The organism is Tenacibaculum soleae (assembly GCF_001693415.1).
Taxonomy (GTDB): Bacteria; Bacteroidota; Bacteroidia; order Flavobacteriales; family Flavobacteriaceae; genus Polaribacter; species Polaribacter soleae.
Genome location: NZ_MAKX01000002.1, coordinates 403701 through 461371, shown reverse-complemented (window position 1 = coordinate 461371; position 57671 = coordinate 403701). Strand labels below are relative to the sequence as shown.

Annotated in this window: 54 protein-coding genes and 1 tRNA gene (2 of these 55 cut by a window edge); 25 read left to right on the top strand and 30 right to left on the bottom strand. The window is 29.9% G+C overall.

What is annotated here, in order from left to right; all coding sequences use genetic code 11:
- From BA195_RS09380 to rfbB, 18 genes are all read left to right on the top strand, one after another.
- On the top strand, positions 1 to 595 hold the 3' portion of the coding sequence (locus tag BA195_RS09380; protein WP_068704757.1) for a Gfo/Idh/MocA family protein. Its footprint begins 344 nt before the window's first position; the window shows 595 of its 939 coding nt (coding positions 345–939); its start codon lies beyond the left edge, outside the window; its stop codon occupies positions 593 to 595.
- A gap of 26 nt (positions 596 to 621) precedes the next feature.
- On the top strand, positions 622 to 1047 hold the full coding sequence (locus tag BA195_RS09375; RefSeq protein ID WP_068704755.1) for an adenylyltransferase/cytidyltransferase family protein: 426 nt from the start codon (positions 622 to 624) through the stop codon (positions 1045 to 1047).
- A gap of 8 nt (positions 1048 to 1055) precedes the next feature.
- Positions 1056 to 2384 (top strand): UDP-glucose dehydrogenase family protein, encoded by a 1329-nt coding sequence (locus BA195_RS09370; protein ID WP_068704753.1) that lies wholly within the window; start codon positions 1056 to 1058, stop codon positions 2382 to 2384.
- Positions 2385 to 2389: 5 nt separating this feature from the next.
- The gene (locus tag BA195_RS09365; protein ID WP_068704751.1) at positions 2390 to 3406 is read left to right on the top strand and encodes an NAD-dependent epimerase; all 1017 of its coding nucleotides are present in this window, start codon (positions 2390 to 2392) and stop codon (positions 3404 to 3406) included.
- A complete protein-coding gene (locus BA195_RS09360) occupies positions 3396 to 5846 on the top strand; it encodes an SLBB domain-containing protein (protein WP_176714979.1) in 2451 nt (816 codons plus the stop codon). Before BA195_RS09365 ends, BA195_RS09360 begins: the two co-directional genes overlap by 11 nt.
- Positions 5847 to 5853: 7 nt before the next feature.
- A complete protein-coding gene (locus BA195_RS09355; RefSeq protein WP_068704747.1) occupies positions 5854 to 6963 on the top strand; it encodes a Wzz/FepE/Etk N-terminal domain-containing protein in 1110 nt (369 codons plus the stop codon).
- A gap of 63 nt (positions 6964 to 7026) precedes the next feature.
- Entirely contained in the window at positions 7027 to 8355 is a 1329-nt protein-coding gene (locus tag BA195_RS09350) for a flippase (protein ID WP_176714978.1), read from the top strand.
- The gene (locus BA195_RS09345) at positions 8345 to 9835 is read left to right on the top strand and encodes a hypothetical protein (RefSeq protein ID WP_068704743.1); all 1491 of its coding nucleotides are present in this window, start codon (positions 8345 to 8347) and stop codon (positions 9833 to 9835) included. The genes BA195_RS09350 and BA195_RS09345 overlap by 11 nt, the downstream gene beginning before the upstream one ends.
- Entirely contained in the window at positions 9835 to 10632 is a 798-nt protein-coding gene (locus BA195_RS09340) for a glycosyltransferase family 25 protein (protein ID WP_068704741.1), read from the top strand. Before BA195_RS09345 ends, BA195_RS09340 begins: the two co-directional genes overlap by 1 nt.
- Positions 10629 to 11927, top strand: coding sequence for a hypothetical protein (locus BA195_RS09335; RefSeq protein WP_141677680.1), 1299 nt, complete (start codon positions 10629 to 10631; stop codon positions 11925 to 11927). The genes BA195_RS09340 and BA195_RS09335 overlap by 4 nt, the downstream gene beginning before the upstream one ends.
- A gap of 49 nt (positions 11928 to 11976) precedes the next feature.
- Positions 11977 to 12945 carry a glycosyltransferase family 2 protein gene (locus BA195_RS09330; RefSeq protein ID WP_068704736.1) on the top strand — a complete coding sequence of 323 codons (969 nt, stop codon included), beginning with the start codon at positions 11977 to 11979 and terminating at the stop codon, positions 12943 to 12945.
- 1 nt (position 12946) lies between these two features.
- A complete protein-coding gene (locus tag BA195_RS09325) occupies positions 12947 to 14197 on the top strand; it encodes a TolB family protein (RefSeq protein WP_068704733.1) in 1251 nt (416 codons plus the stop codon).
- Positions 14198 to 14200: 3 nt separating this feature from the next.
- On the top strand, positions 14201 to 15007 hold the full coding sequence (locus tag BA195_RS09320) for a glycosyltransferase (RefSeq protein WP_068704731.1): 807 nt from the start codon (positions 14201 to 14203) through the stop codon (positions 15005 to 15007).
- Between the two features lie 191 nt (positions 15008 to 15198).
- On the top strand, positions 15199 to 16173 hold the full coding sequence (locus tag BA195_RS09315) for a sugar transferase (RefSeq protein WP_245662339.1): 975 nt from the start codon (positions 15199 to 15201) through the stop codon (positions 16171 to 16173).
- A gap of 36 nt (positions 16174 to 16209) precedes the next feature.
- The gene (galE, locus tag BA195_RS09310; protein WP_068704729.1) at positions 16210 to 17217 is read left to right on the top strand and encodes a UDP-glucose 4-epimerase GalE; all 1008 of its coding nucleotides are present in this window, start codon (positions 16210 to 16212) and stop codon (positions 17215 to 17217) included.
- A 23-nt stretch (positions 17218 to 17240) separates the two neighbouring features.
- Positions 17241 to 18116: a glucose-1-phosphate thymidylyltransferase RfbA gene (gene rfbA / locus BA195_RS09305; protein ID WP_068704843.1), complete on the top strand. Its 876-nt coding sequence runs from the start codon at positions 17241 to 17243 to the stop codon at positions 18114 to 18116.
- Between the two features lie 262 nt (positions 18117 to 18378).
- Positions 18379 to 18933 (top strand): dTDP-4-dehydrorhamnose 3,5-epimerase, encoded by a 555-nt coding sequence (gene rfbC, locus BA195_RS09300; RefSeq protein ID WP_068704727.1) that lies wholly within the window; start codon positions 18379 to 18381, stop codon positions 18931 to 18933.
- Between the two features lie 201 nt (positions 18934 to 19134).
- Entirely contained in the window at positions 19135 to 20151 is a 1017-nt protein-coding gene (gene rfbB / locus BA195_RS09295) for a dTDP-glucose 4,6-dehydratase (protein WP_068704725.1), read from the top strand.
- A gap of 37 nt (positions 20152 to 20188) precedes the next feature.
- On the opposite strand, the gene BA195_RS09290 is transcribed toward rfbB, so the two are convergent.
- The 5 genes from BA195_RS09290 to porV form a co-directional block, all read right to left on the bottom strand.
- Positions 20189 to 22033, bottom strand: a complete 1845-nt coding sequence (locus tag BA195_RS09290; RefSeq protein ID WP_068704724.1) for a LysM peptidoglycan-binding domain-containing protein — start codon at positions 22031 to 22033, stop codon at positions 20189 to 20191.
- An 18-nt stretch (positions 22034 to 22051) separates the two neighbouring features.
- A complete protein-coding gene (gene guaA / locus BA195_RS09285; protein ID WP_068704723.1) occupies positions 22052 to 23587 on the bottom strand; it encodes a glutamine-hydrolyzing GMP synthase in 1536 nt (511 codons plus the stop codon).
- 63 nt (positions 23588 to 23650) lie between these two features.
- A complete protein-coding gene (locus BA195_RS09280; RefSeq protein WP_068704721.1) occupies positions 23651 to 24715 on the bottom strand; it encodes a 3-oxoacyl-ACP synthase III family protein in 1065 nt (354 codons plus the stop codon).
- Positions 24716 to 24873: 158 nt separating this feature from the next.
- Entirely contained in the window at positions 24874 to 25356 is a 483-nt protein-coding gene (locus BA195_RS09275) for a cytidine deaminase (protein WP_068704719.1), read from the bottom strand.
- A gap of 86 nt (positions 25357 to 25442) precedes the next feature.
- Positions 25443 to 26519, bottom strand: coding sequence for a type IX secretion system outer membrane channel protein PorV (gene porV / locus BA195_RS09270; RefSeq protein ID WP_068704718.1), 1077 nt, complete (start codon positions 26517 to 26519; stop codon positions 25443 to 25445).
- Between the two features lie 345 nt (positions 26520 to 26864).
- Here porV and gldJ point away from each other — a divergent pair, with 345 nt between their 5' ends.
- Complete coding sequence (gene gldJ / locus BA195_RS09265; protein WP_068704716.1) at positions 26865 to 28574, top strand: gliding motility lipoprotein GldJ; 1710 nt, start codon at positions 26865 to 26867, stop codon at positions 28572 to 28574.
- 64 nt (positions 28575 to 28638) lie between these two features.
- Complete coding sequence (locus tag BA195_RS09260) at positions 28639 to 29892, top strand: UDP-N-acetylmuramoyl-tripeptide--D-alanyl-D-alanine ligase (RefSeq protein ID WP_068704714.1); 1254 nt, start codon at positions 28639 to 28641, stop codon at positions 29890 to 29892.
- Here the strand turns inward: BA195_RS09260 and BA195_RS09255 are convergent.
- The 10 genes from BA195_RS09255 to BA195_RS09210 form a co-directional block, all read right to left on the bottom strand.
- On the bottom strand, positions 29889 to 30743 hold the full coding sequence (locus BA195_RS09255) for an N-acetylglucosamine kinase (protein ID WP_068704712.1): 855 nt from the start codon (positions 30741 to 30743) through the stop codon (positions 29889 to 29891). The genes BA195_RS09260 and BA195_RS09255 overlap by 4 nt on opposite strands.
- Positions 30743 to 31258: a hypothetical protein gene (locus BA195_RS09250; protein WP_068704710.1), complete on the bottom strand. Its 516-nt coding sequence runs from the start codon at positions 31256 to 31258 to the stop codon at positions 30743 to 30745. Before BA195_RS09250 ends, BA195_RS09255 begins: the two co-directional genes overlap by 1 nt.
- Positions 31259 to 31317: 59 nt before the next feature.
- Positions 31318 to 34464: a cytochrome c biogenesis protein CcsA gene (locus BA195_RS09245; protein ID WP_068704708.1), complete on the bottom strand. Its 3147-nt coding sequence runs from the start codon at positions 34462 to 34464 to the stop codon at positions 31318 to 31320.
- A gap of 105 nt (positions 34465 to 34569) precedes the next feature.
- A complete protein-coding gene (locus BA195_RS09240) occupies positions 34570 to 35448 on the bottom strand; it encodes a phosphatidylserine decarboxylase (RefSeq protein ID WP_068704706.1) in 879 nt (292 codons plus the stop codon).
- Between the two features lie 5 nt (positions 35449 to 35453).
- Complete coding sequence (gene scpA / locus BA195_RS09235; RefSeq protein WP_068704705.1) at positions 35454 to 37517, bottom strand: methylmalonyl-CoA mutase; 2064 nt, start codon at positions 37515 to 37517, stop codon at positions 35454 to 35456.
- Positions 37510 to 38859, bottom strand: coding sequence for a methylmalonyl-CoA mutase subunit beta (locus tag BA195_RS09230; RefSeq protein WP_068704704.1), 1350 nt, complete (start codon positions 38857 to 38859; stop codon positions 37510 to 37512). Before BA195_RS09230 ends, scpA begins: the two co-directional genes overlap by 8 nt.
- Complete coding sequence (locus BA195_RS09225; RefSeq protein WP_068704702.1) at positions 38859 to 39176, bottom strand: FtsB family cell division protein; 318 nt, start codon at positions 39174 to 39176, stop codon at positions 38859 to 38861. Before BA195_RS09225 ends, BA195_RS09230 begins: the two co-directional genes overlap by 1 nt.
- A gap of 2 nt (positions 39177 to 39178) precedes the next feature.
- A complete protein-coding gene (udk, locus tag BA195_RS09220) occupies positions 39179 to 39784 on the bottom strand; it encodes a uridine kinase (protein ID WP_068704841.1) in 606 nt (201 codons plus the stop codon).
- A 99-nt stretch (positions 39785 to 39883) separates the two neighbouring features.
- Positions 39884 to 39957: transfer RNA gene (locus tag BA195_RS09215), tRNA-Thr, on the bottom strand.
- A gap of 390 nt (positions 39958 to 40347) precedes the next feature.
- Entirely contained in the window at positions 40348 to 40578 is a 231-nt protein-coding gene (locus BA195_RS09210; protein WP_068704700.1) for a hypothetical protein, read from the bottom strand.
- 414 nt (positions 40579 to 40992) lie between these two features.
- Between BA195_RS09210 and BA195_RS09205 the strand changes: the two genes are divergently transcribed.
- A complete protein-coding gene (locus tag BA195_RS09205) occupies positions 40993 to 41598 on the top strand; it encodes a DUF1684 domain-containing protein (protein WP_068704698.1) in 606 nt (201 codons plus the stop codon).
- Between the two features lie 30 nt (positions 41599 to 41628).
- Here the strand turns inward: BA195_RS09205 and BA195_RS09200 are convergent, their stop codons facing one another.
- The 4 genes from BA195_RS09200 to BA195_RS09185 form a co-directional block, all read right to left on the bottom strand.
- On the bottom strand, positions 41629 to 42333 hold the full coding sequence (locus BA195_RS09200; protein WP_068704696.1) for a crotonase/enoyl-CoA hydratase family protein: 705 nt from the start codon (positions 42331 to 42333) through the stop codon (positions 41629 to 41631).
- Positions 42334 to 42336: 3 nt separating this feature from the next.
- A complete protein-coding gene (crcB, locus tag BA195_RS09195; protein ID WP_068704694.1) occupies positions 42337 to 42708 on the bottom strand; it encodes a fluoride efflux transporter CrcB in 372 nt (123 codons plus the stop codon).
- A gap of 68 nt (positions 42709 to 42776) precedes the next feature.
- Positions 42777 to 43754, bottom strand: a complete 978-nt coding sequence (locus BA195_RS09190) for a DoxX family protein (RefSeq protein ID WP_068704692.1) — start codon at positions 43752 to 43754, stop codon at positions 42777 to 42779.
- A 16-nt stretch (positions 43755 to 43770) separates the two neighbouring features.
- On the bottom strand, positions 43771 to 44316 hold the full coding sequence (locus BA195_RS09185) for a DUF1599 domain-containing protein (RefSeq protein WP_068704690.1): 546 nt from the start codon (positions 44314 to 44316) through the stop codon (positions 43771 to 43773).
- An 80-nt stretch (positions 44317 to 44396) separates the two neighbouring features.
- On the opposite strand from BA195_RS09185, the gene folP reads away from it, so the two are divergent.
- Complete coding sequence (gene folP / locus BA195_RS09180; RefSeq protein WP_068704688.1) at positions 44397 to 45218, top strand: dihydropteroate synthase; 822 nt, start codon at positions 44397 to 44399, stop codon at positions 45216 to 45218.
- 35 nt (positions 45219 to 45253) lie between these two features.
- The gene (gene cdaA / locus BA195_RS09175) at positions 45254 to 46036 is read left to right on the top strand and encodes a diadenylate cyclase CdaA (protein WP_068704686.1); all 783 of its coding nucleotides are present in this window, start codon (positions 45254 to 45256) and stop codon (positions 46034 to 46036) included.
- 44 nt (positions 46037 to 46080) lie between these two features.
- On the opposite strand, the gene BA195_RS09170 is transcribed toward cdaA, so the two are convergent.
- The 3 genes from BA195_RS09170 to truA form a co-directional block, all read right to left on the bottom strand.
- Positions 46081 to 46527 (bottom strand): hypothetical protein, encoded by a 447-nt coding sequence (locus BA195_RS09170; RefSeq protein ID WP_068704684.1) that lies wholly within the window; start codon positions 46525 to 46527, stop codon positions 46081 to 46083.
- Positions 46528 to 46596: 69 nt separating this feature from the next.
- The gene (locus BA195_RS09165) at positions 46597 to 48312 is read right to left on the bottom strand and encodes an ABC transporter ATP-binding protein (protein ID WP_245662338.1); all 1716 of its coding nucleotides are present in this window, start codon (positions 48310 to 48312) and stop codon (positions 46597 to 46599) included.
- 50 nt (positions 48313 to 48362) lie between these two features.
- Complete coding sequence (gene truA, locus BA195_RS09160; RefSeq protein WP_068704680.1) at positions 48363 to 49097, bottom strand: tRNA pseudouridine(38-40) synthase TruA; 735 nt, start codon at positions 49095 to 49097, stop codon at positions 48363 to 48365.
- Positions 49098 to 49362: 265 nt separating this feature from the next.
- Between truA and BA195_RS09155 the strand changes: the two genes are divergently transcribed.
- Entirely contained in the window at positions 49363 to 49857 is a 495-nt protein-coding gene (locus BA195_RS09155) for a metallophosphoesterase family protein (RefSeq protein WP_068704678.1), read from the top strand.
- Here BA195_RS09155 and BA195_RS09150 read toward each other — a convergent pair.
- The 4 genes from BA195_RS09150 to BA195_RS09135 all read right to left on the bottom strand — a co-directional run bounded on the left by BA195_RS09150 (position 49843) and on the right by BA195_RS09135 (position 53933).
- Positions 49843 to 51699 (bottom strand): tetratricopeptide repeat-containing sensor histidine kinase, encoded by a 1857-nt coding sequence (locus BA195_RS09150; RefSeq protein ID WP_084443147.1) that lies wholly within the window; start codon positions 51697 to 51699, stop codon positions 49843 to 49845. The genes BA195_RS09155 and BA195_RS09150 overlap by 15 nt on opposite strands.
- 20 nt (positions 51700 to 51719) lie before the next feature.
- On the bottom strand, positions 51720 to 52397 hold the full coding sequence (locus BA195_RS09145; RefSeq protein ID WP_068704676.1) for a hypothetical protein: 678 nt from the start codon (positions 52395 to 52397) through the stop codon (positions 51720 to 51722).
- Positions 52398 to 52617: 220 nt separating this feature from the next.
- Positions 52618 to 53268: a response regulator transcription factor gene (locus tag BA195_RS09140; RefSeq protein ID WP_068704674.1), complete on the bottom strand. Its 651-nt coding sequence runs from the start codon at positions 53266 to 53268 to the stop codon at positions 52618 to 52620.
- Positions 53269 to 53495: 227 nt separating this feature from the next.
- On the bottom strand, positions 53496 to 53933 hold the full coding sequence (locus tag BA195_RS09135) for a DUF4293 domain-containing protein (protein WP_068704672.1): 438 nt from the start codon (positions 53931 to 53933) through the stop codon (positions 53496 to 53498).
- Positions 53934 to 54132: 199 nt separating this feature from the next.
- Here BA195_RS09135 and rho point away from each other — a divergent pair, with 199 nt between their 5' ends.
- Positions 54133 to 55818: a transcription termination factor Rho gene (gene rho / locus BA195_RS09130; protein WP_068704670.1), complete on the top strand. Its 1686-nt coding sequence runs from the start codon at positions 54133 to 54135 to the stop codon at positions 55816 to 55818.
- A 54-nt stretch (positions 55819 to 55872) separates the two neighbouring features.
- Here rho and BA195_RS09125 read toward each other — a convergent pair whose 3' ends face one another.
- The 4 genes from BA195_RS09125 to BA195_RS09110 form a co-directional block, all read right to left on the bottom strand.
- Positions 55873 to 56421 (bottom strand): 5-formyltetrahydrofolate cyclo-ligase, encoded by a 549-nt coding sequence (locus tag BA195_RS09125; RefSeq protein WP_068704668.1) that lies wholly within the window; start codon positions 56419 to 56421, stop codon positions 55873 to 55875.
- Between the two features lies 1 nt (position 56422).
- Positions 56423 to 56788 (bottom strand): MmcQ/YjbR family DNA-binding protein, encoded by a 366-nt coding sequence (locus BA195_RS09120; RefSeq protein ID WP_068704666.1) that lies wholly within the window; start codon positions 56786 to 56788, stop codon positions 56423 to 56425.
- The gene (locus BA195_RS09115; protein ID WP_068704664.1) at positions 56788 to 57399 is read right to left on the bottom strand and encodes a DUF4230 domain-containing protein; all 612 of its coding nucleotides are present in this window, start codon (positions 57397 to 57399) and stop codon (positions 56788 to 56790) included. Before BA195_RS09115 ends, BA195_RS09120 begins: the two co-directional genes overlap by 1 nt.
- Before the next feature lie 112 nt (positions 57400 to 57511).
- A protein-coding gene (locus BA195_RS09110) for a hypothetical protein (protein ID WP_068704662.1) crosses the window boundary here: on the bottom strand, positions 57512 to 57671 show its 3' end. The gene runs 1112 nt beyond the window's last position; 160 of the gene's 1272 nt are visible here — the last part of the coding sequence; its start codon lies beyond the right edge, outside the window; its stop codon occupies positions 57512 to 57514.

The following is a 57671-nucleotide window of genomic DNA, read 5'->3' as shown; positions in this document are numbered from 1 at the left end:
AGCAATCGAAAAAGAGTCAGGAAATAAGATTAATACAATACTTCAATTAAGGTTACATCCAAGTATTATTGCTTTAAAAAATAAAGTCGCATCTGAAAATAAAAAAGAGAAATATGATATAGATTTAACCTATATTACTTCTCGTGGTAATTGGTACGATGTCTCGTGGAAAGGAGACGAAAGTAAATCAGGAGGAATAGCCACAAACATTGGGGTGCATTTTTATGATATGTTATCTTGGATTTTTGGCGATGTACAAGAAAACTTGGTGCATTTAAGAGAAAAAGACAAGTCGGCAGGTTATTTAGAGTTTGAAAATGCAAGAGTACGTTGGTTTTTGTCGATTGATGAAAATTCATTGCCAAAGCAAATTCAAGAAGTCGGACAAAGAACTTACCGTTCTATAACCGTTGATGGAGAAGAAATAGAGTTTAGCGGCGGATTTACAGAATTACATACCGAAAGTTATAAAGGTATTTTAAAAGGAAATGGTTTTGGGTTGATGGATGCAAAGGCTTCTATAGAAATTGTACATGATATTAGAAATACAGAATTGGTTAATTTAGGGGAGAAACATTTGTTTTTAAATAGATAAAACTATATTTGCTGAAAAGAAAAAATATGAAAATAGGAATTACTTTTAGTGCTTTCGATTTACTACATGCAGGTCATGTAAAAATGCTTGAAGACGCAAAAGAACAGTGCGATTATCTTATTTGTGGTCTACAAACAGATCCTACGGTTGATAGACCCGAAAAAAACAAACCCATACAATCTGTTGTAGAGAGATACATTCAGCTAAAAGGATGTAAATATGTTGATGAGATAGTGCCGTATACTACAGAGCAAGACTTAGAGGATGTATTGCAATCTTTTAAAATAGACATACGCATTTTAGGAGATGAATATGCTGATAAAAATTTTACAGGGCGTACCTACTGTGAAGAAAAAGGCATCACCTTATTTTATAACAAACGAGAACATCGTTTTTCTAGCAGCGAATTGCGTAAGGAGGTAGCTGAAAAAGAAAATAATAAGCTTAAATAATAAGAAGAATGAATATAGCAGTTGTCGGATCAGGATATGTAGGTTTGGTTTCAGGGGCTTGTTTTTCTGAGATGGGAAACAGGGTTACTTGTGTAGATATTGATTCACATAAAATAGATAAGCTACATGAAGGGATTATTCCTATTTATGAGCCAGGTTTAGAAAATATGGTGTTGAAAAATATCGCAAATAAAAACCTGTTTTTCACCACCAAGTTAGAAGAAGCGATAAGAGATGCTGAGGTTGTTTTTATAGCTGTAGGAACTCCTATGGGCGATGATGGCTCTGCAGATTTACAATATGTATTGTCTGTAGCCAAAGAAATAGGCCGTAAAATGACTAAAAGACTTGTGGTGGTTGATAAATCTACCGTGCCAGTTGGTACAGCAGATAAAGTAAAAGTTGCCATTCAACAAGAATTAGCTAGCAGAGGAGAAGAGATAGCTTTTGATATAGTTTCAAATCCTGAATTTTTAAAGGAAGGAGCCGCCATCGATGATTTTATGAAGCCCGATAGAGTTGTTATTGGCGCAGCATCGGAATATGCTTTTGATACCATGAAAGAACTGTATAGCCCATTTTTAAGGTCACACGACCGTCTTATTAGCATGGATATTCGCTCAGCAGAAATGACAAAGTACGCAGCCAATGCCATGTTAGCGACTAAAATTTCTTTTATGAACGAGATTGCTAATATCTGTGAAAAAGTAGGCGCAGATGCGAACCAAGTCCGTATTGGTATCGGTTCAGATAGTAGAATAGGATACAGTTTTATTTATCCAGGAGCAGGGTACGGAGGTTCTTGTTTTCCTAAAGATGTAAAGGCCTTAAATAAAATTGCCCAAGAACACGGGTACAATGCTGAGTTAATAAAGTCTGTTGAAGAGGTTAATAATCGACAGAAGTTTGTGATTGCAGAGAAAATCGTAAAAAGATTTGGTGAAGATTTATCAGGAAAGGTTTTTGCTCTTTGGGGACTGGCTTTTAAACCAGGTACCGATGATATGCGAGAAGCACCCGCTATTTATGTAGTAAAAGAATTGGTAAAACGTGGAGCAACAATAAAAGCGTACGACCCAAAAGCGATGGAGGAAGCACAACACTTTTATTTAAAAGGGGTTGATGGTATTTCATACTTCGAATCAAAATATGAGGTTTTAAAAGAAGCAGATGCTTTAATTATGTTAACAGAATGGAAAGAGTTCCGCTCTCCTGATTTTTCAGAAATAAAACAACAACTTAATACTCCTATTATTTTTGATGGTAGAAATCAGTATAATGTTTTCAATTTACAAGATAAAGGTTTTGAATATTATCAAATAGGAAAACAAAACTAGCATACATGAAAATACTTGTTACAGGAGCTGCGGGTTTTATTGGTTTTCATTTGTCAAAAAAACTATTAGATAAAGGTTATACTGTTATAGGAATCGATAATATTAATGACTATTATAATGTTGATTTAAAGTACGATCGTTTAAAAGAATTGGGCGTACAAAAAGAAACAGCTGCTGCTTTTCATAAAGAAAATATAAGTAGCACGTATAGTGACTTTAAATTTAGGAGAATAAATTTAGAGGACAAAGAAGCTTTAGTTGCATTATTTGAACAAGAAAAGTTCGACGTAGTCTGTAATTTAGCAGCACAAGCAGGGGTTCGTTATAGTATTGAAAATCCGGATGCCTATATACAAAGTAACATCGTAGGTTTTTTAAATATTTTAGAATGCGCTCGCTATAACAACATAAAACACCTAGTATATGCGAGTAGTTCTAGTGTATATGGGGCAAATGCAAAAATACCTTTTTCAGAAGAAGATAAGGTAGATACACCTGTGAGTTTATATGCAGCGACCAAAAAAAGCAACGAATTAATGGCATATACCTATAGCCATTTATATAAAATACCTACAACAGGATTGCGTTTTTTTACGGTGTATGGACCTTGGGGAAGACCCGATATGGCTCCTATGTTATTTGCTGATGCCATATCAAACGATCGCCCTATAAAAGTTTTTAATTATGGTAAAATGCAGCGTGATTTTACCTATATAGATGATATTGTAGCAGGAATAGAACGCGTTTTAGTATCTGATATAAAGGACAGGACGCTATATAAAGTATACAATATAGGAAATAATAATTCGGTGAAATTATTAGATTTTATATCAGAAATAGAAAAAAATATAGGTAAAGAAGCTCAGAAAGAGCTGCTACCAATTCAGCCAGGAGACGTTGAAAAAACATGGGCAAACGTTAATGATCTAATGAAAGATTATAACTATAAACCCAATACCTTACTAAGTAAGGGAATTAAAGAATTCATTAATTGGTTTAAAAATTATGCAGTTGACAAATAAAATAGGAAGAAAAGAAGTCTTAAAAAGTGTTTTTATAGTTCTTTTCGTATTCGCTAGTTTTACAAATTATGCTCAGAGTATTCAGCAACAAATGAATACTATTGAGGTAGATAACTTGTCAGATGAACAAGTAGCGAATTATCGTGATAAAATTAAAAAAGAAGGGTATACTTTAGAACAGGCATTGTCAATAGCCAAAACAAGAGGGATGTCTGAGCTACAAGCCCAGAAATTACAAGCTAGAATTCGAAATTTAGGTACTTCAACCAATAATCAAAATACGAATATAGATGAATCGCAAGGAAATAACAGTACTTCGAGTAATCAATTGCTTTTTGGATTGACAGGCAAAGAAGAGGTGGAACCTAAAGAATCTTTACTTTTCGGGTATGACTTTTTTAACAATCCAAATATTACATTCACACCAAACTTAAATATAGCAACGCCTGAAAATTATGTAATCGGTAGCGGAGATATACTCTCAATTGATTTATGGGGTGCTGCTGAAGCTAATTACGAGAAGAAAGTAAATAGGCAAGGTGCAATTAATATTCAAGGTGTTGGTTATATTCAATTAGTAGGTTTACCTATAAAAGCAGCAAAATCTAAAATAAAGAATTATTTAAAAAGAATTTATGCTGGTATTGGCGCTTCGTCTAATAGTTATAACAAAGTACACATGGCTGTTTCTATTAAAGAAGTTCGCAATGTGCAAGTAAGTATTGTAGGCGAAGTTAAAGTACCAGGGTCTTACTCGTTAAGTGGTTTTTCTACCGTATTAAATGCTTTATACGCAGCAGGTGGACCCACTGAAAACGGAACGTTTAGAAATATTCGATTGTTCAGAGGGGGAGAAAAAGTAGCCGACTTTGATTTTTATGATTTTTTAATCAATGGTTCTGAGACAGGTAATATCACAGTGCAAGATCAAGATGTTATCATTGTTAAACCTTATGATAAAATAGTAACTATTGAAGGAGCCGTAAAAAGACCTGGTTTATATGAAATGAAAGCAACTGAAACAGTAGTTGATTTAATAAAATATTGTAGTGGTTTTGTTTTTGATGCATACAAACAAAATATCATTATTGAAAGAGTTAATGGAAAGCAAAAAGAATTAGTGGAGATTCCGTTAGCAGCTTTCACTAAAGAAAAATTGAAAGATGGAGACTTTATAAAAATAAATAAAGTGTCTAATCAATTTTTAAATAAAGTTAGTGTTGCGGGAGCAGTTTTTCAGCCCGGTAAATATGAGTATAAAGAAAATTTGTCATTAGCATCTTTATTAACAAAAGCTGAAGGTGTAACCAAAGAAGCCTTTTTAGATAGAGGTATTATTGTAAGAACTTACGATAAGGTAAATAAAGAGACCATTTCATTTTCGTTAAGAAGTAAAAATGAAAGCTTATTATTGAAAGAAAATGACAGCGTATATGTTTTTTATAAAGAAGAGTTAAAAGAAAAAGAATTTATTACTATTAACGGAGCTGTTAATAAGGCAGATGAATTCGATTTTATGCAAGGCATGCAAGTAGAAGATTTAATTGCGCTTGCAGGAGGGTTAAAAGATGGGGCAGACGCTACAATGATAGATGTTTCTAGGAGATTAAAAGATGGTAGTTTCGAAACAATAAGTGAAAACTTTGATTTAAAAGCCAGTGGTAGTTTAGGAGGTACTGTTAGTAATAATTTTACATTACAACCTTTTGATATTGTTTCAGTACGTTATTTAAAAGGGTATACAAAACAAAAAACGGTATTTATAAAAGGAGAAGCTAATTTTGAAGGCGAATATTCTTTAGGCGGTAAAAATGAAAGAATTTCAGATTTAATAGTACAAGCAGGTGGGTTAACAAAATACGCATATATAGAAGGCGCTTTTTTAACAAGAAAAAACAATAAGGTAGAAGATGTTAAACAATTAGAAATGATAGCAGACTTTGCTAAAAAAGACAGTTTAACAGCCGACACATCAAATGAAATAAAACAAAAAAATACTTTTAAGATTGGTATTAAATTAAATGAAATTTTAGCCCAAGATGGTAAAGATTCAAAGTTCGATTTGATTTTAGAAGAAGGAGATGAGTTGTTTATTCCTTCAGAAAGACAAACCGTAAAAGTAGAAGGAGAGGTACTATCACCATCGTTAGTTCGCTACGAAAAAGGGAAGAGTTTTAAACATTATATAGAAAATTCTGGAGGATTTTCAGCTAATGCAAAAAAGAGCAGGGCCTATGTTATTCATGCAAATGGAGATATAAAAACAACCAAACGCTTTTTGTTTTTTAAATCGTACCCTACTGTAAAACCAGGTTCAGTAATTTTAATACCTAATAAACCTGAAAATACTAGAAAGATTTCTACTCAAGAAGTTATTGCAATTACTACAGGTTTGGCAACGTTGGGTGTTTTGGTAAAAAGTTTAACAGATAATAAGTAATTTTAAAATGGAAAATAAAAATACTTATAAAGCTGAAGACGAAATAGATTTATTAGCATTGTTTAAAACTATTTTACAAGGCAAGAAGACTATCATTCGTTTTGTTATGGTATTCGGATGTATCGGTTTATTTATCGCTATTTTTTCAGCTAAAGAATATACAGCGTCAGTTACCTTAGTACCCCAAACAGGTGGTAGCAAAGTGTCGGGTAATTTAGGAGGCTTAGCAGCCATGGCAGGGATCAATTTAGGAGGAGGAAATGAAGAAGGGATTCCACCGGCCTTATATCCTAAAATCGTACAAAGCATTCCGTTTCAAAAAGAGTTACTACAAACACCCTTAAGTTTTTCTCATATAAGTAATACTGTAAGTTACGAAGAGTACTATACTAAACATGAGCAATTTAATTTATTACGTTTTCTTAAAGAGTATACTATAGGCTTACCAGGTAAAATTATTGCTAAATTAAGAACTGGTGGTATTGAAGAGTTAAATGTAGATTCTCTTAATGGCATCCATAAAATTACAAAAGAAGAGAATATACTTTTTAAAATGCAACAAGAGCAATTAAGTGTTAATGTTAATGAAAAAGAAGGCTATATAGAGTTGTTTTTTTCCATGCCAGAAGCATTGCCTGCAGCACAAATGACAAAAAAGGTACAAGAACTATTACAAAAAGCAATCACTAATTTTAAAATACAAAAAACTAAAGATGAGTTTGAATTTATAGAAGAACGCTATGCCGAGTTAAAAAAAGATTTCGAAAAGAAACAGGCTGCTTTGGCATCTTATAGAGATCGCAATCAAGGTTTAATTACCTCTCGCTCACAGTCGCGGTTAGAAAGTTTACAAGCTGAATATAATTTAGCATTCAGTATTTATTCTGAGTTGGCGAAGCAGCTAGAAACTCAGAAAATAAAGCTAAAAGAAGATACGCCTATTTTCACGGTAATAGATCCGGTAAGTGTCCCAGTTGATAAATCAAAGCCAAAGCGTATTTTAATTATAGTTGTATGGGGTATGTTAGGTGTTTTTATTGGTGTTGGAAATGTTGTAGGGAAGAATTTGATTTATGAATTTAAAGAGAAAATCAGTAAAAGGAAGCTAGATATATAGATGTTTTTATTATGGTTGTTAAAAAAAGTAAATTAATTTCATTTTTTTATGCTTAAAAAGCGGTTGTTTTCTTTATTAAAGCTTAATTCAGGGGCAAAAAAAATTATATTTAATATATCCTGGCTTTTTTTTGATAAAATACTAAAGATGCTATTTGGTGTTTTCGTAATTTCAATGATTTCAAGGTATTTAGGACCTACTCAATATGGTTTGTTAAATTACATTACAGCTCTTATTTCTCTTTTTATCGCTTTTTCTGCATTAGGTTTAAATGGAATAGTTGTAAGGGATTTATTAATTAAAGAAAAAGAGGCGCCAATAATTTTGGGTACAGCTTTTGGTTTGAAATTAATAGGAGGAATAATATCTTTCTTTTTCTTTTTATTATTGGTTTATACTCTACGACCAGATGATAACGTTACCATTTCACTAAGTTTAGTGCTTGGTTTTATGTTGATTTTTAAATCAGCTGATGTAATAAAATTTTGGTATGAATCTCAAACAGCGTCAAAATATACTGTTATTGTAGAAAACAGTGCTTTTTTGATAGTAGGGACTGTTAAGTTAGCTTTAATTTACTTTGAGGCATCTTTAAAGATGTTTGTGTTAGCAATATTGTTGGAAAGTATACTTGTGTTTATTTTTTTCTTTTTAATTTATAAAAAAAATAAGAGTAGTTTTTTTAATTGGAAATTTAAAAGAGACAAAGCGAAAAATTTATTAAGAGATAGTTGGCCTTTAATAATTTCATCATCAGCATGGATTATTTATTCAAAAATAGACCAAGTAATGATAGGACAAATGATGGATGACACAGCTGTTGGTTATTATTCTGCGGCTACTAGAATAAGTGATATGGTGAGTTTTATACCTGCAATGGTAGCTTTTTCTATTATTCCTTCTATATTAAAGTATAGAAAAAAGAATAATAAACTTTACATGTATAAATTTCAAAATATCTATAATATCGTCACATCAATATTGTTTTTGCTAGCAATATTTATTACATTTTTTTCAGAACATATAATTAATTTTGTTTTTGGGGCTCAATATTCACAATCAGCTAATGTATTAAAGATTCATTTTTGGACTGTGATCTTAATTGGTTTGGCTGTTGTTAGTGGACGCTATTTAATAAACGAAGGCTTGCAAAGAATAACAATGTATAGGCATTTAACCGGAGTTTTAATAAATATACCTTTAAACTTTATTCTGATTCCCAAAATAGGTATTGATGGAGCTGCTGTATCTAGTTTAATTTCATTGTTTTGTGCAAACTATTTATTAGATTATTTTAATAGAGATACTAAAATAATTTTCAAACAAAAAACTAAAGCTCTTTTCTTTACTTGGGGTCTTAATCAATTAAAAAATAAAAAACATGAAGAATAAAGCAGTAATAAATAAAGAAGCTGTTAAGAATAAAGTGGAGTCTTTTATTTACAATAATATTGATTCTGTCGAAGTTGAAGTTCATAATGAAGTACCTGTATTAACACATAATAGGTTTGATTTAGCATTTAAAATTTTATTCTTAGAATCAATTCTAAATTTTAAGACTAAAAGAGCAAAAGATATTTATAAAGAACATATTAGAGCTTTTTCTTTAGGCTCTTATAAAGAGCCAGGTAATGAAGATAAAAATAGTTTAAATAAATTTATTAATACTTTTAAATCTCTTTATGAAGATATTAATGCAAATGGATTTAATGAAAACACAAGTTTAGTACCTTTATCTAAAGACGGTACTATTTTAAATGGCGCACATAGAACTGCTATTTGTATTTACCTTAAAAAGGAATTAAGAGTAGTTAATACTATGTTAGAAGCTCATCAATATGATTATAATTTTTTTTATAATCGTAATGTAGCGGATGATATTTTAGATGAGGTAGCAACAAAATATGTGGAGTATTCAGAGAATACCTATATAGCATTGCTCTGGCCAACAGCACAAGGTAAAGACAATGAAATTGAAGAAATAATACCTAATATTGTATACCGTAAAAATGTTGACCTAAATAATAATGGAGCTCATAATTTATTGTCAGAAGTATATTTTGGGGAAAATTGGATAGGTAATAAAAAGAATAATTTTAAAGGTGTTAAAAAGAAATTAGTAGAATGTTTTAAAAATAAATCTGCTTTAAGAGCTATAGCTTTTCAAGCAGAAAGTTTAGATAAAGTATTAGAAATAAAAGAAGAAGTTAGAAAGTTATTTAATGTTGGTAAACATTCTATACATATTACTGATACAAAAGATGAGGCAGTACAATTATCTAGGATGCTATTTAATAATAACAGTATTCATTTTTTAAACCATGCAAAACCAAATACAATTTTATCTACTCATGAAAAAATAGAGAAATTTAAAATTACTATTTTAAAAAATAAAGTTGATTTTAAAAACGTATTATTAGATGGGGGCATAATGTTGTCTTTATACGGTGTAAGAGAAGCATCTGACATAGATTATTTTATTGCAGGAAAAGATAAATTAAAGGATTTTGAAAGTTTAGATATAGAGGATCATGATGAGGAGTTAGTTTTTCATGATAAAGAAAAAACAGATTTAATATTTAACCCTACAAATTATTTTTACTTTAATGATTTAAAGTTTGTTTCTTACAAACAATTATATAAAATGAAAAGGAATCGGTATAATAAAAATTTGAATACAAAAGATAAAAATGATTATCAAATTATGGATGCTATGATAGAAAAAAAGACTATCAAGAAACATTTTTATTATATTAAGCAAGTTTTATATTATCAAGGACTAAAACTTATACCAAAAATAAAGAGCTTATTAAAAATCACAAAATTAGAAACTCCAGCAAAATACATATATAAGAAAATAAGTAAAAAATAATGAATTTAAATCTTAAACAAAATAATCAAATTCCTATTTACTTAGTTTCATTGGATGAAGATACGCAAAGACGAGAAACTTTAGCAAAAGATTTTCCTTTATATTATCCTAATATTACAAGAGTTTCTGCAGTAGATGGACGTAAAATTACAGCAAAGTCATATTATAATTCAATAATTGACTATTATAGAAGAACTAATAAAGTGTTGTCACCAGCTGAATTAGGATGTACACTGAGTCATATAAAAGCATTAAAACTTTTTTTAAATAGCGATAATGAATTTGCATTGATTTTGGAAGACGATGTGATAGGAAATGACAAAAATATTGATGATATTTTTTCTTTAACAACCGTTGTTCATCCAAATTCGTTATTAATTTGTGGTGGGCAGGAAGGATTAAATGCACGAAAATATCAATTTGGTAAAAAATCTAAATATGAGGGGTTAACAGAAATAAGTATGTTTTCTTACCGTCATGTGTTTAGAACCTGTTGTTATTTGGTAACTAAAAATAGTGCAAAAGCAATTGTCGACTATCAAGAGAGAAATCTAACTTTAGCCGATAAATGGGACGTTTTTTTTAAAGATACTGATATAAAAATATTTTATAAAAACTCTTTGTCACACCCAAAAGATCTAGCAAATAGTCATATAGAACAGGACAGAGCATATTTTAAAAATAAAACTTCTTTGCAGAAGTTTTTTTCAAAAAATATTTTAGAAAGAGTTGCTATAAAATTATATAATGAAACACAATTTATTTTACATAAAATAAAAGGATATAAGTCATTATGATAAAATTACAACCCATTAAAAAGATAGATGTCTTCTTAATGTTTTTATTGATACATGGTTTTTACATAGTGCCACCCATTAATAGTTCTATGTTGGCGGTGGGAATAGTGCTTTTTTTAGGAGCTTTATTAAAACCTAAATTTATAAACGACAGTTTTAAATTGCTTGTAAATAGAAAAATAGCAATGCTTTTTGTTTGGGTTTTTGTTATGATTGCTTTTAATATAGTTATTTCTTTAATTCACTCTACATTTGATCTATCCTATAATAAAAATCTCATATCGCAAATAGTGCAAATAGTGATGGTTATTTTTGTGATTAGCTATATTTTTTATGATTATAAAGGAGATAGATATACAGTGTACCTTGGTTATCTAATAGTATGGGCTTTTTTGATGCAATCTGTTGTAGAAATAGTTGCGTTTATAGTACCTGCTTTTGCATCAGTTGTACATTTAACATACAAAGCTGAGCAAATAGAATTAATGTATGAAGGTTATGGCGGAGTTAGAGGGCTGGCACTTACAGGCTCTGCTGGTTGGGGGCTTGCTGTGGGTTTTGGTTTTGCTTTTTTATTTTTTTTTAAATTATACATTGTGAATAAAAAAGCTACTATTTTTACTATAATACTAGGGCTTATTTTGGTGCTTGGTGCTTTTTTTGCAGGAAGGTCATCTTTTGTTGGGGCAATTTTAGGTGTAGTTTACTATATTTTTTCACAAGGTAAAGTGCTTATAAAACTAAGAAATGTTTTTTTTGGTATTGCTTTGTTAGTTGTATGTATAATGGCTGTTTATTTTTTACTTCCCGCTTTTTCAGAGTTATTGCTAGAGCGAGTATTCCCTTTTGTATTCGAGTTTTACTATAAATACGAATCTTCGGGCGTAGCACAAACAGGTTCTACTAATAAGCTAATGGAAATGTGGTCGGTTCCGATTTCATCAACAACTTTTTTTATAGGAGATGGTGTATTTACAGACCCTATAACTGGTAAATATTATATGTTAACAGATGTTGGTTATATTCGTAATTTGCTTTTTGGCGGGTTTTTCTGGGTAGTTTTAGTAATAAGTTATCATTTTTATATTAGTTCTGTTGGTATCTTGTTTAATAAAAAAGTAATTTTTAATGACAAATTATTTATTGTTTTTTTGCTTTTATATATGTTGATTTTAGAAGCCAAGGCTATGTCATTAGGATATAATAAATATGCATTTATAATATTAGTTTTATATTTAATAGCTTGGATTTATGAAAAAAATAACAAGAGCGAAAAATACATTGATAGACCCTAGGTTTTATTAAAATCAATATAGATATAGTTAGTAAAAAAAATAAAATTTAATGAAGTACACAATTGTAATACCTGCTTATAATGTAGAGGATTATATAAACAATACTATTGATTCTGTTTTATCTCAAACATATAAAGATATTGAAATCATTATAATAAATGATGGCTCAACAGATAATACCATTAGCGTAATATCTAATTATGAAAATCATAATCAGATAAAAATTATTAATCAAAAAAATAAGGGAGTTTCGGCAGCAAGGAATGTAGGAATTAAAGAAGCTACGGGAGATTATATTTTTTTCTTAGATGCAGATGATACAATTGAACCAAATTTATTTGAAGACGTTAATGTTTTTATTAAAAAAAATATTGATAAAGTTGAGATCGTATCTTTTGGTTATAATATTATTAAAAATAAGGTTATAAAGGATGAAATGTCTCGCTATGAGTTTAATGAACGGGTATTTGAAAGCCATTTTTTTTTAAATAGCTATTTAAAAAAGGAAATTTATCAATGTATGTGTTCATTCGTAGTTAAAAGAGAGTTAGTTATTGATGAGAAAATATTTTTTGATGAAAGCACATTTAATGGAGAGGATCAAGAATTTCAAATAAAATGTATGTTGAAGGCAAAAGAAGTTTTATACCTTTCTTTTCCTTACTTTAATTATATCGTTCGAGACAATTCTGCAGTTAATTCTGGTTTTTCAGAAAAATACATAACTTTACTAAATGCATTTATTAGGTTAGATAATTATGTTAATAATAATAAAAGGCTAGAAAATGAAGTGAAAGAAAATTTAATTAGATATAGTAATTTAATATATTTTTATACTTTAAGGAAGGCTGTAAAATCTAAAGACAAAAAATTAATAAGTGAAGTGGTCTTGAAAAAAGCTTATTTTAACAGTAATTATAAATTTAAATTAGATAAATTAGGTGTTAAGTTGTTGTTTTGTAGTGGGTTAAATAAAGTTAGTGCTAAATTATTAACAAAAATACTTAGTTTAACATAGTATGTCAAATAAATATTCAACATTCGAGAGAGAGGTAGCGAAGTTTGTTTCAAGTTTCCCTAAATTAAAAGCATTAATAAAGAAAGTCTATTTATGGTTGAATTATGTCTTGTATAAAAAGGATTACAAAAGCAAAACACCATACAGAATTCAAAAAATCAGTTATGATAATGAAGAGTCATTTTTTGGGTATTATGACAATTCCCCGATTAATGTTGATAATTCTTATATAGTTTTTCATTCTGTAAATTTTTCTACTAAGAGTTTACCAAACAGTAAAAAGGCTATATCAATTGTACTTTATAATGTTAGAAACAAGGAATACAAAGTAATAGATAAAACATATTCATACAATTGGCAGCAAGGCGCTAAATTAATGTGGTTAGATAATAATAGGTTTATATTCAATATATTCGATAATAAATCAAGTACTTATAAGTCAAAAATTTATGATATACTTAATAAAAGCTCGAGAATTGTTGATATGCCGATTTATGATGCTTGTAGTACATTTGGAATTTCATTAAATTTTGAAAGACTCCGTGTAGATGGTGGTGATTATGCTTATTCTAATAGAAAAAACACTATTGACTGGCATGATAATTCTGATGCTTTGCTTTATGTTGATTTAGTTAGTGGTAAAAGAACAAAAATAATCTCACTGGAAGATGTTATTAATTTTAACTTCAAAAACTCAATGAATAATGCGAAACACACGTTTAATCATGTTATGATATCTCCATTAAATAATAAAATTATGTTTATGCATAGATGGTATTCTCAAGGTAATAAAAGGTTTGAAACTTTGTATGTTTGTGATGTTGATGGAGAAAATTTGAGGATTATAGCCGATGATGGTATGGTAAGTCATTGCTGTTGGAAGAGTAATAATGAAATAATAGCATTTTTAAGAGACGAAAAACGAGGTGATCAATATTATACTATTAATGTAATTGATTCAACTAAAGTTATATTAAATGAAAAGTTGAAAGTTTTTGGAGACGGTCATCCTTCATTTTTAAATGATAAAGTTTTGTTTGATACCTACCCTAATAAATCAAGAATGAAAGGGTTATTCATATTAGATCTAAAAAAGGATAAATTACTTACGATGGGAGATTTTTATGAGTCTCTAAGTTATTATAAACAAACTAGATGTGATTTACATCCCAGGTTTAGTTTAGATGGGAGTAAAGTCTTTTTTGATAGTGTGCATGAAGGAAAACGAGGACTTTATATAATGGATATATAGTATATGGAAAAAATAGCTTTTTTAATTACTGTATATAAAAAAGAGAGATTAGATTTTTTTAAAAGATCTATTAATTCTATCATTAACCAAGATTATGGTTTTCAAAATATTAATATTTATTTGGGAATAGATGGTGAATTGACAGATGAATTAAATAATTACATAACAGAAAATCAAGATTTTTTCTACAAAACTATTCGCAATGATTCAAATAAAGGATTGGCTTATACACTGAATCGATTAATTGAAGTATTAGAAAATGAGCTCTATATCTTTAGAATGGATAGTGATGACGTTTGTGCACTAAATAGGGTAAGTACGCAGGTTGATTTTTTAGAGAATAACAATGCACTTATTGTAGGTAGTAATTTAATTGAAATTGATGAAGAGGGGAAAACAATTAGAGAAAAGAAAATGCCGATAGGACATAAAGAAATTATTAAGTATTCTATTACCAGAAATCCACTTAATCATCCAACGGTAGCTTTTAAAAAAGAGTTTTTTAATAGGGTAGGTAATTATAATGAAACTTTTTTAAAAGCACAAGATTATGAACTGTGGGCTAGAGCTCTAAAGAAACATATTGTTTTAGCGAATATAAACGAACCATTACTCTATTTTAGAGTAGCTAAGGATTATCTTATAAAGCGAAACTCTGTATCTAATTATACAAATGAGTTAAACGTATCAATTTCATTAATGAAACATTTTAAAAAATATAATCAATTACCTAAAATCTTAGCTAAATTTATTTTCAGATTAATGCCAAAGTCAGTTGGAGCGTATATTTATAAAAAAGATAGAAGTTAAATTATTATAAAAAAGGGGATTTAATATAAAGAGGAGTTAATTCTAATTCTAAAAAATGATTTTAGAACTAAATTGTTATATCTTAATTAATCCATTATTAAAATTTACCAAATAGTTTTTACTCAATATATCTTCTTAAAAGAATGTAAAATTATCCTTAATTTAGCAAAAAAAGCTAGAAAAGAAATAAAATGAATTTGATTACCTTAAAGCAAAATGAAATTGTAAGAAGCGTGGTGATGATTAAAAAAGAAAAATGTTTATTTGTAAACTTAAATAAATCATTAGATAAGCTATTGACGAGTGGTAAAATATCTGATAAGTATGAAGTTGTTTTTCATAAAGATTTAAATTTACAAGACAAAGCAATTACTTGCTATATAAAAGAAAGTAACATAAAAGTTGTTGTTTTTGAGAAAACACAATTAAACCAATTATCTAATAAAGAAGTTAATGAATTAGTTAATTTGCGTTTGTTGGGTATTGAAATATATGATTCAGAAAATTTTTATGAATGTGTGAATAAAAGAATTCCAATTATAAAAATTCAAGATAATCAATATTTTTCAGATGAAATATTTAGTCTTAATAGGAAAAGAAGATTTACATTTTTTAAAAGAGGTTTTGATACTTTGTTTTCCTTAACAGTGTTACCACTTGTTTTACCATTAACTATTTTAGGGTGTTTTTTAACAAAAATAAGCTCAAAAGGAAATATGTTTTACTCACAAATACGCATCGGTAGAGAAGGTAAAGAGTTTAAAATATACAAAATACGTACTATGGAAAATAATGAAGGTGGATTTACTGTTAAAAATGATAACCGAATTACTCCGGTTGGTAAATTCTTAAGATTGTCTAAAATAGATGAATTACCTCAGTTTTATAATATTCTTATGGGGCATATGAGTTTAATAGGCCCAAGGCCAGAACAGCCTAAATATGTAGAAGAGTATAGTAAAGAGAATCCTTTTTTCAATTTAAGACATATGATAAGACCAGGGGTGTCTGGCTGGGCGCAAATACATATGCCGAAAGCTACACCCGAAGAAAATTTAAAGAAGTTAGAGTATGACTTATATTATATAAAAAAGTACTCATGGAAATTGGATGTTAAAATACTATTTAAGACTGTTCAGATTGTTTTCACGATGAATAGTAATTAAAATAGTACTTTTGTTTTTAAAAAAGAGCAGAAGACTATGAAAAACATTTTAGTAACTGGTGGTTTGGGTTTTATAGGTTCGCATGTTGTAGTAGACTTGCAAAAATCAGGATACGAAGTTTTAATTATAGATAATTTATCTAATAGTAAAATAGAAGTAGTGGACCAAATCACTGAAATTACAGGTGTTAAACCAGTATTTTTTCAAATAGATTTACGAAATAAAAAAGACGTAGCAAACTTCTTTTTACAAAATACAGTTGATGGTGTAATACATTTTGCCGCATCTAAAGCTGTTGGCGAGAGTGTAACTGATCCTTTAAAGTATTATGAAAATAATATAAATAGCTTAGTATATTTATTGCAAGAAATGAAGGCATCAAAAGTAAATAACTTTATATTCAGTTCGTCATGCACGGTATATGGTCAGGCAGATGAGTTGCCAATTACAGAAAATGCACCGGTAAAAAAAGCAGAATCGCCATATGGTAACACCAAAAAAGTTGGTGAAGAAATAATAGAAGAATGCTCTAAGGCATATGATATTAGAGCTATTGCATTACGTTATTTTAATCCAATAGGCGCACACGAATCTATAAAAATAGGAGAATTACCAATCGGTATCCCTCAAAACCTTATTCCTTTTGTAACACAAACAGCAGCCGGTATTCGAAAAGAATTGGCAGTTTTCGGTGATGACTATCCTACAAAGGACGGAACAGCTGTTAGAGATTATATACATGTGGTAGATTTGGCTAAAGCCCATGTTACTGCATTACAACGTTTGCTTAAAAACAAAAGTAACTTAAAGTACGAAGTATTTAATATTGGTACGGGTAAAGGAACTTCTGTGATGGAGGTTATTAATTCTTTTGAACAAGTAACTAATAAACAAGTAAACTACAAAATTGTTTCACGAAGAGAAGGGGATATCACTGCAGCCTATGCAGATACTACAAAAGCAAACGAAATTTTAGGGTGGACAGCCGAAAAAACGCTTGAAGAAGGATTGCTTTCTGCGTGGAAATGGCAAGAAAAAAAATAATTAGGAAATGTTATAATAGCCCTATGAAAGGAATTATACTAGCAGGCGGTTCAGGAACTCGCTTATATCCGATAACAAAAGGAGTCTCAAAACAACTACTCCCTGTTTATGATAAACCGATGATTTATTATCCATTGTCGGTATTGATGTTGGCGGGTATTAACGAAGTTTTAATTATATCAACACCTGATGATTTACCTAATTTTGAAAAATTATTAGGTAATGGAACCGGTTTAGGAATCCAATTAAGTTATGCCGAACAACCCTCTCCAGATGGATTAGCTCAGGCTTTTATTATAGGTGAAGATTTTATAGGTAATGATGATGTTTGTTTAATTTTAGGAGATAATATTTTTTATGGCCACGGATTACCTGAAATGTTACAAACAGCAAAATATAATGTTATAAATGACAAAAAAGCAACTGTTTTTGGTTATTATGTAAAAGAAGCACAACGTTATGGTGTGGTAGATTTTGATGAAAAGGGAAATGCCTTGTCGATAATTGAAAAACCAGAGCATCCGAAGTCGAATTATGCGGTGGTCGGTTTGTATTTTTATCCTAATAATGTAATTAAAGTAGCAAAAAAAGTAAAACCATCTAAAAGAGGTGAGTTAGAAATTACTTCGATAAATCAACATTATTTATTAGAAAATAATTTAAAAGTAGCGTTGATGGGAAGAGGATTTGCTTGGTTAGATACTGGTACACATGATTCTTTACTTGAGGCAAGTCAGTTTATCGAAACCATTGAAAAGCGTCAAGGATTAAAAGTAGCTTGTTTAGAGGAAATAGCCTTATATATGGGGTATATAACCAAAGAACAGGTGAAAAAATTAGCAGCACCTTTAAGTAAAAATGGTTACGGACAATATCTATTGAATTTAGTGAAAGAGTAATAATAGATTCGTTTAAATTCATTACTCAATATTGCAAGTAGCGTCATTCTGAATTTATTTAAGAATCACATACAAGATTGCGTTGTTGCAATGCGAACCTGAAACAAGTTCAGGTTGATATGAGGCTACTTGTTATAAATGATAGGGAATACTTATTCAATTTAGTAAAAGAATTAAACTAAAAAGTCGCAGCATGCTGTATTTAATTCAGCTTCACATCATTTATTATTAGTAAATTTGATTCGTTATTAAAATAATCCGAATGATTTTTACTAGAACTGAAATTCAAGATGTTGTAATTATTGAACCTCGCGTCTTTAAAGATGAAAGAGGTTATTTTTTTGAGTCTTTCAATCAACAAAAATTCAACGAACAGCTAGGTACTATAAATTTTGTACAAGACAACGAGTCGAAATCAGTTTTCGGCACGTTAAGAGGATTTCATTTTCAAAAACCGCCTTTTGCACAAGCAAAATTAGTACGTTGTATTCAAGGTAAGGTTTTAGATATTGCAGTAGATATACGTAAAAATTCACCTACTTATGGTAAACATGTAGCGGTAGAATTATCGGATGAAAATAAAAAACAATTATTTATTCCACGAGGATTTGCACACGCTTTTGTAACCCTGTCTGAAGAAGCCGTTTTTGCCTATAAAGTTGATAATTGGTATACGCCAGAGTGTGATGCTGGAATTATATACAATGATTCTGACTTAAATATTGATTGGAAAATCAATCCAAAAGAAATTATTTTATCATCAAAAGATGAATTACTACCAACTTTAAAAGAGTTTAAAACACCGTTTATGTATTAAACACATTAGTTATTGTCTGTTTTTAGTTCTGTAATCTTAGTTTAAATAACCTTTCGACATGTTGAATTTATTTCAGCATATCTTCCATACAAGGTTTTACATTATTAGACCGTAAAAACTAGCTTTCCAATCTGTTTTTAAATCAGAAACTCTGTTTATTTATTAGTAACTTTGACAGTACTAAAAAGAATTAAATCTTACATGAAGAATATTTTAATTACAGGTGGCGCAGGTTTTATAGGTTCGCACGTGGTACGATTATTTGTAAACAGTTATCCAAATTATAATATTATTAATTTAGATTTACTTACGTACGCAGGAAATTTAGATAATTTAAAAGATGTTGAAAACCGAGAAAATTACACTTTTATAAAAGGTGATATTTGTGATGAAGTTTTGGTGAAAAATATTTTTGAACAAAACAAAATAACACATGTTATTCATTTGGCAGCAGAATCTCATGTAGATCGCTCAATTTCTGACCCTTTTTCATTTGTAAAAACTAATGTTTTCGGAACATTAAATTTGTTAGAAAATGCTAAAAATAGTTGGGAAGCTAATTTTAAAGACAAACGCTTTTATCATATCTCTACAGATGAGGTGTATGGAACTTTACAAGAAACAGGTTTTTTTACTGAACAAACAGCTTACGATCCGCACTCACCTTATTCGGCATCAAAAGCATCTTCTGATCACTTTGTACGAGCATTTCATGATACCTATGGTTTGCCAATGGTAATTTCTAATTGTTCTAATAATTACGGGCCAAATCAATTTCCTGAAAAATTAATTCCTTTATTTATTAACAATATATGTGAAAATAAAGAATTACCAATTTATGGAGAAGGGAATAATGTTCGAGATTGGTTGTACGTTGAAGACCATGCAAAAGCGATTGATTTATTGTTTCATAAAGGGAATTCAGGCGAAACTTATAATATTGGAGGTAATAATGAATGGAAAAACATCGATTTAATTAAAGTTTTGATAAAAGAAGTTGATGTTTTATTAAATAGAAATAAAGGAGATTCAGAAAAGTTACTAACTTATGTTAAAGATAGAGCAGGTCATGATTATAGATATGCTATTGATTCGAGTAAATTAAAAAACGAATTAGGTTGGGAGCCTTCGTTACAATTTGAAGAAGGTATAAAAAAAACCATACAATGGTATTTAGATAATCAAGAATGGTTAAGCAATATAAAAGATAAAGAATAAATAAAAAACCTCACATTTTAATGTGAGGTTTTTTATTTTATTTAAGCCGTGTTAAACTTAAGTCTTGGTTGTATTTTATTATAAAAAGACCTCTGTTACTTGTACTACCAAAGTTTTTTTTGTGATAGTCAAATTTATTTTCTAAACGAAAGGAAACGCCTTCTTTAAAAGTATCTGTCAATTCTTTTCCAGAAGCTAATCGAACTAAAACATCATAGGTAATATCAAAACCTTTTATAGCATAGTCAGATGGTGATGTATTGTTTTTTGCAAAATATTTTTTATTAAAATCCTTTACATTACTTGAGGTGTTGTCTTCAAATGAACTTGATACATAAGTAAAATCAACGCTTGCTAGTTTATTGTTATCTATTTTATCATAATCTTTGTTCTTTTCAATAGCAAAAATTTGCACCGTAACGTCATCAGGCACTCCTATCATACTATTTAAAACATCACTAATGGCTACATAATCATTTGAGGTAATGATAACCCAGTTGTGTTTTTTTGTAGTCATTTTTTTTGTAAAAAGCGCTCGTTTTATGTAGCCTTTTTCGGGTTTTAGAACATGAACTTTTGTGATAGAATCATGCTTTTTTAAACCACTAACAATTTTATTTACTCTTTTGTTAGAAGATTTTTTACCATCACCAACAACAAAAACCTGTTCACCTCTATAATTCTCTTTTAAATATGAAATTAAATAATCAGTGTAATTTTCTTTGTCTGGAGCTGATTTGATAAGTTTTTTAGAAGAAAAATGCTGTTGTTTTCCTGAAAAGTGAGGAAATACAACTGGAACATTAATTTTATCAGCAACTATCTCAGCCTTATCAGAATAAAAAGGACCAATAACAACATCTGTATCACTTAACTTTCCACTATTTATAATAGTAGTAATATTTTCACCCCTATTTCCTGTGTCTAAAACGGTTACATTAACATCAACTCCTTGTTTTTTTATTGAATCAACAGCTATTTCAATACCTGTGTAAAAATCAGTTACCATATTTGCTAATGGAGCCGAGCTATTTTTTTCTTTACTAAAAATATTTATGTAAGAGGTTTTTTTGTATTCCTCAGCTTTAAAAGGAAGTAAAATACTAAGGTTAACGGTAGCATCTTGCTGAATGCTATCTTTGTAAAAAAGAAAATTTTCATCAGGATTTACTTCGTCAATTAATTTTATTTTTAACAACTGGTTAATTGATAATTCATTGTTTATAATTCCAGGGTATTCTGGATTTAAACGAATTAAATCATCTTTAGAAATATTATAAAAACGAGTTAAACTATACACTGTTTCTTTACTTTTAACAGTGTGTGTCAAAAAGTTTTTTAAAACCTCTTTTCTATCAATTGTTATTGTTTTTTCAATCGACTTAACTTTTAATACTTGACCGATACTTAAAATATTACGTTCGATTCCTGGAAATTCAGGATTCCATTTAATTAAATCATCTTTAGTAATCTCATATTGCTTAGTAATTCGATAAACAGTTTCTCCTGCTTTTACAGTATGATTTTCGTATTCATATATTGTTTGTTGAAAAACATCTGAAGCTTTTTCATCTTCAGATGTTTCATTACTATCTTTTAAATTTTCATCTTTAATATCATCAACATCAGTGTCAATAACTTTGGTTGATTTTTCTTTGTTTAATTCCGGGTTTGGAATAACAATTACGGTATTAGCATCTGGCCGTCTGTCAACATCAGGATTTAAACGTAATAAATCCTTTGTTTTCATATTAAGACGATTAGCAATATCGCGCATGGTTTCACCCTCTTGAGTTTTGTAGGATATATATCGTTTTTGCTGACCACAAGAAACGGTAAATGTTAAAATACAAACTAAGAGTAAAAACTGTAACTTTTTCATGTAATTTTTTTTAAAATTCTATTCCCATTCAATTGTAGCAGGTGGTTTAGAGCTTATGTCATATACAACCCTATTAACACCTTTTACATTATTGATTATTTTATTTGATGTTTTTTGTAAAAACTCATAAGGTAAATTTACCCAATCGGCAGTCATACCATCGGTACTTTCTACTGCTCGTAAAGCTACTACTTTTTCGTAAGTTCTTTCATCGCCCATAACACCAACAGAGTTTACAGGTAATAAAATAGCACCAGCTTGCCATACTTTGTTATACAAACCATCTTCTTTTAGTCCGTTGATAAAAACGGCATCTACTTCTTGTAAAATACGTACTTTTTCTTCGGTGATATCACCTAAAATACGAATAGCTAATCCTGGTCCTGGAAAAGGATGACGGCCTAATAAATCTTTATCAATACCCATTGAAGCTCCAACGCGTCTAACTTCATCTTTAAATATCATACGTAAAGGTTCTACGATTTTAAGTTTCATAAAATCAGGTAAACCTCCTACGTTGTGGTGACTTTTAATGGTTGCTGATGGACCTCCGTTTACAGAAACTGATTCGATAACATCAGGATATATTGTTCCTTGTGCTAACCATTTAGCGTCTTTAATCTGATTTGCTTCATCATCAAAAACATCAATAAAAACTTTACCAATAGCTTTACGTTTTGCTTCAGGGTCACTTAAGCCGGCAAGCTCATTTAAAAAACGTGCCGAAGCATCTACGCCTTTTACGTTTAAGCCCATACCTTCGTATTGCTTTAAAACATCAGTATATTCATTTTTACGTAATAATCCGTTGTTAACAAATATACAGTGTAAATTGCTTCCGATAGCTTTGTGTAATAAAACTGCTGCTACAGTTGAATCTACTCCGCCTGACAAACCTAAAACAACTTTATCGTTTCCTACTTTTGCTTGTATATTAGCAACGGTTTCGTCAACAAAAGAATCAGGTGTCCAAGTTTGTGCTACTCCTGCTATAGTAACTAAAAAGTTTTCTAATAATTGTTTACCATCGGTAGAATGATATACTTCTGGGTGAAATTGAATTGCATAGGTGTTTTCTCCTTCAATTTTATAAGCAGCATTTTCTACATCGTGAGTGCTGGCTAATAAAGTTCCGTTTGTAGGTAAGTTTTTAATGGTGTCTGAATGACTCATCCAAACTTGACTACCAATGTTAATTCCTTTAAAGAAATCTTCTCCTTCTTTTACAAAAGATAAATTTGCCCTACCATACTCCCTGGTATTTGAAGGTGCTACCAATCCGCCAGAAAAGTGTGCTAAATATTGAGCACCATAACAGACAGCTAATAAGGGTTTTTTACCTCTAATTTCAGTTAATTCAGGATGTAAAACATCTTCTGAACGAACAGAGTTGGGGCTTCCTGAAAGGATAACTGCCTTAAAGTCGTTTAAGTTTTTTGGTATTTTGTTATATGGATGAATTTCACAGTAAATGTTTAATTCTCTCACACGGCGCGCAATAAGTTGTGTGTATTGCGATCCGAAATCTAAAATAAGTACGTTGTGTTGTTGCATATGCAAAAATAGTACTTAGATTTTAGACTTTAAGTATTTGATTTTAGATTTTTTTGAACTTTTTTAATAACGATATACAATTGCATTAATATTCATTCCTGCGCCTACAGATGCAAGTATAATAACATCTCCATTTTTTACTTCTTGATTATCAATATTCCTTTTTAAAACTAAATCAAGTAGTGTAGGTACAGTTGCTACAGAGCTATTACCTAATGTATGAATACTCATAGGGGTAACACCTTTAGGAACCGTTTTTTTATACAATCTATAAAAACGTTTAATAATTGCGTCGTCCATTTTTTCATTTGCTTGATGAATAAATATTTTTTTAACCTGGTCAATTTCAATTCCGCTTTTATCTAAAGCAGTTTTCATTGCTTGCGGTACATTATTTAAAGCAAATTCATAAATTTTTCGTCCGTGCATTTTTATATACCGAACATCTTTGTTTAAATCTTTATTGTATGAGTTTCCAAAAAACAAAAAATAAGCTTCGTCTTTAGTAAAACTTTGTGTAGCATGGCTAAGTATACCACTATCACTGCCTTCTTTTTGCTCAACAATACAAGCACCAGCACCATCACTGTATATCATTGCATCACGGTCATGTTCATCTACAACTCTTGATAAGGTTTCACCTCCAATAACTAAGCATTTTTTAGCGATGCCTGCTTTTATAAATGCTTGTGCTTGAATAACGCCCTCAATCCATCCAGGGCATCCAAATAAAATATCATAGGCAACACAGTTTGGGTTTTTTATTTGGAGTAAATGTTTTACACGACTCGCTAAACTAGGAAGAATATCGGATTGTATGGCTCCTTTTTTTACATCACCAAAATTATGAGCAAATATTATATAATTTAAATCTTCAGGATTTACATTCGCATTTTCTATTGCTTTCTTAGCAGCAAAATAACCTAGGTCAGATGAGTTGTAGCTGTCTTTAGCATACCTACGTTCTCTAATACCCGTTATTGACTTAAATTTATCAATAATTATAGTGTTCGTACTTTCAATAGCGTCACCATTAGTATTTAAAAAAGAATTTTTTAAAAAACGGTCATTCTCTTTTTTTATTGATGGAATGTATGAACCTGTTCCTGTAATTATTATTGAATTCATTTTAAATTATTAGGGTTTGCGACACAAGTAAAGCATTTTTAATTAAATATATGCTTAAATAAAGGTGCATTTTCTAAGAATTATAATATTCCTAAAAAATAAAGGTTTAATTATTTATTTAAAAAAAAACAGCGTTTTTTTTACTCAAAAATATAGAGTTACAAATACGAACTGTCAAATGAAAACGGAAGTAAAGATAGTAACGAATTTGTTTTTACGATTTTACCAATTTCTCCCATAAAAAAAACTTCTATTGGTTCTTTTTGGTTAATTTCATATTCGGATAAAGTTTGTCTACATGCGCCACATGGTCCAACCGGTTTATCAACGGTTGTGTTTTCAGAAGCAGCAGAAATTGCTAATTTTTTAATTCTTACACCTGGAAATTCAGAGCCTATTTTCCAAACTCCCACTCTTTCGGCACACATGCCAGATGGATAGGCAGCGTTTTCTTGATTGTTACCCAAAACAATACTCCCGTTTTCTAATAAAAAAGCAGCACCAACACTAAATTTTGAGTAAGGTGCATAGGCTTTTGCTCTAGCTTCAATAGCTTTATCCATTAATATTTTATCTTCTTCACTTAATTCGGTTACATTATTGTATACCGTAGCAGAAGCTTTAAATTCTATTTTTTCCATAAAGAAATAGTATTGGTCAAAAAAAGCAGTCTAAACAGACTGCTTTTGTATTTGTATATACGAATTTATTAAAAAAAAATTATATTTTAATAATCTTCGTAAATTTCTCCTAAATCAAAAGATAAAGAAAAACGTAAAGTGTTTTCTAAAGGGTTGTTTATTGCGGATGTGTTTATTAGATATGATAAATCTAAATTAAGGGCCTGAGTTGTAAAACCAGCACCTAATGTTAAAAATTGTCTTAAGCCTTTCTCTTCACTTTCATGAAAATAACCAGCTCTAAGGGCAAAAGCATTATCATATAAATATTCTGCACCTAAAGCCCAAGTTGTTTCTTTTAGCTCTTCACTAAAACTTCTATCACCTAAAGAAGTAAACATTCCTTCAAACCAGCTTCTTGAAGATGCAGCTCCGCTTGAAGGAACTAATAGTTTTGTGAATTCTAAATTAAGACCAATAATATTATTACTATCTAGTATAAAATCGAAACCTCCACCAATTTTAGCATTTGTAGGAATAAAATTTTCTTCACCAGGAGTATATTCAACTTTAGGTCCTATGTTTGCAATATTAAACCCTAAGCGATAACGTCCATTAAAATTACCGTAATTCTCTTCATCTGACTGATAATAACCAGAAATATCAACTGCAAATGAGTTGACAGCTTTAATACTACTGTCATTAACATCAATATTGGAATTGATATATTTTAAACCAATTCCCATTGAGAATTTTTCACTTAACTTCATCGAGTAGATACCTGTAATAGCAAACTCGTTAGGGTTTTGTGTTCCTGTACTTGTTCCATCAGTATCGGTTAAGTCTACTTGACCTAGAGAAAAATATTTAATGTCTACTCCCCAAGCAGCTTTTTCTTTAAACCTATTTACATAAGAAACATTTCCAACAAATATATCATCGGTTAAATTACGTAACCAAGGTGTGTAATTTAAACCAACACTTATTTTATTTTGATTGAAAACAGTTTTAGCAGGGTTATGAAAAATTGAAAATGCATCAGCAGATGTTGCTACACCTACATCTCCCATACCTCCAGCGCGAGCATCAGATGATACTAGCAAAAAAGGGGTTGCTGTTGTAATTTGTGCTTTGGTTTGAAGGGCAAAACATACAAAAAACAAAAAAAAAGTTAATTTTTTCATGTAAAAATTTGATAGTTAGTTTAGCAAATATAGAGTTTTCTTAAAAAAATGCTAAAGTTATTCGTTTTTTAATCAGTAAACTAAACGATAGAACAGCGTAAATATTATGGTAAAATGATTTTTTTTAGAAAAACTCTAGCAAAAGTTGTTGATATTGTAGAATAAAATAATGTATTTTTAATGGTAAATATTTAATCTTTTTCTTAGATTCGTAATACTAAACTTAAAAAATGAACGTTTTTAATCTTGCAAAGACAAGTTTTTACATGTCATTTTATAAAGAAATTAGTTGTAAGGAGTTATAAATATTGTAAATTGCGCCACCCTTAAAATAGTTAAAAATACATGAAAAGCACATTAAAACTACTTAGTTTGTTAATTGTTACTTCGTTAATTGTTGTCTCTTGCAAGAGCAATAGAAGTGGTAGTTCAAGTAAATCTTCATTAACAGGTTGGAATTTTAATGACCCAAATTATGGAGGTTATATTAAAGGAGAAGATAAAAATGGTAAAGAAGTACCTCCTGGTATGGTACATATCGAAGGAGGAAGTTTTACAATGGGATTAGTACAAGATGACGTAATGTTTGATTGGAACACAACCCCCCAAAAAATGCATGTTCGTTCTTTTTATATGGATGAAGCAGAGGTTACTAATGCTGAATATGGACTGTTTATGCAGTATACCAAAGATATATTTCCACCAGAAGAACCACAATTTAAAAATATCTACCACTCAGTTTTACCAGATACTCTAGTTTGGAGAAAAGGATTAGGTAATACTAATTTATTGTCAGAAAGCTACTTAAGACATCCGTCTTATGCTGAATATCCAGTAGTAGGAGTTAGTTGGTTACAGGCAAATAAATACTGTAAATGGCGAACAAATGCTGTGAATTTAAAAATTTTAATGGATAAAGGTGTAATTAAAAATATTTTTAAAGAAGACTCACTGAGTTTTAGAGGGAAAAATAATTTTGATACAGATACTTATTTGACAAATCCATACGCATTGTTTGATGGAGATTCAACAATTTATAAAAAAGGAATTCCAATACCAAGAAAAAAAGGAGAGCCTAAACCAGAAAAAGACAAGTTTTCAGGAAGACAAGTAACTTCTTCTGATGGTATCTTGGCCCAAAAATTCAGGTTGCCAACTGAGGTTGAATGGGAGTATGCTGCAAAGGCTGTATTTGAAAATCGTGAATATAATAACATACGTGGTAGAAAAAAATATTCATGGGACGGTAAATATACTCGAGATAGAGATAAAAGAAGACGAGGAGATCAATTAGCAAACTTTAAACAAGGTAAAGGAGATTATAGTGGTATTGCAGGTTGGAGTAGTGATGGGTCTGATATTCCTAACGCAGCTAGAAGTTATCCTCCAAATGCTTTTGGTCTATATGATATGTCAGGGAATGTTGCTGAATGGGTAGAAGATGTATATCGTCCAATTATAGATTCAGAAGCCAATGATTTTAATTACTTTAGAGGAAATGTATTTACTAAAAAGTTAATTGATCAGAACGGTAAAGTAGTTATTGTTGGAGATGAAGTAGGAGAGGTAGAGTATGATACTTTAGAAAATGGAAGAATTGTTCCAAAAGATTTACCTGGTAGCGTAAAGTACATTCCTATTACAAAAGAAGATACTTATATGAGAAGAAATTATAATTTGGCAAATAATTCAAGTTTAGGAGATGGAGATCAAGCATCTTCAAAAGACTATGAATTAGATAAAGATCAATTAAGCAGTGCTTCAAGAATGTATAATTCACCTCAAAAACCTGAAGCAGAAAGAGATACTTTAGGGAACCCAATTAATAATTATAAATATGATGATAAAAGAAGAACAACGCTTGTTAGTGATAAATCACGTGTTTATAAAGGTGGCTCTTGGGCAGATAGAGAATATTGGTTAGATCCAGCACAAAGAAGATATTTTCCAGAATATATGGCAACTAACTTTATAGGATTTAGGTGTGCTACAGACAAAATGGGGCCAATGATGCTAAACAAGAGGAAAAGTGCTATGCCAGATACAGCTAAGTAAAATAATTATTACAATCAATATAAAACCTCATTGAAATTCAATGAGGTTTTTTTATTTTTACAGGATGGAGATAGTCGATTTATATAAATTATATATGCAGCATGGTTTAGTTGATACTGATACCAGAAATATTAGAAGAAACACTATTTTCTTTGCTTTAAAGGGAGAAAATTTTAATGGAAATAAATTTGCAGAAGAAGCATTGTTAAAGGGTGCTGCCTATGCTATAATTGATGAGATTGAGTATGTATCATCTAAAAGAACAATACTAGTAGACAATGTGTTGAAAACCTTACAAAAACTAGCTACTTATCATAGAAACATGTTACGGATACCTATTGTCTCTTTAACAGGAAGTAATGGTAAAACAACTACAAAAGAGTTAATAAAAGCAGTTTTGTCTTCACAATATAAAATCACAGCAACTAAAGGTAATTTAAATAATCATATAGGAGTACCTTTAACATTGTTATCAATGACAGATAAAACGGAGATTGGTATTGTTGAAATGGGAGCAAATCACCCTAAAGAAATAGCTTTTTTATCTGAAGTTTCCAACCCTGATTTTGGTTATATTACAAATTTTGGGAGTGCACATTTAGAAGGTTTTGGCTCAATAGAAGGGGTTGTTAAAGCAAAATCTGAATTGTATGATTTTTTAATTATCAACGGGAAAAAAATTTTTGTGAACCCTAAAGACCCAATTCAAATAGAAAAAACAAAAAACGCTAACACTATTTTTTTTAATAAATCAATCGTTTTTGATGAAGTAAACCCTTTTGTTAAATTGTTCTTTAAAAATACAGAAATACAAAGTAATTTAATAGGGGAGTATAATTTTTTCAACCTTGCAGCAGCTATAACAATTGGAGATTATTTTAAAATAAATAAAAAGTATATTAAAGAGTCAATAGAAAATTATATTCCTTCAAACAACAGATCACAGCTTATAAAAACAAAAAAAAATAGGATTATACTTGATGCTTATAATGCAAATCCAACAAGCATGAGGGCGGCCTTAAAAAGTTTTGATAATATTAATTCAAAGAATAAAACAATTATTTTAGGAGATATGTTTGAATTAGGTGATTACAGTAATAAAGAACATCAAAGTATAGTTGATTTAACGATGAATTCAAAACTAAATAATTTGTTTTTTGTAGGAGCAAATTTTAACAAAACAACTACTAATCATTATAAATTTATAAATATTGAAGCGTTAAAAAAATATTTATTAAATAACCCTATAAAAGATAGTCTGATTTTAGTTAAAGGGTCCAGAGGAATGGCTTTAGAGCAAATATTAGATGTTTGCTAAATTTTATTTATTTGATGAAATTTAACAAGGTTGTCAATTGGCCGTTGTATTATGTCAGTAATAAAGAGGTTGTTTTTTTTTGCAACATTGATTAAAATATTCTTGAAATAATAGGCAATTGAACCAACAAAATAAATAGGGGTACCCGTGTTTTTCTTATAAGGAAGTACATAGTATTTTAAATACTTTTTAAATCCTTTTTTAATTAACCTCTTAATGTAATACTCATCCTGATAGTCTAACATAAATTTAGAAAATGTTGCTAAGTACATGTTCGGATTAGGTTTGTTATATAAATTACTTTTAACAACATCAATATCAAGATTAAATTTTTTTTTAAATTGTGTAGCTAATTTTATAGGCATTTTATTGTAATAATAATCTCTAAGTAAACGTTTGCCAAAATAATTTCCGCTAGCCTCATCCATGATACTATAACCTAAGGATGGATTTATTTTTGTTATAGTCGTACCATCATAGTAACAACTATTTGATCCTGTTCCTAAAATACAAATTATAGATGGTTTAGTGATAGCGCAAGAATAGGCAGCAGCTAAAATATCTTCTTTAATTGTTATTTTAGCTTTTTTAAAAACAGATATTAAAACGGTGTTTAACTTTTTGACGGACTGTTCAGAACCACAGCCTGCACCGTAAAAGTAAATTTCTGTAATTTTTAACCTGCTTTGATAAATTTCTGTTATTTCGTAAAGTCTGTTAATTAGTTCAGGCTCTTTAACAACAACAGGGTTTAAACCCTGTGATGTGATTCTAAAAAGTTCCTTTTTACTATCTTTATCAAGTGCTATCCAATCTACTTTAGTTGAGCCTCCGTCAGCAATTAAAATCATTAAATTTTACTCATCTGTTTTTTCATCATTTGCATTTGCTCTTTAAGCATGCCGTGCTTATCTAATTTTTTTGCCTCAGTCATTAAATTAGTAGCTTCACGTTTTCTTCTTTTAGTCATTGCAATTCCTGCCAATTGTAATTTAGCCATTGCTAAGTCATTGTCCATAGATAAACCTAGTTTAACAGCTTTACGCAAAAACTTTTCAGCTTGAGTTATGTTAGTTTGACTTAACATAATTCCTTGTAAGTAATTATAATAACCTTCTTGTTTTTGGATTAATGCAGTTGAAGGATTTTTAATATAATTTAACCATTTTTTAGCACCTTCAAAATTTTGTTTACGTAATTGTAAAAAAGCTAGCAAAATGAATTCGTTTTTAAAGTAAAAAAATACGAAAAGACCTGCTAGTAAAAGAATTGATATTCCATTCATTATATGAGCCTGAGTAAACTCATAAATAGCCCATAAGGTTATAATTGCTGCTAATCCTAATTTTATATTTTTATTGAACATATTTTGTTTTTTTGTAGAAGCATGTAAAAATACATTTTTCTATTAAAATAATTGAATTTTTATTTTTTGTAATATTTTTTATATTTAATCCAAGCGAATATTCCTAGAACAAGCACAAAGATAAGAGAGAAATATACAGATGTTGGAGTAACCACCTTGTCTCCACTTGCGTATGAGTGTAGTCCAGATAAATAAAAGTTTACACCCATGTAAGTCATCATAATAGATGAAATAGCCAAGATGGATGCTAAATTAAACGTATATTTTCCTCGTAAGCCAGGAATCAATCGCATGTGCAATACAAAAGAGTATATCATTATAGATACTAAGGCCCATGTTTCTTTAGGGTCCCAGCCCCAATAACGACCCCAGCTTTCGTTAGCCCACATTCCGCCCAAAAAGTTACCGATGGTAAACATTACTAAACCGACTGTTAAGGCCATTTCATTAATTATAGTCAATTCCTTAATATGTAAATCCATTTTCTTTTTGTTTTTATTGTTAGTAAAAGCCATTAAGAATAAAGCAAATACTCCAAGAATCATTCCTAAAAAGAAAGGGCCATAAGCAGCAACAATAATAGAAACATGTACGTATAACCACCAAGAGTTTAATACTGGTTGAAGGTTTGCAATTTCTGGATCTAACCAGTTTTGATGCGCAAACATTAAAATTATAGAAACTAAAAATGTAGTAGCGGCGATAGTTAGTGAAGATTTTTTTCCAAGTATTAACCCAAATAGCATGGTAGCCAAACCAACAAAAATAATAGACTCATAAGCGTTACTCCAAGGAGCGTTTCCACTAATATACCAACGAGCTGTTAATCCTAGTACATGAAAAATAAATAAGAAAATAACAATACCGATTAATACTTTTACAACAGAGTTAATCCAGCTTTTATTGTTGAATATTTGAAGGAAAACAAAAACAATTAAAAGCAAGCTAACATATCCGTAGTATTTAGAAAGTTTGACAAAAATATTTAATTTATTATAGGCTATTTCTAAATCTACTTTATCTTTTGAAGGGATTACATCAGCGCCAAACTTTCGTTGAAATTTTTTAATTCCGTCTAAAACTTTGTTAGTTTCCGTGTAATCTCCAGATTTTTTTGAAGCTTGAAGTAGCTGTAAGTATACAGGTAGTGATTGACGAACAAACACAGAGTCAGTACCTTTAAAATTGGCTTGCGATGTTTCTGGTTGTGACACCCACTTATTATTTTCGTCATTAGGAATAGGGTAAATACGTAGCATACCGCCACCTAAAGCTTGTGATAATAACCAAACTCTTCTTTCAATTTTAATAGCATCCTGTTCAAATTTATTTTGAATCCTTTTCTTTTCAGCTTCAACAACTAATTTGCTAATTTTAGAAGAGCCATCTTTATTATAAAAATCAATAAAACGAGCATATTCGGTATCTTTATGAACACCTAGAGTTTCTCTAATTTGCGTGTTTCCTTTTTCTAAATACACAAAAGGAACATTTAACCATAGCATTGGAGTTTCAGTAATAGAAAGTAAAATTTGACTAGGGTCAAGACCTTTAAATTTATTACTATGTGCTACTTTTCTAACTAATTCAGAAGCAAAAGTATGTGCTGGTTTCATTCTTCCTCCAGCATCTTGAATAACTAAAGAACTAAATAAAGCAGCATGTTTGTCATCTACTTTGTTGCTAATCAAAATAGAATCTATTTGAGTTTCTGAAAGTTGTTTTGGTTGGTGTGACTCATGCTGTTGCGCAAAAGAACCAAGAGAAAATAAAAATACAATTACAGATAATTTAGCTTTTCTGGCTTTAATCTTTTCTAATGATTTTTTTAAATCATCAAAACGAGTATTTTTAATAAATAAAATACATGTTAAACCAAAAAATAATAAGAAGTAGCCAATATAGGTAATCCAAGTTCCCCAAAAATCATGGTTTACAGATAGATGTGTCTGCTCATGGTCTCCATCAATTTTATAACTAGATTGGAATAATTTATAACCTCTATAATCTAAAATATTATTCATAAAGATCCTAAAATCAAAGGTTTCATCTTTGTCTATAACGGTAATTTCACTAGCGTAAGCTGCAGCACTTTCAGATCCAGGATATTTTTCTAGTTGAAAATCATTTAATTTAACATTAAAAGGTGTGTGTCGCTTTTTAGCACCATACCATGCTCTAAAATTTAAATCGCCAATGCTAAATTCTTCAACATTATCAACATTAAATTGACCACCATAAAGTTCAACTCTTTCAGTTTTATTGTTAGTTGTTACGTCAAAAATAACAGTATCGTATTTTTTATTATCTTTTTTTCCAGACAATGTTTTCATAATTCCTTTTTCAGGAGATTTTGGAATTACAAACTGTAAGCCGTTAATAGTATGAAGTGTTAAGAATTGAAAATGCTGCGCACTATCTTTTACAATTTGACCTCTTTTTTGGTCTGCCATTCTAAGCCAATCTCCGTTATTTTTAGAAATCATTTTTAGATTACCTTCATCGTAATAAAAGTTAACCGAAGCATTTTTCTCAGGAACATCAAAGCTTACTAGTATATTATGAATATTTTGAGTAGTACCTCTTTTTATATAATGTTCATGTCTGCTTCCGCTTGAACTTTCAACTAAAAATAAATATTCAACCCCATTTTCATCTAAAACAAGTTTTTTTTCAGACCACGGAATGTAGTCAATTAGTTTAAAAGAAACCTCATGTTGCTTTCCATCTTTTTTAGGTTGAAAAGTTTCTGTGAAATTGGCAGTATTGCTTCCCCAAGCAGAAAGTAATAATTTGTTATTCGTTTCTTTTTGAAACTCATTATTGTCAATAACAACGTTTAAGTAGTTAATGTCTGAAAAAAAAGTATTGGTAGTTTCTCCTTCATCAATAATCATAATTCCTTCATGGCTTATGTAGCGTGTAACGCCTGCGCCAATTAAAATCAATAAAAATGAAGCGTGAAAAAGTAAAACCCCCCATTTTTCTTTTTTATACAAACGGTACCTAAAAATATTACCAAAAAAATTGATAACAAAGAAAACCATAATTAATTCAAACCACCAGGTGTTGTAAATTAAGGCTTTAGAAGTTTGTGTTCCAAAGTCATTTTCTATAAAAGTTGCTACTCCCATAGCTATAGCGAATATCAAAAATAATACAGCTGTTAAGCGGGTTGAGTAAAGTGTGTCTAAGATTTTTTTCATCTGTAAAACTGCTAAGTGTAAAACTTCGCAAATTTACGGATTAATGTCTTAATAAGTTTGTAATTTTGACGCTTTTTAAAGAAATAAAACGTTAAAATAAATAGGTTAAATTCCTATTTTTTCTCCCATTTTAACAAATGTTTCAATACGATTTTTAGTGTTTTTTAAAATGTCAGCATCAATTATTAATTTATTTTTGTCAACTAATAATACAATTGTTGATCCGCCGAAGGCAAAGTACCCCATTTCATCACCTTTATTTATAGGGGTGTTAGCATTATATGTTTCTATGATACTACCAACCATTGTTGCTCCAACAGGTGCTACAATAATTTCTCCTTTTTCTTTGGATGATAAAATGCAGTATTCGCGTTTGTTTTCGCAAAAAACTTTTGTAAAATTTGAAGCTAGGGCGTAAGGCGAAACAGAAAAATAATCGCCCTTAATTTTTGTCATTATTGAAGGAGTTCCATTTGTAGGAAAATGATATCGATGATAATCGTTTGGGGCTAATCTTAATATGATTAGAGAAGAATTTTTATGCTTTTCAGCTAAAACATCATCTTCTAAAAACTCTTTTAAGGTGAATTTTCGTCCTTTAATAAAAAAATTATGAATATCAGCAATATTTTCGAAAGCTAACATTTTACCATCTCCAGGAGAAACAAATCCATTTTCAATTGGGCGTGCATTTGGCTTTAGTTTTCGGTAAAAAAAGTCGTTAAAAGAAGTAAACTCAGAAATCGATTTTTCAGCTTCATCAATATCTATATTTAGTTGCTTTACAAAACCTTTTATTTTTTTTACAGAAGATGGTTTGTTCATTTTTTTACCATACCAAGCAGATAAAAATTTACGTTTTGCTATAGGTAAAATAGCCATTTTACCAAACGGATTGTTGTATAGTAGTTTTAAAAATGTTTCGCCAGGAGGTGTTTCGTTAATAATGTTTCCTGATTTTCTATCGATAAATTTTATTTCCATATTTTTTATTCTTCTGTACTATCAATTAAAATAGTTAGCATGTCAATGGCGGCTTGTGCAATTTTTGTTCCAGGGCCAAAAACACCTACGGCTCCTGCGTCAAATAGATATTGGTAATCTTGAGCCGGTATTACTCCACCCACAATAACCATAATATCTTCTCTACCGTATTTTTTTAATTCGCCAATTACTTGAGGAACTAAAGTTTTGTGACCTGCAGCTAATGATGAAATTCCTAAAATATGAACATCATTTTCAATAGCTTGTTTGGTGGCTTCTTGTGGTGTTTGAAATAAAGGGCCTATGTCTACGTCAAAACCTAAGTCAGCATAACCAGTAGCAACAACTTTAGCGCCTCTGTCGTGGCCGTCTTGCCCTAGTTTCGCAATCATTATTCTTGGTCTACGCCCTTCTAATTTGGCAAATTTATTTGCATATTCGATTGCTTTTTTAAATAATTTGTCATCTTTTATTTCTTTACTATACACGCCAGATATGGTTTTGTGAACTGCTTTATGTCTGCCAAAAACATTTTCTAAAGCATCAGATATTTCACCTAAAGTAGCTCTGTTTTTAGCGGCTTCTACTGCTAAAGCTAATAGATTGCCGTTATTGGTTTTTGCACATTTAGTTAACTCGGCTAAAGCGTTTGTAACTTTTTCTTGGTTTCTCTTAGCTTTTATATCATTTAATCTTTCAATTTGTGATAGTCGAACAGCTTCGTTGTCAACTTCAAGAATATGTAAAGGATCTTCTTTTGTTAATTGATATTTATTTACGCCAACAATTACATCTTGTCCGCTGTCAATTTTAGCTTGTTTTTTAGCAGCAGCTTCTTCAATACGCATTTTGGGTATACCTTTTTCAATGGCTTTGGTCATTCCGCCTAATTCATCAACTTCTTTAATTAATTCCCAAGCTTTGTTGGTAATATCTTCGGTAAGTTGTTCTACATGGTAGCTTCCTGCCCATGGATCAACGGTTTTTGTAATATGCGTTTCTTCTTGTAAATATATTTGAGTGTTACGAGCAATACGTGCTGAAAAATCAGTAGGTAAAGCTATCGCTTCGTCTAAAGCATTGGTGTGTAAACTTTGGGTTCCTCCAAAAGCGGCTGCCATAGCTTCGATTGTTGTGCGAGCTACATTGTTAAACGGATCTTGTTCTGTTAAAGACCATCCGCTTGTTTGACAGTGTGTTCGTAAGGCTAACGATTTTGGGTTTTTAGGATTGAATTGTTTTACAATTTTTGCCCACAACATTCTTGCTGCTCTCATTTTGGCTATTTCCATAAAATGATCCATTCCAATTGCCCAGAAAAATGAAAGTCTAGGTGCAAAAGTGTCAATATCCATTCCTGCTTCTAATCCTTTTTTAATATAATCTAACCCATCAGCTAAAGTGTATGCTAATTCAATTTCGGCTGTAGCACCAGCTTCTTGCATATGGTAACCAGAAATTGAAATTGAATTAAATTTTGGCATATTTTCAGAAGTGTATTTAAAAATATCCGCAATAATTTTCATTGATGGAGTAGGTGGGTAAATATAGGTGTTACGCACCATAAATTCTTTTAATATATCGTTTTGAATGGTTCCTGAAAGTAATTCAGGGGCAACGCCTTGTTCTTGGGCGGCAACAATATAAAAAGCAAGAATTGGTAAAACGGCTCCGTTCATAGTCATTGAAACCGACATTTTATCTAGTGGAATTTGATCGAACAATATTTTCATATCCTCAACCGAGTCAATTGCTACGCCAGCTTTACCAACATCTCCTTGCACACGTTTATGATCAGAATCATAACCACGATGTGTTGCTAAATCAAAAGCAACAGAAAGTCCTTTTTGGCCAGCAGCTAAATTTCTTCTATAAAAAGCATTACTTTCTTCAGCTGTTGAAAATCCTGCATATTGACGAATTGTCCAAGGTCTACGAACATACATTGTTGAGTAAGGTCCGCGTAAATTTGGCGCAATTCCTGCAATAAAATCTTCATGTTGTTTATTGTTAACTGTTGATTTTTTATTTTGACTTAATTGTATGTTGGAAAGATCTTTTCTACTCATTTTCTAAGCGTTCTTGTTCAAGCTTTTCAGCTAATCGTTTTTGAATGATTGGTTGTATGAGTGTTTTTTCTGTTCTGATATTTACGAATGGGAAAATTTCTAAATCATTCTTAATCGTATCTTTATCGTTTTGTAGTTTGTTGGTTCCTAGTAAAACGATTTCGCCGTTATCAAACTTTTTTTGTTCTTTTTCAGCTGCTTCTTTGATTTTTCGTTGAATAATACCTTCTTTCAATTGTTTTAAAAACCCGCCACCTTTTTCGATAGATTTAAAAATTTCTAAGGCATTTTGAGCTAGTTGTTGTGTAATTGACTCGATATAATAGGCTCCGTCAGCAAAGTTTTGAGCTTCCGATAATTCACTTTCTTGTTGTAGGATTAGTAATTGATTTCTTGAAATGCGCTCACCAAACTCATTTGAAGTGTGAAAAATATCATCATAAGAAATATTACTAACAGTATCAGCTCCGCCTAAAACAGCGCTCATACATTCTGATGTTGTTCGTAACATGTTTACATTATAGTCATATAATGTTTTGTTTCGTAAGCTTGGTTGTGTAAATATGTGTGTTGTATTATCTTTTACTTCATATTCTGTTAAAAGAGATTGCCATAAAAGTCTAAAAGCTCTTAGTTTTGCTATTTCAAAAAAATAATTGCTTCCTACAGAAAAATTAAAGTGAATTTTAGGTGCTGTTTCACTTCCAAAATGATTTAAATATTCATTTGCATGTGCAAGAGCATAAGCTAATTGCTGTGTGTTATTGGCTCCTGCGTTTTGATATACAGAAGTGTTAACGCAAATTGAGTTATCTGTAGTGTTGATAATTTTTTTTAATTCTTCGTGGTCGTTTTTTAAGTTACTAAACCAATTACCAGTATTGACTAAATTGCCTAAAATATCAATGTTAAAATAGCAGTTTTTTGAGTTTATGAAGTTAGATAGGTCAATAGTAAATTTTGAATCTAAAAATTTTAAATTAAAGTAAAGTAAAGTGTTTTTTAAATCTAAATTATTTAAAAGAACCTTGTAGTTGAATTTGCTTTTTACTTTAAATTCAATTGATTTTGCACCTCTTTTTAAAGAATCGATTGCAAATAAGTTTGCCTTTTCTTCGTTTTCAACATAGATAGATTGGCAAATCGTAAATCCTTTTTTAGGTGTTTTTATTTTTAATTGCGTGCGGTCTTCTTTTGTGTAAAAAGGTTTTACGGTAATGCCTTCATCTGTTTTCCATAAAAGAGTGCTATTGTAATCTGCGCCTTTAAGATCTACCTGAATTTTTTGTTTCCATTCAGCAGCCGTTGTTTCTTTGAAATCATTAAATAAGTATGTGCTCATTATTTATGTATGGTGTCAAATTCGATAATATAAATATCTTCATCTTTTTTTTTCATGAAATACTTTTCACGAGCATAGCGCTCTAACTGAAGAGAGTCTTGTAACTTTTTAATTGTTTTTTTGTCTTTATCAATTTTGTTTTTGTGATAATCGATCCAAACTTCTAATTCGTCTATTTCCTTATTGAACTCTCTATGGGTAAGGTACGAATTTTCATCAAAAAAAAGCATCCAAATAACGAATACGGTTAAAATAACAACATAAATGTTGGTTGCTATTTTAAAAGAAGGTTTGTTTTTTATTGATTTTAAATTCATAATTATAAACGGTCGCTAATTACGGTTCTAACAATATCTATGGCTACAGTGTTGTGTTTATCGTTAGGTATAATAATGTCGGCATAATTTTTTGTGGGTTCAATAAATTGTTGGTGCATTGGTTTTAGGGTGTTTTGATATCTGCTTAAAACTTCATCAATATCTCTACCTCTTTCTTTAATATCTCTGCGTACCCTCCTTATTAGTCGTTCATCCGCATCTGCATGTACAAACACTTTAATATCACAAAGATTTCTTAACTCTTTACTGTTAAAGATTAAGATACCTTCAATAATAATAACTTTTCTAGGGTGTGTTTTTATGGTGTCTTTCGTTCTGTTATGAGCTACAAAAGAATAAATAGGTTGCTCTATTATTTTACCGCTTTTTAAATCACTTAAATGCTTTACTAATAATTCAAAGTCGATAGCTCTTGGATGGTCAAAGTTTATTTTAGTACGCTGCTCGTAGTTTAAATTATCGGTTTGATTATAGTAAGAGTCTTGAGAGATTACGCAAACTTCATCTTGAGGGAGTTCATTTATTATTTGATTTACTACGGTTGTTTTCCCACTTCCAGTTCCGCCAGCAATACCGATTACAAATATATTTTTCATTAAATTATGTTAAAGATGAGTTACAAGGCAAATTTAGGAAAATATGCGCATAAAAAAAGCGCTAACTTGAGTTAGCGCTTTTTATTTTTGAGCCGATGAGAGGACTCGAACCTCCGACCTGCTGATTACAAATCAGCTGCTCTAGCCAGCTGAGCTACATCGGCTTTTTGCTTTTTTAAAGCGATGCAAATATACAAGCTTTTTTGAATGTGGCAAGTTTTTTTTGAATTAAAATTACAGCTTATTTTTGAGGGTTTTGTTAATTGTTTGATTTGTATAGGTATAGGGGTGTTTTTAGAGAGGTAAAATATTTTATATTTTTATAGGTTTGTTAAAATAGCGTGTTTTTTGAAGAGGCTGAGTGTTTTTTTTTATGAAAAAAATCATGTTTTAGAGAGTGCAAATGGTCAGTTTGTAGAAAATAAAGTTGAAAAAGAAAAAGTTCTAGCGTTATGCTAGAACTTTTATCAAGAATAAATAGTGTTCGAATAGTATAAACTATTCTGTAACTTTAATTGTAAACGAACAAAAATATTATTTATTGTACCTTATACTTAAGCAGTCAAAGGTTTTCCTTTTAATCTTTTTTCGATTCGTTGTTTTACAACTGTTAATCGTTTCATAGCGTCCATTAATTCGCTATCTTTAGTTTCTTTATATACTTCGTTTATCTCTAGGATTAAAGATTTTACCTCTCTTGAAGCTAATATTCTATCACTAGTAGTAATAAACTTGAATTTCCTGTGCTCAAATTCGTCTGCTTTACTAATTAATTCTGAATTCATAAAATACCTACTTATATTTAATTAAATTATCTTTTAGATTACGTTTAATTGATTCTTGCGTCTTGCGTAAGAAACAGTTAAATTATAAAATAAATGGGCAGCAAATATATATTAATCTTTTTGTTAACCTATAATAAAACAATCAATTTGTTTTATTTATTTATAATTTTTCTTTATATGGTAAATTAGTGTTAAAATTTACTTTTTTATCAACTATAGTTATAATCTATTAAGTTAAATGTAATAATTTTTTGTGAATATTTCAAATTTCTTAATATAATTTTAACAAATAACATTGTTTTTACTAATAATGTAATATTTGATAAGGTAAAATTATTAAGAATAAAGTATTTTTGATGCGAGGAATTATAGAGGTAAGCACCTTTTAAAAAGGTAAAAGTATTATTTTATTAGATGAAGAGAATTTTTATCATAATTATTATAGCTGTTATTCAATCATGTAGTAATGACGCAAAAAGAAAGGTTGCAGGGGAATCCCTTTTTCAAAGGGAAATGAATGCAGATTTTAAAGACGCTTCCAAATCTCCTTTAACAAAAAAAGATTTGAAAAATTTTAAAGGATTATCTTTTTTTAAGATTGATGATAAATATAAGGTAACAGCAAAAATTGTAAAAACCCCTGATGCGCCTACATTTAATTTTCCAACGACAACTGATAGGATTGCGATTTACAAAAAATATGGGGTGATTTCTTTTACGATAGATAAACAAAGTTTTGAGTTGTCTATTTATAAAGATGTGAACCCAGAATTGACTTATGAAAACAATTTGTTTTTACCTTTTTTTGATAAAACAAATGGAAAAACATCTTATGAAGGAGGTCGTTTTATTGATGTATTGACTACTGATGAAAGTAAAGCAGAAACTATTGTAATCGATTTTAATAAAGCTTATAACCCTTATTGTGCTTATAGTGATCGGTATTCTTGTCCTATTACACCGCGAGATAATTATTTAGATATAGAAGTTGAGGCGGGAGTAATGGCATATAAAAAATAATAAAAAAAGCCTGCAATTAGCAGGCTTTTTTTATTTAATAGGAGGATGTAATCCCTCTATAAGGTCTTGTTGAATAGCTTCTTTTAATGAAGTTAAATAATTTTTTCTAACTTTTAATTTGGTTGCAGCATGTGCTTTGGGATTTAAAGAAGAAAACATTTCGGCAATTTTAATAGCCGTTGGTAATAGATGGTTTTCTGGAACAATTTTGTCTAAAAACCCTGCGGTAATAGCATCTTTTGGGTTGTAAATTTCAGAATTGTTTACACTTCGTTCAAAATAAACAGGAGTTAAACGGGCTTTGGCTATTTCAATACCAGCATTGTGCATGGTCATTCCAATCATCACTTCGTTTAATCCTATTTTAAAATTACCTTCGGTACCCAATCTGTAATCTGCTGAAAGCAACAAAAAAGCTCCTTTAGCAATTGCGTGTCCAGAACAAGCAATAATAATTGGAAAAGGAAAAGATAACATTCTGTGTGATAGTTTTGACCCTTTGGTAACTAACTCTAAAGCAGATTCAGGTGATGCAGTCATGCTTTTTAAATCATAACCAGCAGAAAACATTCCTGATTGACCAGTTAAGATTACTGTTTTTTTCTCTTGCTCAGCTTTATCTAATAAAGAGTTTAAGGTGTCTATTACTTCGTGTGAAATTGCATTTACTTTACCGTTAAAAAGGGTAATGATTGCGTAGTTATCTTTTGATGTATATTGTACTAATTTGTTCATGATTTAAATAAATTTGATAAGGTATATTCCGATAAAAACAGCTAAAAAACCGAGAACAAAACTTGCGATTGTATATAGGGCAAACGAAGTGAAATCTCCAGATTTTAAAAATATATGATTTTCATAAGCGAAGGTTGAAAATGTGGTAAATCCGCCACAAAAACCTGTTGCGAGTAGTAATGTGTTATTTTGAGACAAGGCTTCGTTTTTGGCAGCTAAACCTAAAATGATACCAATAAGCAAGCTTCCGAAAATATTTGCGGTAAAAGTTCCGTATGGAATTCCTGTTTGCGTGTTGTTTAAAGTTTTTCCTATTAAGAATCTTAAAATGCTTCCAAAACCGCCACCAATAAAAACGAGTAATAGTTGTTTCATGTCTTTGCTAAAATAATAAAACCTCACAATTATGTGAGGTTTTATTGTGTGAATATTATAAAGCGAGGTTATTTTAAAATAACGTCTTCGGCATCTGTCCAATTCCATTTGCCTACGATAATTCCTTTTTCAACCGTAACAATTCCCGGATTTGCTCTAATAACAGTTTTTAAAGCAGTTTCGTCACAAAAACCAAAGGTATATGGTAGGTTGAATTCTTTTTGAGTTGCCGCTAAATCTTCAATGTAAGAAGCTGTTAAAACATAAATTTCGTACCCTTTTGCTTTGGCATTTGCAGCGGTTTTAGAAATTGCAGCAATACCTTCTTTTTCTGTTTTATCAAAATTGTACATGATAACAAGCATTGCTTTGTCTTTAGCAAGCATGTTTTCTAATTGGTCTCCGTTTTCATCTGTTTCAATCATAAAATCATGAATAGGAGGGACTTCATCACTATCTTCTTGGTATTTCATTCCTTCAGCAATATCAGTTCCTATTGAGTATGCTCTAAAATCAATAATCGGTAAATGATTTAATACATAATAAGTAATAAATAATGAAACTAATATGGTTCCGTATGTTTTTATAGCACCAAGTTTTTCAGAAAGTAAAGGTTTGATGTGTTTTAAACCGAAAATTAGAATTACTATAAAAACCATAAATACCACATTTTTATAGAAAGTTTCTTTAGGTGTAAGTTTTAAAGCATCACCAAAACATCCACAGTCTGTAACTTTGTTATAAGTGTATGAGTACCAGGTTAAAAATAAGAATACTAAGTTAAGACTAAAAATACTCCATACGGTAAGTTTGGGTTTGTATCCAACCAAAAGCATTACACCGAAAACTAATTCAGATATAATTAAAAGTATAGCAAAAGGTAGTGTGTATGGGATTAAAAACTCCATATTTAATACGCCCTCACTAAAATATTCTTGAAATTTATATTGTGATCCAATAGGGTCTACGAGTTTTACAAATCCTGAATAGATAAATAAAAGTCCAACTAATACTCTTGAAATGTGCGTTAAAAGTTTTAAAATCATTTTTTGGGGTTTAAGGTTAACTGTCTAATTCTGAGTGATGAATTAAAGCAAAAATAGCATAATTAATCATATCTTGGTAATTTGCATCAATTCCTTCAGATACCAAAGTTTTTCCATGATTATCTTCAATTTGTTTTACGCGAAGTAACTTTTGTAAAATTAAATCGGTTAATGATGAGATTCTCATATCTCTCCAAGCTTCACCATAATCGTGGTTTTTATTTAGCATCAGCTCTTTGGTTATTTTTATATGTTTATTATATAAAGAAGTGGCTTCTGCTGTATTCAAATCTGGTTGGTCAGCAACTCCTAATTCTAATTGAATTAAAGCCATTATTGAATAGTTAATTATACCAATAAACTCTGATTTTTCGCCTTCATCAACCATACGTTCTGTGTTTTCTTGTAACTGACGGATGCGTTGTGCTTTTATAAAAATTTGATCGGTTAGTGATGGAAGCCTTAAAATTCGCCATGCACTACCGTAGTCGCTCATCTTTTTTATAAACAAACTACTACATTCTTCTACTACTACATCATATTGTTTGGATGTGTTTTGCATCTTTTTTATTTAAAAGTAATCCATCAAAAATAGTAAATATTAAAAGCTTTTCATTTATTTTTACTTAGAAATTTATGATAATGACAATTAATTGCAAAGGAACATTAATCGACCTGACCTCACCAAAAGTAATGGGGATTTTAAATATAACTCCAGATTCTTTTTTTGATGGAGGAAAGTATAAGGACGAGAAGACTATTCTTACTCAAGCTGAAAAAATGTTAAATGAAGGAGCTACATTTATTGATGTTGGAGCGTATTCATCAAGACCAGGAGCAGAAAATGTTTTAGAAGAAAAAGAAATACAAAGGATTATACCAGTAATTGAATTATTGATAAAGCATTTTCCTGAAATTATTATTTCGGTAGATTCATTTCGAAGCAATGTTGCAAACAAGGCTATCAATGCAGGGGCGGCGTTGGTTAACGATATTTCTGGTGGAAATATGGATGAAGAAATGTTTGACGTTGTGGCAAAATTACAGGTGCCATATATTATGATGCACATGCAAGGTGTTCCTCAAAACATGCAAACAAATCCTGTTTATAAAGATATTGTAACTGAGGTTACTTCGTTTTTTGCCGCGCAATTGCTAAAATTACGCCAGTTAAAAGTAAACGATGTTATTATTGATGTTGGTTTTGGGTTTGGTAAAACAGGAGTGCATAATTTCGAGTTGTTAAATAAGTTGTCGTTATTTAAAAATTTAGAGTTACCAATTTTAACAGGCGTTTCTAGAAAATCAATGTTATATAATTTACTTGACATTACTCCTCAAAAAGCTTTAAATGCAACTACAGTTGCTAACACAGTTGCATTGTTAAATGGGACTAATATTTTAAGGGTTCATGATGTAAAGGAGGCGGTCGAAGCAGTTAAGATTGTAGCACAATTACGATAAAATGATTACATTTACTAAAACTCTAAAAGTAATTAATGAATTTAGATTTTATTGATTTTTCGTTTCTAGATGTACTTGATATTATTTTAGTAGCTGTTTTGTTATATTACATATATAAGCTATTAAAAGGTACTGTTGCTATTAATATTGTTATAGGAATTACACTAATTTTTTTAATTTGGAAAATAACCCAAGCACTTCATATGGAAATGTTAAGTGGTATTTTAGGGTATTTGCTTTCCGGTGGAGTTATTGCGTTAATTATTGTTTTTCAGCAAGAAATTAGAAAATTTTTATTGATGATAGGTACTACTAATTTTTCAACAAAAAGAGGTTTTTTAAATCAATTAAATTTTATGAAAACAGAAGCTAATTCAGAAGTTGATGTTGAAACAATTTTAAAAGCTTGTAGGAGTATGTCTAAAACCAGAACAGGCGCTTTGTTGGTAATTGAAAAAACAAATAATTTAGATTTTTTAATTAATACTGGAGATAAAATGAATGCTTTGGTAAATGAAGCTATTTTAGAAAGTATTTTTTATAAGAATAGTCCTTTACATGATGGGGCAACAGTTATTCGTGACAATTTTATAATCGCTACTCGTGTAGTTTTGCCTGTTTCTGATAGTACAAAAATACCGGCTCGTTTTGGATTAAGACATAGAGCTGCAATTGGTGTTACAGAAAAAACGGATGCTATTTGTTTATTGGTTTCAGAAGAAACAGGAGAGATATCATACATAAATAATGGTGAATTTGTATTGTATAAAACACCAGATGACTTATTTGTGAAATTGCAAAAAGATTTAACAGCATAAAAAAAGCTCGCAATTGCGAGCTTTTTAATTTTATAAAGCTAAAATTATTTAGCTGGAGCCATTTTAGATTGGATAGCAGTCATTACTTCGCTAAATTTTACAGCAGCTTCAGCATCTAAAGAACCAGTGATTTCACCAGCTTTAGTTGCTAATTCAGTAGCTTTAGTTGCTAATTCAGTGTTCTTTAAAACATCACCTTTAGCATCGATATAGGCTTTAGCGTATTCAGAGTAAGACTTTAAGTACTCTCCAACTTTAGGGTCTTTAAATTCTGGGATAGTAACACCTTCAAGTGCAGATTTAACAGCTTCAGTAGCTTCTTTGGCAGCAGCTTCAGTTGTTTCAACAGCTTTAGTTGTAGCTTCTTCAGCTTTGTCAGTTGCCGTTTCAACAGCTTCAACAGTAGCGTCTTTAGTTTCTTCTTTAGCGTTTTTACAAGAAGTTGCTAATAGGGCACCAGCAACACACATAGTTAAAATTACTTTTTTCATTTTTTTAAAATTTTTAATTTTTGATTGATAACTACAAAAGTATCATTTTGAGTGACCTAAACAAATAATTTAAGAGCTAATTTCAGAACTAAATTGCTTTTCGTATAAATTTTTATAATAACCGTTGTTTTTCTTTAAAAGTTTATTGTGATTTCCTTGTTCAACAATGTTTCCTTTATCCATGACAATAATGGTATCAGCTTTTTTAATTGTAGCTAGTCGATGCGCAATTACTATTGAAGTTCTGTTTTTAGTAATTCTGTCTGTGGCATACTGAATCATCTGTTCAGAGTGAGTGTCTACAGATGAGGTTGCTTCATCTAAAATTAAAATACTCGGTTTGCTAACATAAGCACGTAGAAAAGCGATTAATTGTCGCTGTCCAGATGAAAGCATACCACCACGTTCTTTAACGTTATAATGATAGTTGTTAGGTAGGTTCATAATAAACTCATGAATACCAATTTGTTTAGCTGCTAGTTTAACTTCGTCTAAAGAAATGTTGTTGTTTTTTAGAGTTATATTATTAAAAATGGTGTCTGAAAATAAAAAAACATCTTGTAAAACAACTGCAACTTTTTTTCGTAACGCATTAATTTCGTAATCTTCAATAGCAATATTATCTATACAAATACTACCACTGTCAATTTCATAAAAACGATTAATTAAATTTATGATGGTTGATTTCCCTGCACCAGTGGCACCAACAATTGCAATAGTTTCTCCTTTGTTTACTTCAAAGTTGATGCCTTTTAAAACTTCTTCATCTTTTATATAACTAAAGTGTACATCTTTAAAAATAATACTTCCTTTTAAAGAGCTTGTGTTAATTGTTCCTTTTTTTGAAATAGAGCTTTCGGTGTCAATTACATTAAAAACACGTTCTCCTGCTACAATTCCCATTTGAAGTTGGTTAAATTTATCTGCAATTTGACGAAGTGGTCTAAATAACATTTGCGACATTTTGATAAAACCAATAATAGCACCAACAGTAATAGTACTATCTTCTACAACTTGCAAGCCACCGTACCATACAATTAAGCCAATGGCAATAGAGGATAGTATTTCGGCAATAGGAAAAAATATAGAGTAATACCAAACTGTTTTTACGTGTGCTTTTTTGTGTTTGTCGTTAATTGATACAAAGTTTTTGTATTCTATTTTTTCACGATTAAAAAGTTGTACAATTTTCATCCCAGTTACTCTTTCTTGTACAAATCCGTTAAGATTTGCTACTTGATTTCGTACATCTTGAAAAGTTGATTTTATAGCAATTTGGAAAATTTTAGTGGCATAAATTAAAACAGGTAATGTTGCAAGTGCTATAATAGCTAGTTTCCAATTAGTGTATAACATTACAATAATTACAATAATCATTTTTAAGATATCACTTATAATCATAAAAACACCTTGGGTAAAAAAATTAGCTATGGTTTCTATGTCAGAAACAACTCGAGTTACTAATTTTCCAACAGATGAATTATCGAAATAACTCATTTTAAATGCCATAATTTTTCGAAAAGTTTTGGCTCTAATATCTTTAATAATATGTTGGCCAACCCAATTGGCGTAGTATATAAAGCTAAACTGAAATAATACTTGTATTACTAAAATAACCAACATAGTTATTGTATAATATAGTAATCGAGTTAAGTCTTTATGGGCAACAAAATCATCAATAGCTGTCATTAAAATAACAGGACTTAAAACAGCAAAAGCAGCTAAAAGTATGGTTGATATAGCTGCGATACCGAATCGTAAACGGTATTTTTTTGCAAAACTCATAAGTCGTACAAAAATTTTAATGTCAAATGCGTTTCCTGTTGTTTTACTCACTATATATAATCATAAGTTACGGCTGTTAAAAATAATCCTTTGGCAGGGGCAGAAGTTCCAGCATTGCTTCTGTTTTTACTTTTTATAATATTTTGAAATTCATTGATACTGGTTTTTCCAAGTCCGACATCTATTAGTGTACCAACAATTGCTCTAACCATGTTCCTTAAAAATCGATTAGCTGTGATATAAAACGTTAACTCGTTACCCTTTACAATCCATTGAGCGTTGGTTATACTACAATTAAAAGTATAAACACCTGTTTTTACTTTCGAAAAACATTCAAAATCTTCATGTTTGTATAAAATAGAAGCTGCTTGATTCATTAAATCTATATTTAATTTTTTATTATACAATTGCCAAGAAGTGTCTAATGAAAACGGGTTTCTACCAAGCCAAATTTTATACTCATAACTTCTGCTATTAGCATCAAATCGAGCATGAGCATCATCATGGACTAATTTAATGTTAAATATTACAATGTCATCAGGTAAAAGAGCATTTAATCTAAAGGCAAATTTTTCAGTTAAAAAAGTATTGGTATCGAAATGAGCAAACATTTGAGAGGCATGTACACCTGTGTCTGTTCTTCCTGCACCAGTAATAGATATGTTTTGTCTTAAAACGGTACTGATTGCTTTATTTATTTTTTCTTGTACAGAAATAGCATCAGGTTGTATTTGCCAACCATGATAATTTTTTCCTTTGTATGCTAACTCAATAAAATATCTCAAAAATTAATAAAATTTAAAAAAGCTAAATTATAAAATAATAGGTTCATTTTATAGAAGCGCATAATAATTAATGTTTTTACATAAAATTTCACTTTGTTTTTTTAAGTGTAAACATAGGTTAATAGATAATGTATTGATTTATAGTATTTTTGCCATGTAAAAGAATAAGAAATAAAGTTTTTCCTTGTTATTATATTTCCCCCTAGATCCATGATGTTATTATTATGGATCTATTTTTTATATTCTATTTGTTAGTTTTGTATTGATGAAAAAAATATTATTACTTTCTGATACGCATAGTTATATAGATGATCAAATATTAAAATTTGTAAAACAGGCAGATGAGGTTTGGCATGCAGGAGATATTGGTGATTTAGAGGTTACAGATACGATAAAAAAATATACGCCTTTACGAGCTGTTTATGGAAACATAGATGATGCTAATGCTAGAGCAGAATATCCGCTAGACGCAAGGTTTTGTGTCGAAGGGGTTTCTGTTTGGATTACACATATAGGAGGGTATCCTAATGCTTATAAACCTAGAATAAAGGAGGTTTTAAAAAAGAAATCACCAAAAATATTTATTAGCGGACATTCTCATATTTTAAAGGTGCAATATGATACTAAATTTAAATTATTGCATTTAAATCCAGGAGCAGCAGGAAAACATGGTTTTCATAAAGTAAGAACGATGCTTCGATTTGAGTTAAGTAAAGGAGCGATAACAAATATGGAGGTAATTGAGTTAGCCTACCGATGATAAGTTAAATTTTTTTTGTTGTTGTATTGGAACATTTATAAAAACGTTTGTTCCTTTGTTTTTTTCAGAAACGATATTAAATTTACCATTCATCATTTGAACTCTAGCCTCTATTTGATTTAAGCCTATACCTGTATTTTTAGTGTTAGGAGAAAGAGTATAAAACCCAATTCCATTATCATTAACAATAACAGACAACTGTTGTTCTTTTTGTGTTATAATTATTTGCGCAACAGAGGCTTTGCTGTGTTTTAAAATATTGTTAGTAAGCTCTTGAATGATGTTGAATATTTTTATCTCAAAATCTTGATGGTACCTATTAATATTATTAGCAGAAATATTGAACTTTAACTGACTATTAGAATATTTTTTTACAATATCTTTTAGCGCGTATTCTAAACCAAATTTTAATAATATTGAAGAAATAAGATTATGAGATAAATCTCTAACCTTTTGTGAAGCTTCTAGTATTATGGCTTGAGTTTTTTCTATTTCTTGCGGGGTATTATCATTAAATTGTTTTTTAGTGGCACTTAGGTGCATGTTTGCAGACGATAATAAAGCGCTAACATTGTCATGTAGTATTTCTGCAATTTGTTTTCTTTCAGACTCTTTACCGTCTATCGTTGCGTTTATTATTTTTGTTTGCGCCTCAGATTTTATTTTTTCAATACTTTGTTGTTGTATTAAATTGTTTTCTGATAGTTTTAATTGTAAGTTTTTTTGACGGAGTTTGTAATTATATATTATTCCACCAGAAATAATAATAACCAATAAACTTAAGGTACCAAAAAGTATAGAGGTTTTGTCTTCTTTTGCTTCAATAAGTTTTCTTTTAGCTACAACTAAGTTTACTCTTTGTTTAGCTAAGTTTTCTTTATGTTTTACGGTAACTTCTTCAATGATCCTTCTAATTTCCTTTTCTCTTTGAAAGTCTTCAATTTCATAAGATAGTTCTTGAAAATCATAAGCTTTATAATCTTTTAAGTTTCTCATTGCCCAAGCTAAGTTATAGTACAAATTTGCTTTAACTTTAATTGATTTTGGACTATCATTATGTTTTATTAATTCAATTCCTTTTTTATAAATATTCTTTGCTCGTTTAAATTCTTTTGAAGATAAATAGATGTTCCCTAAATTATTTAAAGAATTAGCTTGATTTATTTTGTTTTTTCTTAGTTTATGGGTTTGAATAGCTTTTAAAGCATAAGTTTCTGCTTTGTCAAAAATAGAATCTTGTTCATAGATAGCTGATAAATTAGAGTAAGAAATAGCTTTATGTTTCAGATTATCATTATTTAAACCAGAAATATTTTCTAGCTTTTCATAATAAGTAATTGCGCTATCTTTATATTTATTTGTTGTCTTTTTTACTTGGTTTAAGTGGATTTTTTGAAAAGCACTTCCAATTCTTAAATAAATTTCACTAAATAGAGAATTGTTATTTGAATTAAATTCTTTTTCTTTCTTAAAAAGAATTTCTTTTTGTAGGGCTTTTAAGGATAATTTGTAATAGTTCAGAGATTTTTGTTGTTTTTTTGTTTTGTCAAAAATATCAGCTATTAACCTTAGTATTAAATGTTTTGTTTTGTGGTTCTTCTGCTTGTTACTATCTTCTAGCAAAAGAAAACTATTTTTTAAAGAAGTAGCATACTCACCTTTTGTAAAATTTTTTAAAATTTTTGAGTACCTTTTTTCTAAAATAGAATCATTCTCTTTTAAAAATGGATTGATTTTAAAAGAGAATGATTTATTATTGGCTATAGTATATATGGGGGCTAATATGATTAGCCAAATAACTATGGTTTTAACAAGGTTAATTTTTTTTAAAGAAAAAAGCATTTTATAAAGAATAGAATAATTTATAGTATATCGCTTCCGTTTAAAATTACAACTCTTGGTTTTCTTGGTCTGTAGCTACTCACCTCAGCTTTTTCAGAGTATTTGTAATTCACAAAATCTAATTTAAGAAAATCATTTGTGTTTAGTTTAAGTTCTCTAGAAAATTCTTTTTGTTTTGCAGCTCCATTTGATAAATGTACTTCATAGGTTTCTAATTCTTCATTATAAGTAAACTCTGTAGCAACATTATTATTTACTTTAAAATTCAGTAAAAAAGTACCATCATTATTTTTAGTAATACTATATGAGTTTAAAAATTCGGTAACTCCTCCTTTGGCAAAGGTAATATTATCATCTTCAACAAATATTTGTGAACGCTTTCCTCTATTAGCTTCTAAAAAACCAATTTTTAGTTGATCATTTTCAATACTAAAATTATTACTGTGTTTAGAGGCTGTTTTATGATTTACTTCTGATAAAATAATTTCATTTGTTTTATCGGTATTTTCAATAGTGGTTACATCGGTGTTTTCAGTTGTTTTAAAATCAATTGAATAGGCACCTGATGCATCTCTTTTTAAAGTGTATGATTGTAATAGTTTTTCTTGATTGCCATTGTCTAATATCGCGTTTTCGTTAGAAGAGCATGAAGCAAAAATTACACTAATGGCTAAAAATAAAGGGGCTAGTTTTTTCATGGTTTTTAATTTAGGGTGTAGTTTGTTTAAAATAGTAATGTACTTAGAATAGATAAAGCATTAGGAGTCTAGTGGAATTAGAGATTTTATCTATTCTAAGTACATTGTTATAATTTATTACATCTTTGTAGTTATTAGCGATGTACTTTTTATAATGTATAGATTGTGGGGGAACATTTTCTTTGTTAGGGGGGTACTAAAGAAAACAATTTGAAGGGTTCTATACTATATTATTTTTCACAGCGTACATCGCTAAACCTACTACATTTTTTACTTTTAATTTTTTATATAAACTTTTACGATATGTTTCAACCGTTTTAATACTTACTAATAATATTTCTGCTATTTCAGTAGAACTTTTTTCAGAAGCTATTAATTTTAATACTTCTATTTCTCTTTCATTTAAATCAGAATCACTTAAAACAGGTTCTTCAACAGTGGCTTCTGTAACATATAGTTCAAGTAAGCTAGTTTTAATATCGTCACTAAAGTATTGTTTACCTTTGTGTACGTTTCTTACTGCATCTATAATGTGGTCACTAGCACAGCTTTTATCAATAAAACCATTGGCACCTAAGTGTACTATTTCTTGTACTAATTTAGGGTCGCTTAAGCTAGATAAAATGATTGTTTTTATGTTTATATTACGTTTTTTAAACGTTTTTAACACCTCAATTCCATCCATTTCTGGCATATTAATATCTAAAACTAGAACATCAGCGCTATTTTTTTTAGACCAATCTAATACTTGTTTACCTGTTAAAGAAAAACCTTCTATTTCAAAGTCTTCTTCTGTATTTAATAAAGCGATAACTCCATCTATTAAAATTTTATGGTCATCCGCTATGTGAACTTTTATCTTGTATTCCATGTTTGTTACAGTTACAAATCTATAATATAAAAATAGTGTGTACAATACCCAATACCCCTAATCGTTCATTAGGGTTAACCCTAATTCAATTAGGGTTAACCCTAATTCCGTTAACATTTCTTTAACATTTTAGCCTTGAAAGGTGCATGAATAGGTACATTACAAAAATAGAAAACCGAGATAAGAATCTCGGTTTTTTCGCACTAAAATATACTAAGATGTTAGGTTTATCGTAATCTATCAACAGATTTTACAAGATCTTCATCCTTTTTAATGGCTTTATTTGCTAAAACTAACAGCAAAATAACAATAACAGGAAAAAACATCCCAATACCTTTCTCAGAAACTAATGCTTCTCCAGATAATGTTTGCGACAGATATATCAATACGCCTAATAAAAAAAGGTTTATCAATATGTTTAAGCGCCCTAATACAAATTGTAGCTGACGGTTTTTAAATAAAAACAAAGTTACAATTGATAATAAAGCTGAAGTAAAAAACAACACCGGAGTTAGTTTTTCTAAAATAGAAACTCCCGAAAATAAATCTAATAGATAAGTAGCTGAATTGTTTTGTGTGTTAGTCCAAAGACTAAAGACAAAAGTTAATCCTGCAGACATAATTGCTGCGATTAATAAATATATAGATTGTTTTCTTTGTATCATGTTTTTTATTGGATAGCAAATGTAATATTTCTTTTTTTAAAAAGAAATATTACAAGTTAAAATATTTGTATATATTTGTCGTATAAGTAACTGCACAAATAACAATTATATAGCCCCTATATAATAGCAATCAAAAATAAAACTTAAATACAATTTAAATCCTTTTCCTTAAGGATTATATAACTTAATCATTTTACGAATGTTCGAGATTTCGGAATTAAAAACTAAAAAGTTAACAGACTTACAAGTAATTGCAAAAAGCATAGGTTTAAAAAAAACCAGTCAGTTAAAAAAATTAGATTTAGTTTATAAAATTTTAGATGCACAGGCTGAAGCTAGTGCAAATGAAGCTAAGCCAAAAGTTGAAAAACCTAAAAGAAAAAGAATAGAAAAAACTGAGGAGGCTCCAAAACAACCACAGCCTAAAGTTGCCGATAAGCCTAAACCTAAACCTTTGGTTAAAGAAGCAAAACCTGTTGTAGCTAAAAAAGTAGCAGTAGCTAAAGTTGAAGAAAAACAGCCTGTTGAAAAGAAAGTGGTTGAAAAAAAATCTCAGACGGAAGAAAAACAACCCATTGCTGAAGTTAAAAAACATCCACCAAGACCAAGGCCTAGGCAAGAAGTTGAGGCAGCAAAAAAAGCACAAAACGCGAATAATAATAAACAGCCACAGCATAAAAATCAAAAAAACAAACAACCACAACATAAAAATCAGCATAATAAACCACAGCATAAAAGTGGAAATAGATATAGAGACCCTGATTTTGAATTTGATGGAATTATTGAAAGTGAAGGTGTTTTAGAGATGATGCCTGATGGATACGGTTTTTTACGATCGTCAGACTATAATTATTTATCATCGCCAGATGATATTTATGTATCACAATCGCAAATAAAATTATTCGGGTTAAAAACAGGAGATACCGTTTTAGGTAATGTTCGCCCTCCAAAAGAAGGAGAAAAATATTTTCCTTTAATTAGAGTATCAAAAATTAATGGATTAAGTCCGAATATTGTTCGTGATCGTGTATCTTTTGAACACTTAACGCCTTTGTTTTCTGAAGAGAAATTCAACTTAGCTGAAAAAGGAAGTTCATTATCAACAAGAATTATTGATATATTTTCACCTATTGGTAAAGGGCAACGTGGTATGATTGTAGCGCAGCCAAAAACTGGTAAAACTATGTTGTTAAAAGATGTTGCTAATGCAATTGCGGCAAATCATCCAGAGGTATATCAAATTGTATTGTTAATTGATGAAAGACCAGAAGAGGTTACAGATATGAAACGTAATGTACGTGGAGAGGTTGTAGCTTCTACTTTTGATGAACCAGCAGACAAACATGTACGTGTTGCAAATATTGTTTTAGAAAAAGCAAAACGTTTGGTAGAGTGTGGGCATGATGTAGTAATTTTATTAGATTCAATTACACGTTTGGCAAGAGCGTATAATACCGTTGCACCTGCTTCTGGTAAAATATTATCTGGTGGTATTGATGCCAATGCATTACATAAACCAAAGCGTTTCTTTGGTGCGGCTCGTAATATTGAAAATGGTGGATCGTTAACAATTATAGCAACAGCTCTTACCGAAACTGGATCAAAAATGGATGAGGTTATCTTTGAGGAATTTAAAGGTACTGGTAATATGGAGTTACAATTAGATCGTAATATCTCTAATCGTAGAATTTACCCAGCAATTGATTTAATTAAATCAAGTACACGTCGTGATGATTTACTTTTAGATGACAAAACTGTACAGCGTATGTGGGTATTACGTAAATATTTAGCAGATATGAACCCTGTTGAAGCAATGTCGTTTATAAATGATAGAATTAGAACGTCTAAAAATAATGATGAGTTTTTAATTTCTATGAACGGATAATTTGTAGAAATAGTAATTATAAAAAAAAATCCTGCATAATTTATGCAGGATTTTTTATTTAGGAGTAATTATTTTATCAAGCGGAACATCAAACTTGTGAGTGTCAGTAATTTTATCAATCGGGTTAAAAAAATTAAGGCCAATAGTTTTACAATCTTGTCTGCAAGCTGCTAAAAATCGATCATAAAAGCCTTTTCCGTAACCAACTCTAAATTTTTGTTTGTCAGAAATTAATAAAGGAACAAAAACTAAACCAATTTTTGTAGCGGCAATTTCTTCAGCATTCACAGGTTCAGGAACACCAAATTTATTTAAGCTTATTTTAGTATTTTCTTCTAAATAAAAATGAGAAAGAGAATCATCACTAAAATTACATCGGCTTACAATTATTTTTTTATTTTTTTTTCTAAAAAAATCAATGATGGGTTTTGTATCTATTTCATTAAATTTTTGCATTGATAAAAATAAATGCACATTATTTATTTGGTTAAAATCAAGTTCAAATATTTGTTGATAGATGCTTTTTTCAAGTTCTTTTTTTTCAATACTTGTTAGCGCACTTCTTTTTTGTTTGTATATTTTTCTTAAATCAGCTTTTAACATTTTACATTGCTTTTAATTCTTCTTGTAGTTTTTTTGTTAACCCTTTTATAATTAATTCATACGAGTGGTCGATTAATTCAAAAGCTAATTTATCAGAAACATCGTTGTTTAAAGTAACGGTATTCCAATGTTTTTTATTCATGTGCCAACCAGGGTTAATGCTTTCGTATTGTTCTCTTAACTCTAAAGATCGCTCAGGATTGCATTTTAAATTAATTTTAGTTTCACCTTTTTCCCAACTATCTAAACCTACTAATGCAAACATTTTTCCCATAACCTTAAAAACTAAGGTAACATCATCAAAAGGAAAATTTTCTGTGACACCTTTTTTTGTTAAGCAATAATCGTGTAGTTCTTCTATATTCATTAGTTAATACTTTTTTGATTGTTGTTAGGGAGTTCTAGAGATGTGTAGTCAAGTTTCCATCCAATAGTTTCAACTAAATTTTGCATTAATGAAATAGCTTCGATAGCTTCTTTATTGGCTGTTTGCATTAAATTACTTTCAGGTATTTTTTGTAAAATATGCTCTTTAGCTTCTTTGTTTACAGCGGTTAAATCTTCTGAGCTAAATTTATTTAACAAGCCATTTTGAATATCATAAAAGCGTAAGTTTGGTTCTATCGAAAAAACTTCTGGTGTTGGAAATTCTGATAAGGTTAAGATTTTACTTTTAGTATCAGTATGCATTTTAATTTTTCTAAAATCAAAACCAATATGCACCTTGGCGTTAATTAATATAATCGCTTTTTTTTTACTAGTAAATAAACCTAAAAATTTTTCTTTTGTGTTTTCGTGATGGTATATTTCGGCAAATTCACCTTCAACAGTAATTAATTTAGATACTTTTTTAATTTTATCTAATAATATAACTGATTGCTTGTTTGTAGTATTTCTTTTATTAACAAAAGAGAAATGTTTGAAAATAAAATAAGAAATAATTGATCCGCCGATTAGGCCTAAAAAAAGTAGTTCCATAAGTACGAATTTACATAAAATATGGTAGAGAATAAAAATGTTAATATTGATAATGCAAAAAAAGGTTTAAGTAATAACTTAAACCTTTTAGTGGGGGATTGAAAGATTATGATTAATAGATACCTATGTAAAATGAATCAGCTCCGTTATCTAGCTCAGCGCCTTTAGTGTATCCGTCTGGTGATGTACTTTGAGGGTTAAAACTATATATGTGTCCCTTTTCACCAAGTGGTGCAATTGCCATGTGAAATTTACCATCTTTTCCTAAAACT

Coding starts and splice junctions, on each gene's coding strand:
- BA195_RS09230 (WP_068704704.1), bottom strand. CDS start 38,859: ATGAGCACATACTTATTTAATGATTTCAAAGAAACAACGGCTGCTGAA.
- guaA (WP_068704723.1), bottom strand. CDS start 23,587: ATGCAACAACACAACGTACTTATTTTAGATTTCGGATCGCAATACACA.
- BA195_RS09275 (WP_068704719.1), bottom strand. CDS start 25,356: ATGGAAAAAATAGAATTTAAAGCTTCTGCTACGGTATACAATAATGTA.
- BA195_RS09200 (WP_068704696.1), bottom strand. CDS start 42,333: ATGAACAAATTAGTACAATATACATCAAAAGATAACTACGCAATCATT.
- rho (WP_068704670.1), top strand. CDS start 54,133: ATGTTCGAGATTTCGGAATTAAAAACTAAAAAGTTAACAGACTTACAA.
- BA195_RS09365 (WP_068704751.1), top strand. CDS start 2,390: ATGAAAATACTTGTTACAGGAGCTGCGGGTTTTATTGGTTTTCATTTG.
- rfbA (WP_068704843.1), top strand. CDS start 17,241: ATGAAAGGAATTATACTAGCAGGCGGTTCAGGAACTCGCTTATATCCG.
- BA195_RS09170 (WP_068704684.1), bottom strand. CDS start 46,527: ATGAAAAAAGTAATTTTAACTATGTGTGTTGCTGGTGCCCTATTAGCA.
- BA195_RS09340 (WP_068704741.1), top strand. CDS start 9,835: ATGAATTTAAATCTTAAACAAAATAATCAAATTCCTATTTACTTAGTT.
- BA195_RS09190 (WP_068704692.1), bottom strand. CDS start 43,754: ATGATTTTAAAACTTTTAACGCACATTTCAAGAGTATTAGTTGGACTT.
- BA195_RS09335 (WP_141677680.1), top strand. CDS start 10,629: ATGATAAAATTACAACCCATTAAAAAGATAGATGTCTTCTTAATGTTT.
- galE (WP_068704729.1), top strand. CDS start 16,210: ATGAAAAACATTTTAGTAACTGGTGGTTTGGGTTTTATAGGTTCGCAT.
- gldJ (WP_068704716.1), top strand. CDS start 26,865: ATGAAAAGCACATTAAAACTACTTAGTTTGTTAATTGTTACTTCGTTA.
- BA195_RS09290 (WP_068704724.1), bottom strand. CDS start 22,033: ATGAAAAAGTTACAGTTTTTACTCTTAGTTTGTATTTTAACATTTACC.
- BA195_RS09325 (WP_068704733.1), top strand. CDS start 12,947: ATGTCAAATAAATATTCAACATTCGAGAGAGAGGTAGCGAAGTTTGTT.
- BA195_RS09320 (WP_068704731.1), top strand. CDS start 14,201: ATGGAAAAAATAGCTTTTTTAATTACTGTATATAAAAAAGAGAGATTA.
- BA195_RS09260 (WP_068704714.1), top strand. CDS start 28,639: ATGGAGATAGTCGATTTATATAAATTATATATGCAGCATGGTTTAGTT.
- BA195_RS09315 (WP_245662339.1), top strand. CDS start 15,199: ATGAATTTGATTACCTTAAAGCAAAATGAAATTGTAAGAAGCGTGGTG.
- rfbC (WP_068704727.1), top strand. CDS start 18,379: ATGATTTTTACTAGAACTGAAATTCAAGATGTTGTAATTATTGAACCT.
- BA195_RS09120 (WP_068704666.1), bottom strand. CDS start 56,788: ATGAATATAGAAGAACTACACGATTATTGCTTAACAAAAAAAGGTGTC.
- BA195_RS09345 (WP_068704743.1), top strand. CDS start 8,345: ATGAAGAATAAAGCAGTAATAAATAAAGAAGCTGTTAAGAATAAAGTG.
- BA195_RS09140 (WP_068704674.1), bottom strand. CDS start 53,268: ATGGAATACAAGATAAAAGTTCACATAGCGGATGACCATAAAATTTTA.
- BA195_RS09145 (WP_068704676.1), bottom strand. CDS start 52,397: ATGAAAAAACTAGCCCCTTTATTTTTAGCCATTAGTGTAATTTTTGCT.
- BA195_RS09165 (WP_245662338.1), bottom strand. CDS start 48,312: ATGAGTTTTGCAAAAAAATACCGTTTACGATTCGGTATCGCAGCTATA.
- BA195_RS09185 (WP_068704690.1), bottom strand. CDS start 44,316: ATGCAAAACACATCCAAACAATATGATGTAGTAGTAGAAGAATGTAGT.
- BA195_RS09210 (WP_068704700.1), bottom strand. CDS start 40,578: ATGAATTCAGAATTAATTAGTAAAGCAGACGAATTTGAGCACAGGAAA.
- BA195_RS09355 (WP_068704747.1), top strand. CDS start 5,854: ATGGAAAATAAAAATACTTATAAAGCTGAAGACGAAATAGATTTATTA.
- BA195_RS09205 (WP_068704698.1), top strand. CDS start 40,993: ATGAAGAGAATTTTTATCATAATTATTATAGCTGTTATTCAATCATGT.
- BA195_RS09240 (WP_068704706.1), bottom strand. CDS start 35,448: ATGGAAATAAAATTTATCGATAGAAAATCAGGAAACATTATTAACGAA.
- BA195_RS09280 (WP_068704721.1), bottom strand. CDS start 24,715: ATGAATTCAATAATAATTACAGGAACAGGTTCATACATTCCATCAATA.
- BA195_RS09330 (WP_068704736.1), top strand. CDS start 11,977: ATGAAGTACACAATTGTAATACCTGCTTATAATGTAGAGGATTATATA.
- scpA (WP_068704705.1), bottom strand. CDS start 37,517: ATGAGTAGAAAAGATCTTTCCAACATACAATTAAGTCAAAATAAAAAA.
- folP (WP_068704688.1), top strand. CDS start 44,397: ATGACAATTAATTGCAAAGGAACATTAATCGACCTGACCTCACCAAAA.
- BA195_RS09155 (WP_068704678.1), top strand. CDS start 49,363: ATGAAAAAAATATTATTACTTTCTGATACGCATAGTTATATAGATGAT.
- BA195_RS09150 (WP_084443147.1), bottom strand. CDS start 51,699: ATGCTTTTTTCTTTAAAAAAAATTAACCTTGTTAAAACCATAGTTATT.
- BA195_RS09245 (WP_068704708.1), bottom strand. CDS start 34,464: ATGAAAAAAATCTTAGACACACTTTACTCAACCCGCTTAACAGCTGTA.
- crcB (WP_068704694.1), bottom strand. CDS start 42,708: ATGAAACAACTATTACTCGTTTTTATTGGTGGCGGTTTTGGAAGCATT.
- BA195_RS09135 (WP_068704672.1), bottom strand. CDS start 53,933: ATGATACAAAGAAAACAATCTATATATTTATTAATCGCAGCAATTATG.
- porV (WP_068704718.1), bottom strand. CDS start 26,519: ATGAAAAAATTAACTTTTTTTTTGTTTTTTGTATGTTTTGCCCTTCAA.
- BA195_RS09125 (WP_068704668.1), bottom strand. CDS start 56,421: ATGTTAAAAGCTGATTTAAGAAAAATATACAAACAAAAAAGAAGTGCG.
- BA195_RS09255 (WP_068704712.1), bottom strand. CDS start 30,743: ATGATTTTAATTGCTGACGGAGGCTCAACTAAAGTAGATTGGATAGCA.
- BA195_RS09225 (WP_068704702.1), bottom strand. CDS start 39,176: ATGAATTTAAAATCAATAAAAAACAAACCTTCTTTTAAAATAGCAACC.
- BA195_RS09115 (WP_068704664.1), bottom strand. CDS start 57,399: ATGGAACTACTTTTTTTAGGCCTAATCGGCGGATCAATTATTTCTTAT.
- cdaA (WP_068704686.1), top strand. CDS start 45,254: ATGAATTTAGATTTTATTGATTTTTCGTTTCTAGATGTACTTGATATT.
- BA195_RS09370 (WP_068704753.1), top strand. CDS start 1,056: ATGAATATAGCAGTTGTCGGATCAGGATATGTAGGTTTGGTTTCAGGG.
- rfbB (WP_068704725.1), top strand. CDS start 19,135: ATGAAGAATATTTTAATTACAGGTGGCGCAGGTTTTATAGGTTCGCAC.
- BA195_RS09250 (WP_068704710.1), bottom strand. CDS start 31,258: ATGTTCAATAAAAATATAAAATTAGGATTAGCAGCAATTATAACCTTA.
- BA195_RS09375 (WP_068704755.1), top strand. CDS start 622: ATGAAAATAGGAATTACTTTTAGTGCTTTCGATTTACTACATGCAGGT.